At 38.6% G+C, this 56,761-nt stretch carries 70 protein-coding genes and 2 other annotated features (1 of these 72 cut by a window edge); of the genes, 2 read left to right on the plus strand and 68 right to left on the minus strand.

Annotation, left to right across the window (positions count from 1 at the left end; genetic code table 11):
- Positions 1-419 precede the first annotated feature (419 nt).
- Positions 420-641, minus strand: a complete 222-nt coding sequence (locus tag JOC48_RS17535; RefSeq protein ID WP_204501719.1) for a hypothetical protein — start codon at positions 639-641, stop codon at positions 420-422.
- 233 nt (positions 642-874) lie between these two features.
- On the opposite strand from JOC48_RS17535, the gene pdaB reads away from it, so the two are divergent.
- Positions 875-1,636 (plus strand): polysaccharide deacetylase family sporulation protein PdaB, encoded by a 762-nt coding sequence (pdaB, locus tag JOC48_RS17540; protein WP_204501720.1) that lies wholly within the window; start codon positions 875-877, stop codon positions 1,634-1,636.
- A gap of 26 nt (positions 1,637-1,662) precedes the next feature.
- Here pdaB and JOC48_RS17545 read toward each other — a convergent pair whose 3' ends face one another.
- On the minus strand, positions 1,663-2,253 hold the full coding sequence (locus JOC48_RS17545; RefSeq protein WP_204501721.1) for a KinB-signaling pathway activation protein: 591 nt from the start codon (positions 2,251-2,253) through the stop codon (positions 1,663-1,665).
- Positions 2,254-2,388: 135 nt separating this feature from the next.
- On the opposite strand from JOC48_RS17545, the gene gerD reads away from it, so the two are divergent.
- Positions 2,389-3,039 (plus strand): spore germination lipoprotein GerD, encoded by a 651-nt coding sequence (gene gerD, locus JOC48_RS21605; RefSeq protein WP_204501722.1) that lies wholly within the window; start codon positions 2,389-2,391, stop codon positions 3,037-3,039.
- Between the two features lie 66 nt (positions 3,040-3,105).
- Here the strand turns inward: gerD and JOC48_RS17555 are convergent, their stop codons facing one another.
- From JOC48_RS17555 to clpC, 66 genes are all read right to left on the minus strand, one after another.
- A complete protein-coding gene (locus JOC48_RS17555) occupies positions 3,106-4,155 on the minus strand; it encodes a P-loop NTPase (protein WP_204501723.1) in 1,050 nt (349 codons plus the stop codon).
- 95 nt (positions 4,156-4,250) lie between these two features.
- Entirely contained in the window at positions 4,251-4,958 is a 708-nt protein-coding gene (cwlD, locus tag JOC48_RS17560; RefSeq protein WP_204501724.1) for an N-acetylmuramoyl-L-alanine amidase CwlD, read from the minus strand.
- A 137-nt stretch (positions 4,959-5,095) separates the two neighbouring features.
- A complete protein-coding gene (locus JOC48_RS17565; protein WP_204501725.1) occupies positions 5,096-6,022 on the minus strand; it encodes a VanW family protein in 927 nt (308 codons plus the stop codon).
- Between the two features lie 211 nt (positions 6,023-6,233).
- Positions 6,234-6,626, minus strand: coding sequence for a 30S ribosomal protein S9 (gene rpsI / locus JOC48_RS17570; protein ID WP_204501726.1), 393 nt, complete (start codon positions 6,624-6,626; stop codon positions 6,234-6,236).
- A 20-nt stretch (positions 6,627-6,646) separates the two neighbouring features.
- The gene (gene rplM / locus JOC48_RS17575) at positions 6,647-7,084 is read right to left on the minus strand and encodes a 50S ribosomal protein L13 (RefSeq protein ID WP_204501727.1); all 438 of its coding nucleotides are present in this window, start codon (positions 7,082-7,084) and stop codon (positions 6,647-6,649) included.
- A gap of 371 nt (positions 7,085-7,455) precedes the next feature.
- Positions 7,456-8,211, minus strand: coding sequence for a tRNA pseudouridine(38-40) synthase TruA (gene truA, locus JOC48_RS17580; protein WP_204501728.1), 756 nt, complete (start codon positions 8,209-8,211; stop codon positions 7,456-7,458).
- A gap of 13 nt (positions 8,212-8,224) precedes the next feature.
- Complete coding sequence (locus JOC48_RS17585; protein WP_204501729.1) at positions 8,225-9,022, minus strand: energy-coupling factor transporter transmembrane component T family protein; 798 nt, start codon at positions 9,020-9,022, stop codon at positions 8,225-8,227.
- Positions 9,023-9,026: 4 nt separating this feature from the next.
- Complete coding sequence (locus JOC48_RS17590) at positions 9,027-9,887, minus strand: energy-coupling factor ABC transporter ATP-binding protein (protein ID WP_204501730.1); 861 nt, start codon at positions 9,885-9,887, stop codon at positions 9,027-9,029.
- Positions 9,863-10,702, minus strand: a complete 840-nt coding sequence (locus tag JOC48_RS17595) for an energy-coupling factor ABC transporter ATP-binding protein (protein ID WP_204501731.1) — start codon at positions 10,700-10,702, stop codon at positions 9,863-9,865. The genes JOC48_RS17590 and JOC48_RS17595 overlap by 25 nt, the downstream gene beginning before the upstream one ends.
- A 260-nt stretch (positions 10,703-10,962) precedes the next feature.
- Entirely contained in the window at positions 10,963-11,316 is a 354-nt protein-coding gene (rplQ, locus tag JOC48_RS17600; RefSeq protein WP_204501732.1) for a 50S ribosomal protein L17, read from the minus strand.
- A 50-nt stretch (positions 11,317-11,366) separates the two neighbouring features.
- A complete protein-coding gene (locus tag JOC48_RS17605) occupies positions 11,367-12,311 on the minus strand; it encodes a DNA-directed RNA polymerase subunit alpha (RefSeq protein WP_204501733.1) in 945 nt (314 codons plus the stop codon).
- Between the two features lie 226 nt (positions 12,312-12,537).
- Positions 12,538-12,927 carry a 30S ribosomal protein S11 gene (rpsK, locus tag JOC48_RS17610; RefSeq protein ID WP_204501734.1) on the minus strand — a complete coding sequence of 130 codons (390 nt, stop codon included), beginning with the start codon at positions 12,925-12,927 and terminating at the stop codon, positions 12,538-12,540.
- A 20-nt stretch (positions 12,928-12,947) separates the two neighbouring features.
- The gene (rpsM, locus tag JOC48_RS17615; RefSeq protein WP_204501735.1) at positions 12,948-13,313 is read right to left on the minus strand and encodes a 30S ribosomal protein S13; all 366 of its coding nucleotides are present in this window, start codon (positions 13,311-13,313) and stop codon (positions 12,948-12,950) included.
- 23 nt (positions 13,314-13,336) lie between these two features.
- Positions 13,337-13,450 carry a 50S ribosomal protein L36 gene (gene rpmJ / locus JOC48_RS17620; RefSeq protein WP_003156543.1) on the minus strand — a complete coding sequence of 38 codons (114 nt, stop codon included), beginning with the start codon at positions 13,448-13,450 and terminating at the stop codon, positions 13,337-13,339.
- A gap of 33 nt (positions 13,451-13,483) precedes the next feature.
- Positions 13,484-13,702, minus strand: coding sequence for a translation initiation factor IF-1 (gene infA, locus JOC48_RS17625; protein WP_204501736.1), 219 nt, complete (start codon positions 13,700-13,702; stop codon positions 13,484-13,486).
- A complete protein-coding gene (locus JOC48_RS17630) occupies positions 13,680-14,015 on the minus strand; it encodes a KOW domain-containing RNA-binding protein (protein ID WP_204501737.1) in 336 nt (111 codons plus the stop codon). Before JOC48_RS17630 ends, infA begins: the two co-directional genes overlap by 23 nt.
- A gap of 644 nt (positions 14,016-14,659) precedes the next feature.
- Positions 14,660-15,310 (minus strand): adenylate kinase, encoded by a 651-nt coding sequence (locus JOC48_RS17635; RefSeq protein WP_204501738.1) that lies wholly within the window; start codon positions 15,308-15,310, stop codon positions 14,660-14,662.
- A gap of 44 nt (positions 15,311-15,354) precedes the next feature.
- On the minus strand, positions 15,355-16,650 hold the full coding sequence (gene secY, locus JOC48_RS17640; protein ID WP_204501739.1) for a preprotein translocase subunit SecY: 1,296 nt from the start codon (positions 16,648-16,650) through the stop codon (positions 15,355-15,357).
- Entirely contained in the window at positions 16,650-17,087 is a 438-nt protein-coding gene (gene rplO, locus JOC48_RS17645; RefSeq protein WP_204501740.1) for a 50S ribosomal protein L15, read from the minus strand. The genes secY and rplO overlap by 1 nt, the downstream gene beginning before the upstream one ends.
- 31 nt (positions 17,088-17,118) lie before the next feature.
- Positions 17,119-17,301, minus strand: a complete 183-nt coding sequence (gene rpmD, locus JOC48_RS17650; protein ID WP_204501741.1) for a 50S ribosomal protein L30 — start codon at positions 17,299-17,301, stop codon at positions 17,119-17,121.
- A gap of 13 nt (positions 17,302-17,314) precedes the next feature.
- Positions 17,315-17,818 (minus strand): 30S ribosomal protein S5, encoded by a 504-nt coding sequence (gene rpsE / locus JOC48_RS17655; protein WP_204501742.1) that lies wholly within the window; start codon positions 17,816-17,818, stop codon positions 17,315-17,317.
- A 21-nt stretch (positions 17,819-17,839) separates the two neighbouring features.
- On the minus strand, positions 17,840-18,202 hold the full coding sequence (gene rplR, locus JOC48_RS17660) for a 50S ribosomal protein L18 (protein ID WP_204501743.1): 363 nt from the start codon (positions 18,200-18,202) through the stop codon (positions 17,840-17,842).
- Positions 18,203-18,240: 38 nt separating this feature from the next.
- Positions 18,241-18,777 (minus strand): 50S ribosomal protein L6, encoded by a 537-nt coding sequence (gene rplF / locus JOC48_RS17665; protein WP_204501744.1) that lies wholly within the window; start codon positions 18,775-18,777, stop codon positions 18,241-18,243.
- Between the two features lie 30 nt (positions 18,778-18,807).
- Positions 18,808-19,206, minus strand: coding sequence for a 30S ribosomal protein S8 (rpsH, locus tag JOC48_RS17670; RefSeq protein ID WP_204501745.1), 399 nt, complete (start codon positions 19,204-19,206; stop codon positions 18,808-18,810).
- A gap of 30 nt (positions 19,207-19,236) precedes the next feature.
- Positions 19,237-19,422 (minus strand): 30S ribosomal protein S14, encoded by a 186-nt coding sequence (gene rpsN, locus JOC48_RS17675; RefSeq protein WP_036787751.1) that lies wholly within the window; start codon positions 19,420-19,422, stop codon positions 19,237-19,239.
- Positions 19,423-19,450: 28 nt separating this feature from the next.
- On the minus strand, positions 19,451-19,990 hold the full coding sequence (gene rplE / locus JOC48_RS17680; RefSeq protein ID WP_204501746.1) for a 50S ribosomal protein L5: 540 nt from the start codon (positions 19,988-19,990) through the stop codon (positions 19,451-19,453).
- A gap of 26 nt (positions 19,991-20,016) precedes the next feature.
- Positions 20,017-20,328: a 50S ribosomal protein L24 gene (rplX, locus tag JOC48_RS17685; RefSeq protein ID WP_204501747.1), complete on the minus strand. Its 312-nt coding sequence runs from the start codon at positions 20,326-20,328 to the stop codon at positions 20,017-20,019.
- 142 nt (positions 20,329-20,470) lie between these two features.
- The gene (gene rplN / locus JOC48_RS17690) at positions 20,471-20,839 is read right to left on the minus strand and encodes a 50S ribosomal protein L14 (protein ID WP_204501748.1); all 369 of its coding nucleotides are present in this window, start codon (positions 20,837-20,839) and stop codon (positions 20,471-20,473) included.
- A gap of 44 nt (positions 20,840-20,883) precedes the next feature.
- Positions 20,884-21,147 (minus strand): 30S ribosomal protein S17, encoded by a 264-nt coding sequence (gene rpsQ / locus JOC48_RS17695; protein WP_204501749.1) that lies wholly within the window; start codon positions 21,145-21,147, stop codon positions 20,884-20,886.
- Between the two features lie 24 nt (positions 21,148-21,171).
- Entirely contained in the window at positions 21,172-21,372 is a 201-nt protein-coding gene (rpmC, locus tag JOC48_RS17700) for a 50S ribosomal protein L29 (RefSeq protein WP_204501785.1), read from the minus strand.
- Entirely contained in the window at positions 21,362-21,796 is a 435-nt protein-coding gene (gene rplP, locus JOC48_RS17705; protein WP_204501750.1) for a 50S ribosomal protein L16, read from the minus strand. Before rplP ends, rpmC begins: the two co-directional genes overlap by 11 nt.
- Before the next feature lie 18 nt (positions 21,797-21,814).
- Positions 21,815-22,456, minus strand: a complete 642-nt coding sequence (gene rpsC / locus JOC48_RS17710; RefSeq protein WP_204501751.1) for a 30S ribosomal protein S3 — start codon at positions 22,454-22,456, stop codon at positions 21,815-21,817.
- 3 nt (positions 22,457-22,459) lie between these two features.
- Complete coding sequence (gene rplV, locus JOC48_RS17715) at positions 22,460-22,801, minus strand: 50S ribosomal protein L22 (protein ID WP_204501752.1); 342 nt, start codon at positions 22,799-22,801, stop codon at positions 22,460-22,462.
- Between the two features lie 19 nt (positions 22,802-22,820).
- Complete coding sequence (rpsS, locus tag JOC48_RS17720) at positions 22,821-23,099, minus strand: 30S ribosomal protein S19 (RefSeq protein WP_204501753.1); 279 nt, start codon at positions 23,097-23,099, stop codon at positions 22,821-22,823.
- A gap of 57 nt (positions 23,100-23,156) precedes the next feature.
- On the minus strand, positions 23,157-23,987 hold the full coding sequence (gene rplB, locus JOC48_RS17725) for a 50S ribosomal protein L2 (RefSeq protein WP_204501754.1): 831 nt from the start codon (positions 23,985-23,987) through the stop codon (positions 23,157-23,159).
- Positions 23,988-24,015: 28 nt separating this feature from the next.
- Positions 24,016-24,306 carry a 50S ribosomal protein L23 gene (gene rplW, locus JOC48_RS17730; RefSeq protein WP_204501755.1) on the minus strand — a complete coding sequence of 97 codons (291 nt, stop codon included), beginning with the start codon at positions 24,304-24,306 and terminating at the stop codon, positions 24,016-24,018.
- Entirely contained in the window at positions 24,306-24,929 is a 624-nt protein-coding gene (gene rplD / locus JOC48_RS17735; protein WP_204501756.1) for a 50S ribosomal protein L4, read from the minus strand. The genes rplW and rplD overlap by 1 nt, the downstream gene beginning before the upstream one ends.
- 19 nt (positions 24,930-24,948) lie before the next feature.
- On the minus strand, positions 24,949-25,584 hold the full coding sequence (gene rplC / locus JOC48_RS17740) for a 50S ribosomal protein L3 (RefSeq protein WP_204501757.1): 636 nt from the start codon (positions 25,582-25,584) through the stop codon (positions 24,949-24,951).
- 31 nt (positions 25,585-25,615) lie between these two features.
- Positions 25,616-25,924, minus strand: coding sequence for a 30S ribosomal protein S10 (gene rpsJ / locus JOC48_RS17745; protein ID WP_204501758.1), 309 nt, complete (start codon positions 25,922-25,924; stop codon positions 25,616-25,618).
- Between the two features lie 448 nt (positions 25,925-26,372).
- Positions 26,373-27,563, minus strand: a complete 1,191-nt coding sequence (gene tuf, locus JOC48_RS17750) for an elongation factor Tu (protein ID WP_204501759.1) — start codon at positions 27,561-27,563, stop codon at positions 26,373-26,375.
- A 131-nt stretch (positions 27,564-27,694) separates the two neighbouring features.
- The gene (gene fusA, locus JOC48_RS17755; protein WP_204501760.1) at positions 27,695-29,773 is read right to left on the minus strand and encodes an elongation factor G; all 2,079 of its coding nucleotides are present in this window, start codon (positions 29,771-29,773) and stop codon (positions 27,695-27,697) included.
- Between the two features lie 39 nt (positions 29,774-29,812).
- Entirely contained in the window at positions 29,813-30,283 is a 471-nt protein-coding gene (gene rpsG / locus JOC48_RS17760) for a 30S ribosomal protein S7 (protein WP_204501761.1), read from the minus strand.
- A 44-nt stretch (positions 30,284-30,327) separates the two neighbouring features.
- On the minus strand, positions 30,328-30,741 hold the full coding sequence (gene rpsL / locus JOC48_RS17765) for a 30S ribosomal protein S12 (protein WP_204501762.1): 414 nt from the start codon (positions 30,739-30,741) through the stop codon (positions 30,328-30,330).
- 102 nt (positions 30,742-30,843) lie between these two features.
- A complete protein-coding gene (locus JOC48_RS17770) occupies positions 30,844-31,110 on the minus strand; it encodes a ribosomal L7Ae/L30e/S12e/Gadd45 family protein (RefSeq protein ID WP_420829229.1) in 267 nt (88 codons plus the stop codon).
- Between the two features lie 135 nt (positions 31,111-31,245).
- A complete protein-coding gene (gene rpoC / locus JOC48_RS17775) occupies positions 31,246-34,863 on the minus strand; it encodes a DNA-directed RNA polymerase subunit beta' (RefSeq protein WP_204501763.1) in 3,618 nt (1,205 codons plus the stop codon).
- 166 nt (positions 34,864-35,029) lie between these two features.
- Entirely contained in the window at positions 35,030-38,566 is a 3,537-nt protein-coding gene (gene rpoB / locus JOC48_RS17780; protein WP_204501764.1) for a DNA-directed RNA polymerase subunit beta, read from the minus strand.
- A gap of 535 nt (positions 38,567-39,101) precedes the next feature.
- Complete coding sequence (locus tag JOC48_RS17785) at positions 39,102-39,704, minus strand: class I SAM-dependent methyltransferase (RefSeq protein ID WP_204501765.1); 603 nt, start codon at positions 39,702-39,704, stop codon at positions 39,102-39,104.
- Between the two features lie 344 nt (positions 39,705-40,048).
- A complete protein-coding gene (gene rplL, locus JOC48_RS17790) occupies positions 40,049-40,411 on the minus strand; it encodes a 50S ribosomal protein L7/L12 (protein WP_204501766.1) in 363 nt (120 codons plus the stop codon).
- Between the two features lie 85 nt (positions 40,412-40,496).
- Positions 40,497-40,997 (minus strand): 50S ribosomal protein L10, encoded by a 501-nt coding sequence (gene rplJ, locus JOC48_RS17795; protein WP_204501767.1) that lies wholly within the window; start codon positions 40,995-40,997, stop codon positions 40,497-40,499.
- Positions 40,998-41,062: 65 nt separating this feature from the next.
- Positions 41,063-41,205, minus strand: a sequence feature (ribosomal protein L10 leader region).
- 75 nt (positions 41,206-41,280) lie between these two features.
- On the minus strand, positions 41,281-41,976 hold the full coding sequence (rplA, locus tag JOC48_RS17800) for a 50S ribosomal protein L1 (RefSeq protein ID WP_204501768.1): 696 nt from the start codon (positions 41,974-41,976) through the stop codon (positions 41,281-41,283).
- A gap of 203 nt (positions 41,977-42,179) precedes the next feature.
- Positions 42,180-42,605 carry a 50S ribosomal protein L11 gene (gene rplK / locus JOC48_RS17805; protein WP_204501769.1) on the minus strand — a complete coding sequence of 142 codons (426 nt, stop codon included), beginning with the start codon at positions 42,603-42,605 and terminating at the stop codon, positions 42,180-42,182.
- A gap of 179 nt (positions 42,606-42,784) precedes the next feature.
- Positions 42,785-43,318 (minus strand): transcription termination/antitermination protein NusG, encoded by a 534-nt coding sequence (gene nusG, locus JOC48_RS17810; protein WP_204501770.1) that lies wholly within the window; start codon positions 43,316-43,318, stop codon positions 42,785-42,787.
- Positions 43,319-43,492: 174 nt separating this feature from the next.
- Positions 43,493-43,672, minus strand: a complete 180-nt coding sequence (gene secE, locus JOC48_RS17815; RefSeq protein ID WP_204501771.1) for a preprotein translocase subunit SecE — start codon at positions 43,670-43,672, stop codon at positions 43,493-43,495.
- Positions 43,673-43,710: 38 nt separating this feature from the next.
- Complete coding sequence (rpmG, locus tag JOC48_RS17820) at positions 43,711-43,860, minus strand: 50S ribosomal protein L33 (protein ID WP_204501772.1); 150 nt, start codon at positions 43,858-43,860, stop codon at positions 43,711-43,713.
- 139 nt (positions 43,861-43,999) lie between these two features.
- The gene (gene sigH / locus JOC48_RS17825) at positions 44,000-44,647 is read right to left on the minus strand and encodes an RNA polymerase sporulation sigma factor SigH (protein WP_204501787.1); all 648 of its coding nucleotides are present in this window, start codon (positions 44,645-44,647) and stop codon (positions 44,000-44,002) included.
- Between the two features lie 93 nt (positions 44,648-44,740).
- Positions 44,741-45,250: an NYN domain-containing protein gene (locus JOC48_RS17830; protein WP_204501773.1), complete on the minus strand. Its 510-nt coding sequence runs from the start codon at positions 45,248-45,250 to the stop codon at positions 44,741-44,743.
- A gap of 3 nt (positions 45,251-45,253) precedes the next feature.
- Positions 45,254-45,997: a 23S rRNA (guanosine(2251)-2'-O)-methyltransferase RlmB gene (gene rlmB / locus JOC48_RS17835; RefSeq protein ID WP_204501774.1), complete on the minus strand. Its 744-nt coding sequence runs from the start codon at positions 45,995-45,997 to the stop codon at positions 45,254-45,256.
- 2 nt (positions 45,998-45,999) lie between these two features.
- The gene (locus JOC48_RS17840) at positions 46,000-46,401 is read right to left on the minus strand and encodes a Mini-ribonuclease 3 (RefSeq protein WP_204501775.1); all 402 of its coding nucleotides are present in this window, start codon (positions 46,399-46,401) and stop codon (positions 46,000-46,002) included.
- A gap of 3 nt (positions 46,402-46,404) precedes the next feature.
- Positions 46,405-47,805 (minus strand): cysteine--tRNA ligase, encoded by a 1,401-nt coding sequence (cysS, locus tag JOC48_RS17845; protein WP_204501776.1) that lies wholly within the window; start codon positions 47,803-47,805, stop codon positions 46,405-46,407.
- A complete protein-coding gene (gene cysE, locus JOC48_RS17850) occupies positions 47,786-48,448 on the minus strand; it encodes a serine O-acetyltransferase (protein ID WP_204501788.1) in 663 nt (220 codons plus the stop codon). The genes cysS and cysE overlap by 20 nt, the downstream gene beginning before the upstream one ends.
- Positions 48,449-48,516: 68 nt before the next feature.
- Positions 48,517-48,737: a binding site (T-box leader), on the minus strand.
- Positions 48,738-48,840: 103 nt separating this feature from the next.
- Positions 48,841-50,304 carry a glutamate--tRNA ligase gene (gene gltX, locus JOC48_RS17855; RefSeq protein WP_204501777.1) on the minus strand — a complete coding sequence of 488 codons (1,464 nt, stop codon included), beginning with the start codon at positions 50,302-50,304 and terminating at the stop codon, positions 48,841-48,843.
- 81 nt (positions 50,305-50,385) lie between these two features.
- Positions 50,386-50,862 carry a 2-C-methyl-D-erythritol 2,4-cyclodiphosphate synthase gene (gene ispF / locus JOC48_RS17860; RefSeq protein WP_204501778.1) on the minus strand — a complete coding sequence of 159 codons (477 nt, stop codon included), beginning with the start codon at positions 50,860-50,862 and terminating at the stop codon, positions 50,386-50,388.
- 2 nt (positions 50,863-50,864) lie between these two features.
- A complete protein-coding gene (gene ispD, locus JOC48_RS17865) occupies positions 50,865-51,551 on the minus strand; it encodes a 2-C-methyl-D-erythritol 4-phosphate cytidylyltransferase (RefSeq protein ID WP_204501789.1) in 687 nt (228 codons plus the stop codon).
- A gap of 261 nt (positions 51,552-51,812) precedes the next feature.
- Positions 51,813-52,898 carry a PIN domain-containing protein gene (locus JOC48_RS17870; RefSeq protein WP_204501779.1) on the minus strand — a complete coding sequence of 362 codons (1,086 nt, stop codon included), beginning with the start codon at positions 52,896-52,898 and terminating at the stop codon, positions 51,813-51,815.
- Positions 52,899-53,101: 203 nt separating this feature from the next.
- Positions 53,102-54,529: a DNA repair protein RadA gene (gene radA / locus JOC48_RS17875; protein ID WP_204501780.1), complete on the minus strand. Its 1,428-nt coding sequence runs from the start codon at positions 54,527-54,529 to the stop codon at positions 53,102-53,104.
- Positions 54,530-54,869: 340 nt separating this feature from the next.
- Positions 54,870-56,761, minus strand: the 3' portion of a protein-coding gene (clpC, locus tag JOC48_RS17880) for an ATP-dependent protease ATP-binding subunit ClpC (protein WP_204501781.1). It continues 541 nt past the right edge of the window; the window shows 1,892 of its 2,433 coding nt (coding positions 542-2,433); its start codon lies off the right edge, out of view; the stop codon is at positions 54,870-54,872.

Below are 56,761 nucleotides of genomic sequence, written 5' to 3' on the forward strand. Positions count from 1 at the left end.
AGGCACGCCGCCAGCGTTCGTCCTGAGCCAAGATCAAACTCTCCGATAAAGTTGAGTTTGCTTACTCAATAACTTGACTAGCTTTTCTTTCTTAACATACTGGTTGTTTTGTTCAGTTTTCAAAGATCAATTTTGTTTGTCGTTTTTTGCGACGAAATATAATATATCATGGTTTTGATTTGTTGTCAACAATTTAAGTGATATTTTTTTATGTCTTTTCGCTCATTAAAAATCATAAACTTGACAACAGAAAATAATATAGCATATCCAATTAGGAATATCAATAGTATTTTTCAGAAAAACTCGGAGAATTCGACATAATCCTTTCAACCAAAGAACCCTGTGAATTTGAAGTACAAAAAAACTCCCGTATATTTTTATGGATACGGGAATCAATTAGCTTTACATCAGTTAAACTGTTATTCATTTTCTAAACGTTTTGGTATGTATTTCATACACTCTTTTTCACTAGCTATTCTTCGGAATAATTGAAATAGAATTTTATATCTTTCTTTCATCGCTTGTCGAATCATTTGATCAATACGCTTATCTTCCATATCCATCAGTATTTCTTCTAATTCACGCTTGATAAGATATTCTATTTCTTTTTGTTCTGCATCGTTTATAAGCATACCTAACATTCAATCACTCCTATTTGTCAGTCTTTTATATCCTTTCCAATTTCGAGATTTTTATTAGTTTTTAGAAAAACTCGACATTCGTCTCATTCGATAACGAGTGTTGAAGTTTCTTACCCTACGCCGAATTACTTCTCCGCTAAAATTTTATACTTTTTTAACGTATAAAATAACCATTCATTATTGGACAATCTTAATCATAAAAATATAACAAGTCCTAATAAGGAGGAGGAGCGATGCAGCACTTTTTTGTCATAAAATTAAAACACGTTAAGAAATGGGGATTAGTATTAACTGCAGCATTATTTACCGCATTCTTTTTGTGGGTAGAAGGGGAAAGCTCTTTTTCAGTATTCTCTTCAAAGGATCACCCTGCTGCTTTAAGTAGAGGTAGTGAGGATGACCCTAATATTGCATTAACCTTTAATATAAGTTGGGGGAACGAAATGGTGGAACCCATACTTCAGAAATTAAAGGACCATAATGTTCAGGCTACTTTTTTTCTAAGTGGGGAATGGGTAGAGCGCCACCCAGGGATTGTCAAAAAAATTGAAGAAGACGAGCATGAAATCGGAATGATGGGCTATCGTTATAAAAGCTATATTAAACAAGAGAAAGAACAAATACGAAAAGATTTAATTAAAGCAAAAGATATCTTTGGAAAGCTAGGTTATCCAGATACGAACCTTTTACGTACACCGAGCGGACATTTAAACAAGGAAATTATTCAGCTAGCTGAACACCAGGGGTATAAAGTTATTCAATGGAATGTGAATCCGCGTGATTGGGAAAATCCAGGGACACAGAACATAATTGATCATGTGATGGAGAATACATCAAATGGTGATATTATTTTGTTACATGCTTCCGACTCAGTGAAACAAACCCCAAAAGCACTAGATACTATTTTACCTGGATTAAAGAATAAAGGTTTCGAGTTTGTAGATATAACGGAGTTAATTTCACGTGCTGAATCAAAAGAAAAAGAAGTTGAATAGCAAGAAGAGGAGACATCCTCTTCTTGCTATTTTCTCTCTGTTAAATGGTGTAAGACGAGTAGCTGATAAGAATTACAGCTTAAAAGCGGAATGATCATTAACCACGTATAGTCAGATCCACTTGTTCGTAATCCAGGAACCCATTCTATTGCAGTTACAACGAACATAAAGAAAAGAGCAGGAATAAATGCATTTCGATTTGTTTGCTTCGCTTTTAACCCTGCGATTAACCAGCTATATATAAATAAAGCTAATGCTACCAATACATATATCGTTAATGGTGTTGTACCATCAGACCCTTTATATCGAAAATAAATTAAATCGAACAAAGTAAATAATATTAGTAATAGTTGGATTGGAGTCCATAGCCCTCTGAACATCCCTAAGCCAAATTGATTAATGGTTAAGTAAGCGAAGAAACCCATTTGACTAATTAAACTAAACACCATTCCCAATGCGATAAAGAACACAAACAGCCCAAACAACTCAAATAAATCAAACGGTTGTAAAAATTCTTTGTATGATTCAGCTTTTACAAAGAAACTTGTTATTAGTGTGGAGATCGCACCAATTAACAAAGTAGAAAAAAATAGACGGACTATATTTTGACTTTTCACTATGTACCTCCTATGTAAGCTTATCTTTTGGTATTTTACCATGAACCTAAGCAATTTTCCCATCTCATACATAATTTCTTCTTAAACTTCCATATTAAAACTAAGTATCCTTAGGAAAGGAGAGTAGCTACCTTAATGAAACCTATACCCATAGTTTTTCTCATTTCTCTTTTACTATTGTTAACATCATGTGGTGGCGGTGGTACAACTACAGGAGAGAATGGTAATTATGATCAAACCAAAAAAATGGTTACAGATATATTAAAAACCGAAGATGGTCAAAAGGCCATTACAGAAGTATTAAAAGACGAAGAAATGCAAAAAAAGATTGTGATTGAGTCAGATACTGTTAAAAAATCGATCGAAGAGACACTTACAGGAGACAAAGGAAAAGAATTTTGGACGAAAATGTTTGAAGATCCAAAATTCGTTGAGTCTTTTGCTAAGTCGATGCAGGACAAGCAAGAAGATGTAATGAAACAGCTGATGAGTGACTCCGAATTTCAGAAAAAAATGATTGAATTAATGCAAAATCCCGAAATGGAGGATCAGTTATTATCTGTCCTTAAAGGACAACAGTTCCGTGAGCACCTAGAAAAAACCATTGAAGAAACGATGAACACCCCTATGTTTAAAGCAAAAGTCAGTGATATTGTCCTTAAAGCCGCTGAACAAATGAAGACAGGTGAAGGACAAGGTGGCGGTGGTGAACAAGGCGGAGGAGAATCCGGTGGCGGCCAAGAAGACGGTCAAGGTCAAGAAGAAGGTGGCGGTGGAGGTAGCTAGGAAACTACAAGCTAAACATTAAAGTAAAAGGAGTCCTTCGATTATTTGGAAGGACTCCTTCTTACGTTATGATTCAAATTTTTCAATTACTTGTGCAGCAATTCTTTTATATTCTTGTCCATTCGGATGATCTTCTTGATAAACGGATGGTGCAAATTCACCTTCTTCATATGGCTGCTGCAACGAAAGGCGACCTATGACTTTTGTTTGAAGTGAATCAGCCAGCTTGTCACCGCCACCTTTTCCAAATACATATTCTTTTTCTCCAGTTACTTTACTTTCAAAATAGGCCATGTTTTCAATAATCCCTAAAATTTCATGCTTCGTATGGACAGCCATTTGTCCAGCTCTTGCTGCTACGAATGCAGCTGTTGGGTGAGGAGTTGTAACAATGATTTCTTTTGAAGATGGAATCATGTTGTGTACATCTAAGGCTACATCACCGGTACCTGGAGGTAAATCCAGTAACAGATAATCCAGCTCTCCCCATTCAACTTCCTTAAAAAAGCTCGTTAGCATTTTTCCCAATCTAGGGCCTCGCCAAATTACGGGAGAATTATCTTCTACAAAAAAGCCCATTGACATTACTTTTACACCGAACCGCTCTACAGGTACAATACGATTACCTTTTAACGTTGGGCGTTGCTCGACCCCCATCATATCAGGAACGCTAAATCCATAAATATCTGCGTCGATAATTCCTACTTTTTTTCCAAGTCGGGCAAGAGCTATCGCTAAATTCACAGTTACTGTAGATTTTCCAACTCCACCTTTTCCACTCGCAATAGCAATAAACTTTGTATTCGTGTCATCGCTTAACAACGAAGGCTGATCTTCTGTCGTTGGTTGATACTTCGCAATAACTTCGTCAGGTAACTGCGTAAAACGTAAACCGACCGTAACAGCTCCACCCTTCTTTAAAATATTAACTAACTCTTGTTGCAGCTGCATTTGCTCTGCTGTATTCGTCTTACCAATAGCAACTTTCACACTGACGTGCTTTTTTTCCTCTTTTATTGTAATTTCTTCAATCCCGCCAGTTTCTTCAAAGGTTTTATGTAAAAACGGATCTTTTATTGGGTTAAGTAAAGCTATAACCTCTTCTCTCGTTAACACGATATGTCACCATCCTTCATTGTGTTCTATTATGCTAGTATAACATATCTACACAATTTCATAAGTGATACAGGTTATAGCTACTTATTTTTACTTTACTCAGCCTCCGTTACATACCGAAGTATCCCTTCATACATACTTGCGGCCATTTTTTTCTGATACTCCGATGTTTTCAGGAGATCTCTTTCATGTGGATTAGAAAGAAAACCGATCTCAACTAGCGCACCTGGTGCTTGTGCATGCTTGAGTAAGTACATACCATTGATTGCCAGAGCTTCTCTGTTTGTATTTTGAAGGTTTCTTTTTATTTCAGCCTGGATTAACTTCGCCAGGTTCTCACTTTGTTCAAGCGACGGATAATAAAACGTTTGTGCACCACGCCACTGTGTTGCCGAAAGTGCATTTAAATGAATACTGAGAAAAAGATCTGGGTCTTTTTCCTGAATAAAATCAACCCTTTTTCTGATATCCTCAGATTTTCTTCTAGATAAGCCCTTTGTACCTTCATTAGCTAAATCCCGATCTTCCTCCCTAGTAAGGTACACTAATGCACCTGATTGTTGTAGGTAATCTCGAAGGATTTTTGAGACTTCCAGCGCAATATCCTTTTCTAACGTATTATCTTTACCCACTGCACCTCCGTCCACCCCCCCGTGACCGGGATCTAACACGATCGTTTTACCTGACAGTGGCAACGACCACGAATCCCATGAATCCATTGACTTTTGTATCGGGTATTGAACTAGTATGACTAATAATACTGCTCCCATTAACCAACAGACTACCTTTATAGATTGACTCATCCCCTATCCTCCCCCATAACTATTCCTGTTTCACTATATGGGACAAGGATTATGTTTATGACAAACTGAGTCACTTTTGTAATCACTCTGATAATTTAATTAATAAGGCTCGTACTATCACTGGAGTTACTATCACTTTAAGTGGTTGTATTAAGACAGACACTGGCTTCCTTTGGTAATATACCAGAAGCGTCACTTGTATCCTTTCTTTTAGGGGTTTCAATTGTGTCCGATGAATAAATAACAATCACTAGTTGGCCACGAGCTACTTTTGAACGAATAAGTAGAGGCTGGTTATAAATGTTTTTAAACGTAAAATCAGGACCATACCAGCTTACGGTAGCATCACGACCTGGTGGAACATAAGGAACCTCTCGGCTATGTGAATATCGTTCTAATATCCTAACACCTGCACGATCAACAGCATTATATAACGTTGAAGAAACCTGGCAAATTCCACCACCAATTCCTTGTGATAACTCTCCCTCTTCAATTACTGGGGCTTTTAGATATCCCTTTTCAGCTGTTCGTTTCCCTACTACTTCATTAAATGAAAATATTTTACCCGGGAACACTACATGGTTGTTGATAGCATCAGATGCTAACTGTATATTTTGTGTACGTTCTTTATTGTTGCTATTAAAAAATGTAACATAGTGACTAATTCTTTTTGTTTGAATCTTTGCTAATAATTCACTATCTATTTTTGGATAAATTGGTGTAACCGGAATTTCCATTGATGCAGATCCACTTGAGAAAAAGTAGGTATAAAACTTTTCTGTAAATTTTTTGCGATGAAGCCGATGTCCTAGTTCTCCACTAACAATGTTCCCATTCTCATCAATGGATGCATTACTTGGTTCTTCATAAACTTGTTCTGCTACTTTTTCTAAAAGAAGATTGTATTTATTTTTATCTATCAAAGTTCTTTCAACAGGAAGTAGTAAAAAGTTTGAACGATTAACAGTATCCACTATATTACCTTCAAAACTTAAAGTAAGATCATCAGAGATATCACTTGGTTGATAGGCAACCAACAGTAGCAAAGTAATCATTATTTTCATAAAAGCTCACCTCAAAAATCTTATGGGGTCCAGATGTCTTCATCAAAACTCAATAATGAATATTTATTAGTATGTGGAGTAAGCTCTGTCCTAATTCTTTCATCTAACTTGTAGGTATCTTAAAACTCATTCCAGTTTAAACACAGGAAAAATCCTCCATAAAAAAAGACCCCCAACCAAATATGGTTGAGAGCCTCTCGTTGTTGATATATTAACGCTTTGAGAACTGTGGTGCACGACGAGCGCCTTTAAGACCGTATTTCTTACGTTCTTTCATACGAGCGTCACGAGTTAGGAAACCTTCACGCTTAAGTGCTCCACGATACTCAGGATCCGCTTCTAGCAATGCACGAGCAACGCCATGACGAATTGCACCAGCTTGACCAGTGAATCCTCCACCATCAACGTTTACTAATACATCGTAGCTACCTTCTGTTTCAGTAGCTGCTAATGGTTGTTTAATAATTGTACGTAGTGTTTCATACGGGAAATAGTCTTCCGCATCACGTTTATTTACAACGATACGTCCAGTTCCTGGTACTAAACGTACACGAGCAGTTGAGCTTTTACGGCGTCCGGTACCGTAGTATTGTACTTGTGCCACTATTCGTTACCTCCTTTTAATTATCCGCGAAGTTCGTAAACTTCTGGTTTTTGTGCTTGATGATTATGTTCTGATCCTCTAAATACATGCAATTTCTTACCCATTTTACGACCTAGACTTCCTTTTGGAAGCATACCTTTAACTGTAAGCTCTAGCATTTGTTCAGGGTATTTTGTGCGCATTTCATATGCATTACGTGCCTTTAATCCACCTGGGTGGTTTGAATGACGATAGTACATTTTGTCATTTAGCTTGTTACCTGATAGTTCAATTTTTTCAGCATTAATGATGATCACATGATCACCAGTATCTGCATGCGGTGTATATGTTGGCTTATGCTTACCACGAAGGATTGAAGCAACTTCACTTGCTAAACGACCTAACGTTTGACCTTCCGCATCCACAACGAGCCATTTACGTTCAATATTGTTTTCATTTGCCATGAAAGTTGTGCGCATGACGTGTTACCTCCTATATTCAAAAATCATATTAGCTTTCCTAAATGCCACAAACTATTTCAAGTTGCAGCTACACTGACTTAAGTTCAGCTACGACTCCCAAATCCTCGCTGTATAAGTAATCCCTCTACAAGGCTGATCGTTCACAGCCTTTCCACGGGCTTGCTTATCCAGTCGGATTTAAACGGTCATCTCCGCTTTTTAACTTATATTCCAACACGAATTAACTTTCCGGGGCTAATCGTGGTATAGAAATAAATTGCCATAGACCATCTTATAACATTTACCTATACATTGTCAATAGAACTTAACACCAGGAAGCGTTGTTTTTTAAGTTTTTTACTTTAAGGACGTTTCATTTTAGTACTAGTCTAGTTTTCTAACCTTTTTTCATAGTTAACGTTCCATAAATACAAACCTTGAGGTGGGGCTGTTTTCCCTGCTGCTCCTCTGTCTTGTAAATCTATGACTCGTTTCATATTTAACGGGGGCCGCTTTCCTTTACCTACTTCAATTAATGTACCAACTAGAATTCGAACCATATTGTATAAAAAACCGCTACCTTTAAAAACGAAGACGACCTTCCCATCTTCCTGAAAACAGCTCACATCATACAGAGTACGTGTTTTATCTTTTACACTTGTATTAGCTGCACAAAAGGATGTAAAGTCATGGGTTCCTTCCAAATAGTCGCAGGCTTCACTCATTGCTTTCATATCTAATGGTTGTCGTACATGATACGTGTAATTTCTTAAAAACACATCTTCATTTTCTGTATTTAAAATAAAATATCGGTATTCTTTTTCAACCACATCATAACGGGCATGAAATTCATTCGATGCTCGTTTCACTTCTTTTACTCTTATATCCTCAGGTAATAGTGCGTTAAATGCTTGTCTCCAATTTTGTATAGGAATGTTCAATGAAGTGTCAAAATGGATGACCTGTCCAACCGCATGTACTCTAGCATCTGTTCTTCCAGAAGCAATAACACGAATAGGAAGGCCCTTATGCATCCGTGTTAGTGCTTTCTCTACTTCTGCTTGAACAGTTCTACCATTTGGTTGTATTTGATAGCCAGAAAAATTGGTTCCGTCATAACTAATGATACACTGTATTCTATCCATGGTTAGCCACCTCTTAAGATCGTGTAAAGAATAAACCAATTAGTACGCAAACAAACAATACATATGCCAAGATGTCCCTTTTTTCTACTCGTAACTGTCGCAGCTTTGTCCGCCCTTCTCCACCTTGATATCCTCTCGCTTCCATTGCCATTGCTAAATCCTCTGCTCGCTTAAAAGCACTAACAAACAGCGGTACTAATAACGGTACAATTGCTTGCATTCTATCTTTTATTGAACCTGTTTTAAAATCTACCCCTCTAGATGCTTGAGCCTTAGAAATTTTTTCAGTCTCTTGAATTAGTGTTGGTATAAACCGCAGAGATATAGACATCATTAGTGCTAATTCATGGACAGGAAAATTTATACGCTTCAATGGATGCAATAAACTTTCAATGGCATCTGTTATTTCTATTGGTGTTGTCGTTAATGTTAATAAGGATGTCACCATGATCAACAAAAAAAACCGTAAAGAGATTGCCGTCCCTTGACTAACTGCATCGCTGTAAATCGGATAAGTAAATATATGAAGTAACACTTCCCCTTCCTTCGTTACAAACAAATGTAAAAAGAAGGTGAAAACGATTAAAAACCAAACAGGCTTTAGTCCTTTTAAGATGTAAGGAAGTTTGATTTTAGTTGTAAGAGCACTTGTAATTGCGAATAAAGTAAGAAGTCCATAACTTGCAGGTGAATTAGCGAAAAAGATAAAAAAGACAAAAAAGAAAATAATGACAATCTTTGTACGTGGGTCGAGGCGGTGAACGAGTGAATTACCTGGGACATACTGACCAATAATTAAGGTATTATTCATAACCTCAGCTCCGCTTTAACCTATCTGCAATTTCTGTTGCTAATTCAGATACACTTTGTTTTTGATAAGGTAAACTCACTCCAAATTTTCTTTCAAATTCAAACAAAAATTCAATCACTTCAGGTACATCAAGCTGAACCTTTTTTAATGCTTGTTTATCTAAGAACAATTCAGCAGGTACACCCTCCATATATTTTGTCCCATTATTTAAGATGATTACTTTATCTGCGTATTTTAAGGCATCCTCCATGCTATGAGTGACTAATATGGTGGTCAGCTGTTTTTCCTGATGTAGTTTATAAAACATTTCCATCATATCTTCCTGGCCTCTTGGGTCTAAACCAGCTGTTGGTTCATCCAATACGAGTATTTGTGGATTCATGGCAAGGACACCTGCAATCGACGCTCTTCTCATTTGCCCACCACTTAAATCAAAGGGGGATCGTTCCAATAACGCTTCTGGCAATTGAACAAATTTAATGGCTTGATCCACCCTTCTCCCTATCTCCTCTTGTTCAACGCCAAAGTTTTTAGGTCCAAATGCAATATCTTTTGCAACTGTTTCCTCAAATAATTGGTGTTCTGGGTATTGAAAGACCACTCCAACATTTCTTCTTAATTCTTTCATCTCTTTTAACTTCTGATTAGCAGATAACGTAAACCTCCCAACCGTTATCTCACCCTTTGTCGGGTGAAGTAATCCATTTAAGTGTTGAATTAGTGTAGATTTGCCTGATCCAGTATGGCCGATTATGGCAACAAATGAACGAGAATTAATGTCAATCGACAAGTCTTGAATAGCTGTAAACTCAAAAGGGGTATTTGGTTGATATGTATAGCTTACATTTTTGAATGATATGTCCATAGTTCCTCTAATAACTCCTCATGATTTAGCGGATGTTTTTCTAACTCTACACCTACTCTAGTTAACTCCTCTGCTAACCTTGCAACAAACGGAATATTTAAGCCTATTTGCACGAGCTCGTCCTTTTTAGTAAACAATTGTCGCGGAGTCGCTTCTAACCACAATTCACCATCATTCATCACAATTACCCGATCGGCATGGATGATTTCATTTAAATCATGTGTAATTGTGATGAATGACATATGACGGTTATTCTTTAAAGCAGATACTGTATCTACTATTTCAGAACGTCCTTTAGGATCTAACATCGATGTAGCCTCATCCAGTATGATAACTTTTGGTAAAATTGCCAGCACTCCAGCTATTGCCACACGTTGTTTTTGTCCACCGGATAACCGATGGGGTTCATGTTGTACATAATCACTCATGTTTACAACAGTTAAGCACTCCTCTATTCGACGTATCATTTCTTCACGAGGTATCCCTCTGTTTTCCAAACCAAACGCAATATCATCTCTAACAGTGGTTCCAACAAACTGATTATCTGGATTTTGAAAGACCATCCCCACGCTTTTACGAACAGCCCAGATATTTTTTTCATTGACACGCATACCATCAACAAAAATTTTGCCTGCTTGCGGAGAAAGAAGGCCATTGATTAATTTTGCAATTGTAGATTTACCAGAGCCATTATGACCTATAATAGCGATCGATTCACCTTCACCAATTGTAAAATTCACATTTTTAAGAACCCAAGGCTGGTCTTCCCCGTATCGAAATGAAACATTTTGAAACTCTATCAAAGGGCCGCTCATTATTCATCCACCTCTATTACTATAAAAAACGTCGTATCAATTCAACTCGCTCTTTCTCCCTGAAATCAATCAAATCGGGAATTTAATGTTTCAATCATCTTTTTCCTATCTTCATCCTCAACTTAAGAAAAGCGCAATAAGTTTATACTTTCTTAACGTACAAAAAAAGGGCTTGGATTCACCTCATGGAAGAGATTCTGTCCTGCCCTTCTAGCCCATTTGACTTGATGTTCAATGCATTGAACACGTCATTTCAATTATTAAACTAGTTCAATAATTGCCATCTCAGCTCCATCACCGCGACGAGCACCTAATTTTAAGACGCGTGTGTAGCCGCCTTGACGCTCCTCATAACGTGAAGCAATGTCTGAGAATAACTTTTGTACCGCATCTTCATTTTCGTTTGCTTCTGAATCGTAAAGAAAAGCAGAAGCTTGGCGACGAGCATGAAGATCACCACGCTTACCAAGTGTAATCATTTTATCTACAACAGAACGCAATTCTTTTGCTTTTGCTTCAGTTGTTTCCAGACGTTCATGAATAATCAAGTCTGTGGCAAGATTACGAAGTAGTGCCATACGTTGATCCGTTGTACGACCTAATTTTCTAGCCATGGATTATCCCTCCCTTTTTCGGAATCTCTAAAGATGTCTAAATCAATGTATTAATCGTCATTACGTAGACCTAGGCCTAAATCTTCAAGCTTGTGTTTAACTTCTTCCAAGGACTTACGACCAAGGTTACGGACTTTCATCATATCTTCTTCAGATTTGTGTGCCAACTCTTGTACAGTATTAATACCTGCACGCTTCAAACAATTATAAGAACGAACAGATAAATCAAGTTCTTCAATTGTCATTTCAAGCACTTTTTCTTTCTGATCTTCTTCTTTTTCAATCATAATTTCAGCATTTTGAGCCTCGTCAGTTAAACCTACGAATATATTTAGATGCTCCGTATAAATCTTTGCACCTAGAGATACAGCTTCTTCAGGTCTTATACTGCCATCTGTCCACACATCTAGTGTAAGTTTATCAAAATTCGTAATTTGACCAACACGAGTATTCTCTACTTGATACGTTACTTGTGAAACTGGTGTGAAAATTGAATCAACTGGTATCACACCAATCGGCTGATCATCATGGTTGTTGACTTCTGCTGGTCGGTAACCACGTCCACGTTCAGCTGTTATTTTCATGCGAAAGTGAGCATTACTACCTAAAGTGGCAATATGAAGATCAGGATTCAAAATTTCAACATCACTATCATACGTAATATCTGCAGCCGTTACTTTTCCTTCTCCCTGAACATCCACCTCTAACGTTTTTTCCTCGTCTGAATAGATTTTCAGAGCAAGCTTTTTAAGGTTTAGTATAATCGTTGTAACATCTTCTACAACGCCCTCTATTGTTGAGAACTCATGAAGAGCTCCGTCAATTTGGACAGATGTTACAGCTGCTCCAGGAAGCGAGGATAGTAGAATACGACGCAAGGAGTTTCCTAGTGTTGTTCCATATCCACGTTCAAGTGGTTCTACGACGAACTTTCCAAAAGTGGCGTCATCACTGACCTCTACCGTTTCAATCTTTGGCTTTTCGATTTCTATCATTAAATAAAACCCTCCTTCAAAACGTCGAAACCCCGGTTAGACAATGGTCTAACCGAAATTCCTCAGGTAAGCAGTTCCCGTTTCTGCATGATGCACTTCGTATCTTCTGTCATATGCGATGCTGTCTGAAGGCGTTCAAACTCCGGCAATAAATTTGTTTTGACTGTTTTCTTTTTTAGCTATCATAACCCATTATAGACAGGCTGACAAATTATATACGGATAAATTATACGCGACGACGTTTTGGTGGGCGACAACCATTGTGAGGAACAGGTGTTACATCAACAATGGCAGTAACTTCTAGACCTGCTGCCTGAAGTGAACGAATTGCTGCTTCACGTCCAGCACCTGGGCCCTTTACAGTTACTTCTAATGTTTTTAGACCGTGTTCTTGTGCTGATTTTGCTGCTGCTTCTGCTGCCATCTGAGCTGCAAAAGGCGTAGATTTACGAGAGCCTCTAAAACCCAATGCACCAGCACTGCTCCAACTTACCGCATTACCTTGAACATCAGTAATTGTAACGATTGTATTGTTAAATGTAGAACGAATATGTGCTACACCAGTGTCAATATTCTTTTTCACGCGACGTTTACGTGTGTTTGTTTTACGAGCCATTTAATTCATTACCTCCTTTACTATTTTTTCTTGTTAGCCATTGTTTTACGTGGACCTTTACGTGTACGAGAATTATTCTTCGTATTTTGACCACGAACTGGTAAACCTCTGCGGTGGCGTAAACCACGATAAGAACCAATTTCAATTAAACGTTTGATATTAAGAGATACTTCACGGCGAAGATCACCTTCTACAGTGAAATTCTCAACCTGCTGACGAATTTTTGTTAATTCATCTTCTGTCAAATCTCTTACACGAGTATTCTCTGAAACTCCAGCTTCTTTTAAGATTTCCTTAGCTGTTGATTTCCCAATACCATATACATACGTAAGGGAAATAGCAACACGCTTTTCACGAGGAATATCTACACCTGATATACGTGCCATTTAATACATGCACCTCCTTGAATTTAACCTTGTTTTTGTTTATGCTTAGGGTTTTCGCAAATTACCATTACTTTACCTTTACGACGAATAACTTTACATTTTTCACATATTGGTTTCACAGATGGTCTTACCTTCATCATTCATACCTCCTTTTGTATCGGAGCATTCAATTATTTGTAACGGTACGTAATACGTCCTCTAGATAAATCATATGGAGAAAGCTCAACCGTCACTTTATCTCCAGGTAGAATTCGAATGAAATGCATGCGAATCTTACCAGAAACATGAGCTAAAACGGTATGACCATTCTCTAATTCAACTTTAAACATTGCATTGGGTAACGTGTCAGTGACAGTACCCTCTACTTCAATTGCATCGTCTTTCGCCATCGAGTTGATCTCCCTTCCTTAAATCAGTCACCATTTCATTGACAAATTTTGATAGAGCAAAACGCAGCTTACCATTTGTTACGCGACCAGTTTCTAGAAGGCTGTTTTGGACTTCTGGAGAGATGTAATCCATAGGCTCTATATGATGTCGATTCTTTTTCTTTGGTCGATCATATTTCCTTTTTTCTCCATCGGCAAGCAAGACAAAACGATTGTTAACAACACCAATGACAACCGCATATTGGCCTGCTTCACGCCCTTGTAAGATTTGAACAACTTGACCTATTTGCGGACTCGAATCCGGATCATTCAACCATAATCACCTTCACTTAGGTTTTGATAAAATTTGACAACCACCAACTGTAACGATAACAGTATATTCAAAAGGAAAACACCTTTTATCGTCTTAAGTGAATACCGTCCAATTATCAGCAAGTATTAGCACAGGACGAGTTCCTACATTAACCATTAGTTCACTGGCTACTACCATGCCAGCCGAATGTGGATCTTGTGCAATCGAATAAAATATTTGGGTCTTTATGAAATGCTATCTTTATCCACGACCCGCGAAATCTCTGACAATCAGTCATTCAATTGCTATTATGGCATGATATATATTTGAAAGGCGAACACCTGGTTTTGCCTCTTCAAGATCTTTATTAAATAGAAGTCTGAGTAACTTCTAGCGATATAGTGTATTCTTTTCATTCGTATCAGCTGGATACGTCCAAGTTGAACCCCTTAACGAGATCCTTACCTACACAAATATCAATGGAAATGATAGCACCATTATATAGCTTACGCTTGCTAGGATATCATGAATACACCCTACATGAACAAGTGTGCAAATACTACCACGAAAACCATTATACCCTTTAAGCGAAGGAATTGCACCCTTACGACGAATGAAATTCTCGGCAATGTTATCCAATTCTCGTGGTGTTTTGCATACGTGACTTAAGCTAAGTCTTTGAGTTTGCCATTAATATCCTGAAATACTTTATTAATTTCTTGATCTCCGTTTATCGTAAATAGATAACCTTTATTACGGTAAAAGTCTAACATAGGTTCTGTTTGTTCGATGTTAACTTCTAAGCGCTTCGTAACTGTCTCCGGTTTGTCATCATCACGTTGGATTAATTCTGCACCATCTTTATCACAAATGCCCTCTTGTTTAGGTGGATTATAAATCACATGATACGTTGCTCCACAAGTAGGACAGATACGACGTCCAGTTAACCGCTGTACTAGCATATCCTTAGGAACATCAACATGAATGACGGAATCAACTTGTTGATTCATCTCGTTTAACAAATTCTCTAAAGCTTCTGCTTGTGCAACGGTTCTTGGAAAACCATCTAATAGAAAGCCGTTAGCACAATCATCTTTACTTATACGTTCGCGAACAATACCAATAGTAACTTCATCTGGAACAAGTTCACCTTTATCCATAAACGATTTTGCTTTTGCACCGAGCTCGGTTCCTTCTTTAATAGCTAAACGGAACATATCTCCTGTTGAGATATGAGGGATCTTATATTTTTCTACTATTTTTTCAGCCTGTGTACCTTTTCCGGCACCAGGGAGACCCATTAGAATTAAATTCACAGATTTTCCCCCCGCTCATTTTACAATATCATTATCATCTATCTCTACTTAATAAACCCTTTATAATGCCGCTTTACTAATTGGCTTTCTAATTGTTTCATTGTTTGTAAGGCAACCCCTACAACAATCAATAAGCTAGTTCCACCAATTTGTACAGCCTGTGGTAGGTTCGCAATACTTCCTAACACTAACGGCAATACCGAAACTGCAGCAAGGAAAATGGAGCCTACAAATGTTAAACGATACATTACACGAGTTAGATACGTTTGTGTGTTTGTACCTGGACGAATTCCAGGTATATATCCACCTTGCTTTTTAAGATTCTCTGCCATTTGTTCAGGATTAACTTGAACAAATGTATAAAAATAGGTAAAGGCAATAATTAAGGCTACGTAAATTACCATTCCTATCGGCTGAGTATAATCAAAAATGTTAGCTATCACTTCCGCTACTTGGTTTCCTTCAAAAAATCCAGCAACCGTTCTTGGTGCGATGATAAATGAGATAGCAAAAATTACTGGGATAACTCCTGCAGCATTCACCTTTAAAGGCAGATGTGTAGAGTGACCACCAACCGGAGATCGATTTTGTAATTTTTTTGCATATTGAATCGGTATCTTTCGCAATGCCTGTTGAATGAAAATAACACCAACTACAACTGCAATAATCACTAGAACAATCAAAGCAACGATGACAATATTAATAAACAATTCGTTAGCAACATCACCACCGAAGTACTGTTCATAAAGTTGATTAACTCCGTTTGGTATTGCAGCGACAATACCAGCAAAGATCAAGATTGAGATCCCATTTCCTACGCCGTTAGCAGTGATTTGTTCACCAAGCCACATCAAGAAAGCTGTTCCACTTGTTAAAACAATTGCAATAACAAGAAATTTTCCAACTCCCGGTTCTTGGATTAATTGGCCACCAGTCATAGCATTAAAGCCAACGGACATGGCAGCACCTTGAATGAACGCCAAAACGATTGTTCCGTAACGAGTGAATTGAGCTAATTTTTTTCGCCCAACCTCTCCTTGTTTTCTCCACTCAGAGAATTTTTGTACAACATCCATTTGCAGTAGTTGCATGATAATAGAGGCTGTGATATAAGGCATAATCCCCATCGCAAAGATAGAGAAATTTTGTAATGCCCCGCCTCCAAAAGTGTTTAAGAAACCAAAAACACTTTGCTCATTCATAAAATCAATTGCTTCTCTATTAGAAAACGGTACTGGAATAAACGTACCAATTCTAAAAACAACTAACATTAACAGGGTGAATATAATTTTTTGTCTTATATCACTCACGCGCACAAAATTGGAGATTGTACGAAACATTAAATCACCTCAGTTTGGCCGCCCGCTGCTTCAATCGCTTCTTTCGCTGAAGCAGAGAACTTATGAGCTTTTACGGTAAGCTTTTTTTCAACTGCACCGTTGCCAAGTATTTTGATACCTGATTTCAGCTTACTTACTACACCACTTTCTTTTAGTAGCTCTGGTGTTACTTCTGTACCATCTTCAAATTTATTTAGTGTTTCAAGGTTTACAATCGCGAAGTCTTTACGATTAATATTCGTGAATCCGCGTTTAGGTAGACGTTGGAATAAAGGCATTTGACCACCCTCGAAACCTGGACGAACACCGCCGCCAGAACGAGCTTTTTGGCCTTTATGACCACGTCCGGATGTTTTACCATTACCTGAAGACATTCCTCTACCTACACGATTACGTTTTTTACGAGCTTGTGATGGCTTCAATTCATGTGGTTTCATGCGAGCACCTCCTCTTTGCGCTATTGCAATATTATAATTCTTTAACCGCTACTAAGTGCGATACTTTGTTAATCATGCCGCGCACGACATCTGTATCTTCGCGGACTACTGATTGACTAATTTTGTTTAAACCTAATGATTTTACAGTAGCTTTTTGGACTTCAGATCTACCAATTACACTGCGCTTGAGGGTAATTTCTAACTTTTTAGCCATGTGATTTCCCTCCTTATCCTAACAGTTCTTCTACTGACTTACCACGTAATTTAGCTACTTCTTCCGCACGCTTTAATTCGCTCAATCCGTTAATTGTTGCACGAACCATGTTGATTGGTGTGTTAGAACCAAGTGACTTAGAAAGAATGTCACCTACACCTGCAAGTTCAAGCACCGCACGAACTGGTCCACCAGCGATTACCCCAGTACCTTCTGCAGCTGGTTTCAACAAAATACTTCCTGCGCCAAATTCGCCAGTAATTTCATGTGGAATAGTTGTACCAACGATTGGTACCTTAATTAAACTTTTCTTCGCATCATCGATTGCCTTTTTAATTGCATCTGGTACCTCTTGTGCCTTACCAGTACCAAATCCAACGTGGCCATTTTTATCTCCGACTACTACTAAAGCAGCAAAACGGAAACGACGTCCACCTTTAACAACTTTAGCAACACGATTAATTGTTACTACGCGTTCTTCAAGATCTAACTTATTCGGGTCAATGTTTGTACGCAAAATGTGTCCCTCCTTTAACGATTAAAATTCAAGACCTGCTTCACGAGCAGCGTCTGCTAATGCTTTAATACGTCCGTGATATAAATATCCTCCGCGGTCAAAAACGATTGTTTTGTGTCCATCTTCTTGAGCACGAACCGCAAGTAACTGTCCCACTTTTTGAGCAGCTTCAATATTACCCGTAGATTCTAAATCAAAACCTTTGTCAACAGTAGAAGCACTTGCCAATGTTTTATTGTTTACATCATCAATTAATTGTGCATAAATGTGCTTGTTAGAACGGTACACATTTAAACGAGGACGCTCAGCTGTTCCAAAAAGATTTTTACGCACGCGTTGATGTCTTTTTTTACGTACCACGTTCTTATCTGGCTTTGTGATCATCTAGGTCACTCCTTTCTGTTCCCTAACTAACCTTACTATTACTTAGCTGTTTTTCCTTCTTTACGGCGAACATGTTCACCTTCGTAACGAATACCTTTCCCTTTATAAGGTTCTGGTGGACGAATGGCTCTAATGTTTGCAGCGACTGCTCCAACTAGCTCCTTATCAATACCTTTAACTACAACTTTTGTATTGGATGGAACATCAAAATCTACACCTTCACGTTTTTCAACTTCAACTGGGTGTGAATAACCTGCGTTAATCACAAGCTTTTCGCCTTGTTTTTGTGCACGGTAACCAACACCTTGAATCTCAAGAGCCTTTTCATAGCCTTTATGGACACCTTCAACCATGTTTCCAATCAGACTACGAGTTGTACCATGTAATGCACGATGTTCTTTATTATCACTTGGACGTTCAACTGTAAGAACGTTATTGTCAATTTTTATATTCATATCTTCGTGAAAATCACGAGTTAGCTCGCCTTTTGGGCCTTTAACTGTAACAGTGTTTCCATCAATTTTAATGTCAACACCTTCGGGAATTTCAAGTAGTTTCAATCCTATACGAGACATTCAGAGCACCTCCTAACTTATGAATGTGAATTACCAAATATATGCAAGCACTTCGCCACCAATAGCTTGCTCGCGGGCTTCTTTATCAGATAGTACACCTTTTGATGTAGATACGACTGCAATACCAAGTCCGTTCAATACTTTAGGAATTTCATCAGCTTTGGCATACACACGTAACCCAGGTTTACTAATACGCTTCAAACCAGTGATTACACGCTCTTCATTTACTCCGTATTTCAAGAAAAGACGTAAAACACCTTGTTTATTATCTTCAATTAATTCGTAATCGCGGATAAAGCCCTCACGCTTTAAAATATCTGCAACTTCTTTCTTCAGATTAGACGCAGGAAGCTCTAGCTTTTCATGGCGAACCATGTTAGCATTACGAATTCTAGTAAGCATATCTGCAATTGGATCTGTCATAACCATTAATCATTACCTCCTTCCCTAGATCGGGGATTACCAGCTTGCTTTTTTAACACCAGGAATTTGACCTTTATAGGCAAGTTCACGGAAACAAATACGACAAAGTTTAAATTTACGCAAAACAGAGTGAGGACGTCCACAACGTTCACAACGTGTATATTCTTGTACTTTAAACTTTTGTTTGCGTTGTTGCTTCGCGATCATCGATTTTTTAGCCACACAATTCCCTCCTTTTTAGCTATCACGCTTATTTTTGGAAAGGCATGCCAAGTTGAGATAAAAGTTCACGTGCTTCTTCATCAGTATTAGATGTAGTTACGATAACAATATCCATACCGCGAACTTTACTTACTTGATCATAATTTATTTCTGGAAAAATCAATTGTTCTTTAACGCCTAGCGTATAGTTACCACGACCGTCAAAAGCTTTCTTTGATATTCCGCGAAAGTCACGTACACGTGGAAGAGAAACATCAACAAGCTTTTGAAGGAATTCATACATACGCTCTCCACGTAAGGTTACTTTAGCACCGATTGGCATTCCCTCACGAAGACGGAATCCTGCAATTGATTTTTTAGCCTTTGTTACCATTGGTTGTTGTCCTGAAATCAATGCCAATTCCTCTACAGCACTATCAAGCGCCTTTGAATTTTGCACTGCATCTCCAACACCCATATTAATAACGATTTTTTCAACTTTTGGTACTTCCATTACTGAATCATAGTTAAATTTTTCAACTAATGATGAAACAATCTCTTTTTGATATTTTTCTTTCAATTCGTTCATCGAGTAGCCCTCCTTTCGTCGCTAACTTATTTATCTAATGCTTCACCGGATTTTTTAGCGATACGAACTTTCTTTCCATCACGCACTTCATATCCAACACGAGTTGGTTCTCCAGATTTCGGATCAACCGGCAACACATTTGAAACATGAATTGCAGCTTCTTGATTAAGAATTCCACCTTGTGGATTATCCTGTGATGGCTTTGCGTGTTTTTTTACAACGTTGACTCCTTCAACTAAAACACGTTCCTTCTTTGGATATGCCGCAATAATTGTTCCTTGTTTGCCTTTATCTTTTCCGGAGATTACTTGAACTTTGTCACCTTTTTTCACATGCATACTTGATGCACCTCCTTACAAGGCATTTACTACTTTTTTCTTAGTTCATACAGTTTAATAAATCCAATCACTCTCATAAATCGAATCAAGAAAACTTAAACCTAAGCATGATTAGTATAGCTATCTTACTGTTGAACTATATTTATAATACTTCTGGAGCTAAAGATACAATTTTCATGAATTTAGCATCACGTAATTCACGTGCAACCGGTCCAAAAATACGAGTACCCCTTGGACTCTTATCGTCACGGATAATTACAGCTGCATTTTCGTCAAATCTAATATAGGAACCATCTTTTCTGCGTACGCCACTCTTCGAACGTACAACAACAGCTCTTACAACGTCACCTTTTTTGACAACGCCGCCAGGTGTTGCTTGTTTCACCGTACAAACAATTACATCACCAATATTAGCTGTCTTACGTCCTGAACCTCCAAGCACTTTAATAGTAAGTACTTCACGAGCTCCCGAGTTGTCCGCAACTTTCAAACGAGATTCTTGTTGTATCATAAGGCTGTTACCTCCCTTCGGAATTGATCCGACCATTCTTTAGTTTAGATAATTACTGCTTCTTCAACAACTTCTACAAGACGGAAACGTTTTGTAGCTGATAGTGGACGAGTTTCCATGATGCTAACAATATCACCAGTTTTTGCCTGGTTGTTTTCATCATGAGCTTTAAGCTTCTTGGAATACTTAACACGTTTACCGTATAACTTATGAAACTTATAAGTCTCAACTAACACTGTAATGGTTTTATCCATTTTATCTGATACAACACGGCCAGTATAGACCTTTCGATTGTTACGCTCACTCATTTGAGGCTAACCTCCTCTCAGGATCTAGTTATTAACACTAAGCTCTCTTTCACGAACGACAGTTTTCATACGCGCAATTGATTTACGAACTTCACGAAGACGTGCTGTATTCTCCAGTTGACCAGTAGCTAACTGGAAGCGCAAGTTGAAAAGTTCTTCTTTTAGAGCTTTTACTTTTTGTTCAATTTCGGCAGTGGTTAGTTCTCTGATTTCATTAGCCTTCATTGATTTCACCACCAATTTCTTCACGTTTTACAAATTTAGTTTTAATCGGCAGTTTGTGAGAAGCAAGACGTAATGCTTCACGAGCTACTTCTTCAGAAACTCCTGCGATTTCAAACATTATTTTTCCTGGTTTAACTACTGCTACCCATCCTTCTGGAGCACCTTTACCGGAACCCATTCGAACCTCTAAAGGCTTAGCAGTATATGGTTTGTCAGGAAAGATTTTAATCCAAACTTTCCCGCCACGTTTCATATAACGAGTCATTGCAATACGAGCAGCCTCAATTTGACGACTTGTGATCCATGAAGCTTCTACAGCTTGTAATCCATATTCTCCAAAAGCAACAGACGTTCCGCCTTTTGCTTTTCCATTCATTTTACCACGGTGTTGTCTACGATATTTTACACGTTTAGGCATTAACATAATGCTCAGCCCCCTTCCTTACTTATTGTTTTTTGTCGGAAGGACTTCTCCACGGTAGATCCATACTTTTACGCCAAGTTTACCGTAAGTAGTATCTGCTTCTGCAGTACCATAATCAATATCTGCACGTAAAGTATGAAGTGGAACAGTTCCTTCGCTATAGTGTTCTGCACGAGCGATATCAGCACCGCCAAGACGACCAGAAACCATTGTGCGAATACCCTTAGCTCCTGCACGCATCGCGCGTTGAATTGTTTGCTTCTGTGCACGACGGAATGAAATACGATTTTCTAGCTGGCGCGCAATATTTTCAGCCACTAATTTAGCATCTAAATCAGCTTTTTTCACTTCAATAATGTTAATATGAACTCTTTTACCAGTTAGAGCATTTAATGATTTTCTTAGTGCTTCAACTTCAGAACCGCCTTTACCGATTACCATTCCTGGTTTAGCAGTTGAAATCGAAATGTTCACTCGGTTCGCTGCACGTTCAATTTCAACACTTGATACAGCAGCTTCTTTTAGACGTTGTTCAATATATTCACGAATTTTAATGTCTTCATGCAATAAGTCTGCATAGTCCTTGCCAGCGTACCATTTGGATTCCCAATCACGGATAACGCCGACACGAAGTCCTACCGGATTAACTTTTTGACCCACAGATTATCCCTCCTTCTTTTCTGATACAACCACAGTAATGTGGCTAGTTCTTTTATTGATTTGACTCGCACGTCCCATAGCACGTGGACGGAAACGTTTCAATGTTACACCCTCATCCACAAATGCTTCAGAAACAATTAAGTCATCTGGATTCATTTCATAGTTATGCTCTGCGTTTGCGATAGCAGAACGAAGTACTTTTTCTACTTCTGGCGACGCGCCACGTTGTGTGTGTTTTAATATAGCAATTGCTTCTCCAACATTCTTTCCTCGAATTAAATCTACGACCAAACGAACTTTACGAGGAGCTATACGAACAGTTTTTGCAACAGCTTTTGCTTGCATCGAGATTGCCTCCTCTCATTTAGCGTTTTGTTTTCTTATCATCGCCTGCATGCCCTTTATAAGTGCGGGATGGCGCGAATTCTCCTAGTTTGTGACCAACCATATCTTCAGTAATGAACACCGGTACATGTTTACGACCGTCATATACTGCGATTGTATGACCAACAAAGTTAGGGAATATTGTAGAACGACGTGACCAAGTTTTAACCACTTGTTTTTTGTCTGATTCATTTAAGTTCTCGACTTTTTTCATCAAATGGTCATCTACGAAAGGTCCCTTTTTCAAGCTACGACCCATACATAAACCTCCCTTTGCGATTGATAGACGGGCGATTGTTCCCGCCGTACAACCAGTTTATTTTTTACGTTTACGTACAATAAATTTGTCTGTTGGCTTATTACGCTTACGCGTTTTATATCCAAGTGTTGGTTTGCCCCAAGGAGACATTGGTGATTTACGACCGATTGGAGCACGTCCTTCACCACCACCATGCGGGTGATCATTCGGGTTCATTACAGAACCACGTACAGTTGGGCGTTTACCCTGCCAACGAGAACGTCCTGCTTTACCAACGCTAATCAATTCATGCTCTAAGTTTCCTACTTGACCAATAGTCGCACGGCAAGTACCAAGAACTAGACGTACTTCTCCTGAGCTCAAACGAACCAATACATACTTACCTTCACGGCCTAAAATTTGTGCTTGTGAACCTGCAGAACGTGCAAGCTGTCCTCCAAATCCAGGCTTTAATTCAATGTTGTGAATGATTGTACCTACTGGAATGTTTTCAAGTGGAAGTGCATTACCAAGTTTAATATCTGCATTTTCACCAGAGATAATTTCGTTTCCTACTTGCAAGCCTTTTGGCGCTAAAATATAACGTTTCTCACCATCTTTATAGTTAATTAACGCAATATTAGCTGTGCGGTTAGGGTCATATTCGATTGTAGCAACGCGTCCAGGTATTCCATCTTTGTCGCGCTTAAAATCGATAATGCGGTATTTACGCTTATGCCCACCGCCTTGATGACGAACAGTCAACTTACCCTGATTGTTACGTCCACCACGTTTGCTTAATGGTGCAAGCAGGGATTTTTCTGGGTGATCAGTAGTGATTTCAGCAAAATCAGAAACTGACATACCGCGTCGACCATTAGAAGTTGGTTTATACTTTTTAATCGCCATCTTTTTCCCTCCTTCTCAGTTAATTGTTTTATACTCCTTCAAAGAACTCTAGTTCTTTACTGTCTTCTGATAGCTTGACAACTGCTTTCTTACGTTTTGGGCGAAATCCGCCATAACGTCCCATACGCTTGAATTTACCTTTTAGGTTCATCGTGTTTACTTGCTCTACCTTCACTCCAAAAATTAATTCAACCGCATCTTTGATTTCAGTTTTGTTTGCTCTTGTATCCACTTCAAAAGTGTACTTCTTCTCTGCCATAAGATCCGCAGAGTGTTCTGTAATGACAGGGCGCTTAATAACATCGCGTGGATCTCTCATTATGAAAGCACCTCCCCTGCTTTTTCAGCTGCATCCTTCGTTATAATCAGCTTGTCATGCGTAAGCAAGTCTAGTACATTTACTTCACTTACAGTTAGTACCTTTACATTCGGTAAGTTATTTGCTGAACGAGAAACTACTTCATCTTTATCAGCAGTAACAATCAATGCTTTTTCTTCTACACTTAATGCTGAAAGAAGGTTAACTATTTCTTTTGTTTTAGGAGCTTCAATCGCAAAGCCTTCTAGAACTACTAAGCTATCTTCTTTCACCTTAGAAGAATAAGCAGATTTAAGAGCTAGTCTTCGAACTTTCTTCGGTAGTTTATAACTATAACTACGTGGAGTTGGTCCAAATACAGTTCCACCGCCTACCCATTGAGGGGAACGAATAGAACCTTGACGTGCACGACCAGTTCCCTTTTGACGCCATGGCTTACGTCCACCACCGCTAACTTCTGAACGATTTTTAACAGCGTGTGTACCTTGACGTAGAGAAGCACGTTGCATCACTACAGCATCGTGTAATACGTGCTCATTTGGTTCAATACCAAATACAGCATCACTTAATTCAACATCGCCTACTTGCGATCCACTTTGATTATATAGTGCTACTTTAGGCATGACATATCCTCCCTTCGACTTATGATTGGTTAGCCTTTACTGCACTCGTAACTTTCACGAATGATTTCTTTGCACCAGGTACGTTACCTTTAATAAGTAACAGATTGCGTTCTGTATCTACTTTAACGATTTCTAGGTTTTGAATCGTGATTTGTTCTCCACCCATTTGACCCGGAAGATTTTTACCTTTAAATACGTGCATTGGATCAATCGGACCCATTGTACCAGGTCTTCTATGATAACGAGAACCGTGTGTCATTGGTCCGCGGGATTGGTTGTGGCGCTTGATTGCACCTTGGAATCCTTTACCTTTAGAAGTACCAGTTACATCAATTTTGTCTCCTGCTTGAAAAACCTCTACGCTAATCTCTTGACCTACTTCATATTCATCAAGATTTGCGTTACGGATTTCACGAACGAAGCGCTTAGGGTTCGTGTTTGCTTTTTCAGCATGGCCTTTTTCTGGCTTGTTTGCACGATTTCCCTTTTTATCAGCAAATCCAATCTGGACTGCTTCATACCCATCGTTTTCAGCCGTTCTCTTTTGTAGAACAACGTTAGGCTCTGCTTCAACAACTGTAACAGGTATTAATTCTCCATCTTCAGAGAACAACTGTGTCATGCCTACTTTGCGTCCTAAGATTCCTTTCGTCATCCGTCACACCTCCTATAGTGATAAATTTCTATTATAATTTGATTTCGATATCCACACCAGATGGTAAGTCAAGTCGCATTAACGAATCAACCGTTTGTGGTGTTGGACTAACAATATCGATAAGACGTTTGTGTGTGCGCATTTCAAATTGCTCACGTGCATCTTTATACTTGTGTACTGCACGCAAAATTGTATAAACAGCTTTTTCTGTCGGTAGTGGAATCGGTCCAGAAACACCAGCTCCAGAACGCTTTGCAGTATCTACAATTTTTTCAGCGGATTGATCTAAAATACGGTGATCATACGCCTTTAATCGAATTCTAATCTTTTCCTTTGCCATTATTTTCCCTCCTTTTCGCCCATTTTCATAATAGACATTCTCCGCGAAAATTCCTTGACCACCCCGCCATGGCAAAGGGGCCGGGTGTGTCAACAACCTTCCGCTTCATCGCCTTTAATGACCAACATTACTAATTATATAGAAAACATGCGGTCATTGCAACCATAAATTTAACTTTTTCTAGTTATTTATTTATTGCACCCTTCGTATTATACAAGACAGTTATAACCATTTCAACCTTCTATTAATGCTTATTCTTTCCAATTATTGAAGGCTTTTAACATTTTTACACATAATTTATTTCTTTGATTAGGATTTGTGATTGGCACTGGATCTGGACGTCGCTAATCTATCTAAACGGATATCAACTCTCAAGTATATTTAAAATTTCCTACACCATAAAAAAACAGACAACGAAAGACTCGTTGTCTGTTTAAACATTAGATTATTACTTTTGAATGCTAGCTACAACACCAGCGCCTACTGTACGTCCACCTTCACGAATAGAGAACTTAGTTCCTTCTTCGATCGCGATTGGAGAGATAAGTTCAACAGTCATTTCAACGTTATCTCCAGGCATTACCATTTCTACACCTTCAGGAAGGTTGATTACACCAGTTACATCCGTTGTACGGAAGTAGAACTGTGGACGGTAGTTTGTGAAGAATGGAGTGTGACGTCCACCCTCTTCTTTAGATAATACATAAACCTCTGCTTTGAAGTTAGTGTGTGGAGTGATAGAACCAGGCTTAGCAAGTACTTGTCCACGGTTAATATCATCACGTGCTACCCCACGCAATAGTGCACCAATGTTGTCTCCAGCTTCTGCATAGTCAAGAAGCTTACGGAACATTTCAACACCAGTTACAGTCGTTTTCTTAGCTTCTTCCGCTAGACCAATAATATCAACTTCGTCACCAACTTTTACTACTCCACGCTCAACACGTCCAGTAGCAACAGTACCACGACCAGTGATTGAGAATACGTCCTCAACTGGCATCATGAATGGCTTTTCAGTGTCACGGTCAGGTCTAGGGATGTACTCATCAACTGCTTCCATTAATTCATAGATTGCATTAACATACTCTTCGTCACCTTCTAGTGCTTTAAGAGCAGAACCTTTGATTACTGGTACGTCATCACCAGGGAAGTCGTATTCAGAAAGAAGATCGCGAACTTCCATTTCAACTAGCTCAAGTAATTCTTCATCGTCTACCATGTCACACTTGTTAAGGAATACTACAATCGCAGGTACACCAACCTGACGAGAAAGCAGAATGTGCTCACGAGTTTGTGGCATTGGACCATCTGCAGCAGATACTACAAGGATAGCTCCGTCCATTTGTGCAGCACCAGTGATCATGTTTTTAACATAGTCAGCGTGACCTGGGCAGTCAACGTGTGCATAGTGACGGTTGTCCGTTTCATATTCTACGTGTGCAGTAGAGATAGTGATACCACGCTCTTTTTCTTCAGGCGCACCATCAATTTGGTCATATGCGCGTGCTTCACCTTTACCATATTTGTTAAATAATACAGTAGTGATTGCAGCTGTTAAAGTAGTTTTTCCGTGGTCAACGTGACCAATTGTACCAATATTAACGTGGTCTTTGGAACGATCAAATTTTTCTTTACCCATTTATAGTTCCTCCTTAATTAAGTAAAAAGTGTTTTTTTTTATAATAAATGTATGTTCGGCTCAGAAACAACAACTTGTGTTGTTTCTAAGCTTACAATACAAGTTATACTTGATGAAACTGAAAAAATCAATTATTCACCAGCATTTTTCTTAATAATTTCTTCTGAAATGCTCTTTGGCACTTCTTCATAGTGGTCAAAGTGCATTGTGTACGTTCCACGCCCTTGTGTGTTGGAACGTAGTGCTGTTGCATAACCAAACATTTCTGCCAATGGAACAAATGCTTTTACCACTTGTGCAGGTCCACGAGCTTCCATGCCTTCTACGCGTCCACGACGTGAAGTTACATCACCCATAATGTCACCCATATATTCTTCAGGGATTACGACCTCTACCTTCATCATTGGTTCAAGGATTACAGGTTGACATTTATTTTTCGCAGCTTTCAGTGCCATTGACGCAGCAACCTTAAATGCCATCTCGTTGGAGTCAACATCGTGGTAGCTTCCATCATATAATGTAGCTTTTACGTCAACAAGTGGATAACCGGCTAACACACCGTTTTCCATTGATTCTTTGATACCTGCTTCAACGGAAGGGATGTACTCACGCGGAACAACACCACCAACAATTTTGTTGACGAACTCAAAGCCTGCTCCTTCTTCATTTGGTTCAAACTTAACCCAAACGTGACCGTACTGTCCACGACCACCTGATTGTCGAACGAATTTACCCTCAACTTCAGCCGATCCGCGGAACGTTTCACGGTAAGATACTTGTGGAGCACCAACATTTGCTTCTACTTTAAACTCACGCTTTAGACGATCGACAATAATATCAAGGTGTAGTTCACCCATACCTGAAATAATTGTTTGACCAGTTTCAGTGTTCGTTTCTGTCTTAAATGTTGGGTCTTCCTCGGCTAATTTACCTAGTGCTACAGACATTTTATCTTGGTCTGCTTTTGACTTAGGTTCAATTGCAACAGAGATAACTGGTTCTGGGAATTCCATAGATTCAAGAATTACTAAATTCTTTTCATCACATAACGTGTCCCCTGTTCCTGTATCTTTTAAACCTACAGCTCCAGCAATATCTCCTGCATATACAGTAGAAATCTCTTCTCTAGAGTTCGCGTGCATTTGTAGGATTCGTCCTACTCGTTCTCGCTTACCTTTTGTTGAGTTTCTAATATAAGAACCAGAATCCAAAGTACCAGAGTAAACTCGGAAGAAAGTTAGTTTACCAACGAACGGATCTGTCGCAACTTTAAACGCCAATGCAGAGAATGGTTCGTCATCGCTTGATTTACGAACTACGTCTTCATCTGTGTCAGGTACATGACCTTCAATTGGTGGTACATCTGTTGGAGCTGGTAAATAATCAATAACTCCATCGATTAGTAACTGAACACCTTTGTTTTTAAATGCAGAACCACAGAATACCGGGTAGAATTCAACGCTTAATGTAGCTGTACGAACAGCTTGTTTAAGTTCCTCGTTCGAAATTTCTTCCCCTTCTAGGTATTTCATCATTAATTCTTCATCAAGCTCTGCTACAGCTTCCACAAGTCCAGTTCTGTATTCTTCTGCTTGTTGCTTATACTCATCTGGAATAGGACGCGCTTCTGCACGTGTTCCTAAATCATCCAGGTAGTAGTATGCTTCCATGTTGATTAGATCGATAATTCCTTCGAATTCGTCTTCAGCACCGATAGGAAGTTGAACCGGATGAGCATTTGCACCCAACCGATCTCCTAATGTGCCAACAGAGTATAGGAAGTCTGCACCGACTTTATCCATTTTATTAACAAATACGATACGAGGAACACCGTATGTTGTAGCTTGGCGCCAAACGGTTTCTGTTTGTGGTTCTACACCTGATTGTGCGTCAAGAACAGCAATAGCGCCGTCTAGTACACGCAAGGAACGTTCAACCTCAACTGTGAAGTCCACGTGTCCTGGTGTGTCGATAATGTTAATACGATGACCTTTCCATTGAGCAGTTGTTGCAGCTGACGTAATTGTAATACCTCGCTCTTGCTCCTGCTCCATCCAGTCCATTTGAGAAGCACCTTCATGTGTTTCTCCAATTTTATGGATACGTCCTGTGTAGAAAAGAATACGCTCGGTAGCTGTTGTTTTACCAGCATCAATGTGTGCCATTATACCGATATTACGAGTCTTTTCCAAGGAGAACTCTCTAGGCATGAATCTTTCTCCTTCCTATTGTAAAAATTAGTTTGTATTTTACCAACGATAGTGAGCGAAGGCTTTATTCGCTTCTGCCATCTTGTGCATATCTTCTCTTTTCTTAACAGATGCACCTGTATTGTTTGAAGCATCAAGGATTTCATTCGCTAAACGCTCTTCCATTGTTTTTTCACCGCGAAGACGTGAATAGTTTACAATGTAGCGTAATCCTAGTGCTTGACGGCGTTCTGGGCGTACTTCAACTGGCACTTGATAGTTGGAACCACCCACACGACGTGCACGAACTTCAAGTACAGGCATAACATTTTTCATCGCTTGTTCAAATACTTCCATAGCATCTTTTCCGCTACGTTCTTGAACAAGTTCAAAAGCTTTATAAAGTATTTTTTGTGCCTTCCCTCTTTTTCCATCAATCATGATTTGATTGATCAAACGAGTTACTAGTTTAGAACTGTGTAACGGATCTGGCAAGACATCACGCTTTGGTACTGGTCCTTTACGTGGCATATGTCCCCCTCCTTTCTTCTACTTGTTGTAATTAAAAAGTTAGCTTATTTTTTAGGTCTCTTTGTTCCGTACTTAGAACGACCTTGCGCACGACCTTCTACACCAGCCGTATCAAGTGCTCCACGTACGATATGGTAACGTACACCAGGCAAGTCTTTTACACGACCTCCACGAATCAATACAACACTGTGCTCTTGAAGGTTGTGCCCGATTCCTGGGATATATGCAGTTACCTCGATACCATTAGTCAAACGAACACGCGCATACTTACGTAGTGCTGAGTTCGGTTTTTTCGGAGTTAATGTACCAACACGAGTACATACACCACGTTTTTGTGGAGAAGATTGATCTGTTAATGATTTCTTAAAGCTGTTGTACCCTTTGTTAAGTGCTGGTGAGTCGGATTTTCTTCCTTTGCTTACACGACCTTTACGTACTAATTGGTTAATTGTAGGCATATTTTTTCCTCCTTTCAGTCATAAGAATGTAATACCACACATCCAGGTGGTTCATATCAAGGCAAAAAACAAAGCTTTCGCAAAAAATGCTTTGCCAAAACTTTATTGCTTTATCGCCACTGCCGCTGTACTGACATCTATCCCACATACTTGACCAAGCTTTCTCTTTGATTCTACTCGGTAACAAGGAATGTTATATTCATTAGCCAGACGTGATACTTTATTGGTTATATGCTGATCAGCATCTTCAGCTATTACAACTTCGGCAGCTTCACCATTTTTCATGGCTTTAATTGTTTGTTTGGTTCCTATAATTAAACCCGCTTTAACCTGTGCTACTTTTTCATAAGACATCAATGCATCCTCCAAAGCAACAAGGATAACGGAAGCACCTTGAATATATTATCACTCTAACATTTGTATGTCAACTCAATTTTAGAGACTAATTTAGAGAAAAATATAATCAAGTAATGCTTCCAACTAAAACCTTGTTCTTTTAATAGACTACTCTATTGTTACTTCCTCTGTTAGTTGCTCTTCTGTCAACTCTTCTGGTGCTTCATCTGTTTTCACATTAACTTTCCGATACTTCTGCATCCCAGTTCCAGCAGGTACCAACTTACCAATAATTACATTTTCTTTTAATCCTAATAACTCATCGCGTTTTCCTTTAATTGCTGCATCCGTTAATACACGAGTTGTTTCCTGGAATGATGCTGCAGATAAGAATGAATCTGTTTCAAGTGATGCTTTCGTAATACCTAAGATAACAGGTCTTCCAACTGCTGGTTGGTTACCGTCTTGAAGCACTTTTCTGTTTGCCTCTTTAAACTGATGAACTTCAAGTAGAGATCCAGGTAATACATCCGTGTCTCCTGCATCAGCGACTCTTACTTTACGAAGCATTTGTCGTACCATAACTTCTACGTGTTTATCGCCGATTTCAACCCCCTGCATACGGTAAACCTTTTGCACTTCTTTTAACAGGTAAGTTTGAACACCTTCAAGACCTTGGATTTTTAATAATTCTTTTGGATCAATGGAACCTTCTGTTAGCGCCTGACCCGCAACTACAACATCTCCAACTGCTACCTTTAATCTAGCTCCATATGGTGCAGTATATGATTTGCTTTCCACATCGCCTTGAACAACAATTTCCTGCTTATCCTTTACTTCTTCTATGCTCTGAACGGTACCATGAATTTCAGTGATTAACGCCTGACCTTTCGGGTTACGGGCTTCAAACACCTCTTGAATACGAGGTAAACCTTGAGTAATATCGCTACCTGCTACCCCGCCAGTGTGGAAGGTACGCATGGTAAGCTGTGTACCTGGTTCACCAATAGATTGTGCTGCAATAATACCTACCGCTTCACCAACTTCAACTTCTTCGCCAGTTGCAAGGTTACGTCCGTAGCACTTCTTACAAGCGCCGTGTTTTGTATTGCATGTAAATACAGACCGAATCGTTACCGTTTCAATATCAGCATCCACAATATCCTTCGCTAAATCTTCTGTGATGACTTCATTTTTATCAACAATGACTTTCCCTGATTCTGGATGACGAACCATTTGGAACGATGTTCTGCCGATTAGTCGATCAATTAACGGTTCAATTAATTCTGTACCCTCTGTGATAGCCTCAACAGTTAATCCACGATCAGTACCGCAATCCTCTTCTCGAATAATTACATCCTGCGCAACATCGACTAAACGACGAGTTAGATAACCAGAATCGGCCGTTTTAAGTGCCGTATCCGCAAGACCTTTACGAGCACCGTGGGTAGAGATAAAGTACTCTAACACTGTTAAACCTTCACGGAAGCTAGACTTAATCGGTAACTCAATAATACGTCCAGCCGGGTTGGCCATTAATCCACGCATACCCGCAAGCTGTGTAAAGTTAGAAGCATTACCACGGGCACCAGAGTCACTCATCATGAAGATAGGATTTCGTGGATTTAATGTTTTCATCAACTTCTCTTGAATGACATCCTTCGCTTGTGACCATATAGAAATTACACGATCATATCGCTCTTCTTCTGTAATTAAACCTCGACGGAACTGCTTTAATACTTTATCGACTTTTGCCTGTGCTTCTTCAAGAATTTCTTCTTTCTCAGCTAATACGACAATGTCAGATACACCTACAGTAATACCTGCTTTCGTAGAAAACTCAAAGCCAAGGTCCTTCATACGGTCAAGCATTTTGGAAGTTTCACTAATCTTAAATCGTTTAAACACTTCAGCAATGATATCTCCCAAAATTCCTTTTTTGAACGGTGCAATTATCTCACGCTCAGCAATAAGTTCCCTCACATTCTCGCCTTTAGGAATGAAATATTTCTCAGGCGTACCAACCTCAAGATTTTCGTGTGTTGGTTCATTCATATACGGGAACGAATTTGGAAGCATATGGTTAAATATTAATTTTCCTACTGTAGTGATTAATAATTGACCAGTCTGTTCTTCTGTCAATGTTTCATTTCCTAAAGAGCCAGCCTGAACTGCAACTCTTGTATGCAAGTGGACATAGCCACTTTGATAAGCGATTAAAGCTTCACTTAAATCCTTGAATACCATTCCTTCTCCAACTGCGCCTTCACGTTCCATTGTTAAATAGTAGTTACCTAAAACCATATCCTGTGAAGGAGTAACTACCGGCTTTCCGTCTTTTGGATTTAAGATGTTTTGTGCAGCTAACATTAAAATCCGAGCCTCTGCTTGAGCTTCAGCTGACAATGGTACGTGAACAGCCATTTGATCCCCATCAAAGTCAGCGTTGTAAGCTGTACAAACGAGTGGGTGCAAGCGAATGGCGCGGCCTTCTACCAATGTTGGTTCAAATGCTTGAATACCTAAACGGTGTAACGTTGGTGCACGGTTCAGTAATACAGGATGTTCCTTGATTACTTCCTCCAACACATCCCAAACCTCCGGATGTAAGCGTTCAATTTTACGTTTAGCAGATTTAATATTGTGAGCTAAACCTTTTTCAACTAGCTCTTTCATTATAAATGGCTTGAATAATTCAACTGCCATTTCTTTTGGAAGACCACATTGATACATTTTTAAATGTGGACCCACAACGATAACAGAACGTCCTGAATAGTCAACACGTTTACCTAGTAAATTTTGACGGAAACGCCCTTGCTTTCCTTTAAGCATATGTGACAGGGATTTTAGCGGTCGGTTCCCTGGTCCAGTAACCGGTCGACCACGACGACCATTATCAATTAATGCATCAACAGCTTCCTGTAACATACGTTTTTCATTTTGAACGATAATGCTTGGAGCACCTAAATCCAATAAACGCTTTAAACGATTATTACGATTAATAACACGACGATATAAATCGTTTAAGTCAGAAGTTGCGAATCGCCCACCGTCTAATTGGACCATCGGCCTTAATTCTGGTGGAATAATCGGTAATACATCTAAAATCATCCAAGACGGGTTGTTACCAGAATTACGGAACGCCTCAATAACCTCTAAACGCTTAATAGCACGGGTTCTCCGCTGACCTTGAGCTGATTTTAACTCTTCTCTAAGCAAGTCAACTTCCTTTTCGAGATCTATATCGTATAACAGTTTTTTAATTGCCTCTGCACCCATTTGAGCTTGGAAAGATTGCCCATACTTTTCACGATAAGCACGGTACTCTTTCTCGGACAACAACTGCTTCTTCTCAAGTGCTGTATCCCCGGAATCGGTAACGATGTACGCCGCAAAATAGATAACTTCCTCTAAAGCCCTTGGTGACATATCTAATACTAATCCCATTCGACTTGGAATACCCTTGAAATACCATATGTGGGATACTGGAGCAGCTAATTCAATATGCCCCATACGCTCACGACGGACTTTTGATTTCGTCACTTCTACTCCACATCGGTCACAAACAACGCCTTTATAACGAACGCGCTTGTATTTACCACAATGACATTCCCAGTCTTTTTGTGGTCCAAAAATTCTTTCACAGAACAAACCATCTTTTTCTGGTTTTAATGTACGATAATTAATTGTTTCTGGTTTTTTTACCTCACCAAACGACCATGAACGAATCTTATCAGGTGAAGCCAAGCCAATTTTCATAAATTCAAAGTTATTAACATCTATCAAGGGGCCTACCTCCCTTTTAGTCTAAGGTTTTACCCGAAGCAAAGAGCCATATTTCATCTTTTAGAGGTGTACGAACAATGCCCCATTGGATTGTGACTAACATGAATCGGCATCGTTACGTACTCCCTCCAAAAGTCATACATTCAAATTCTTACCATAATCTTACCTATCTTTCTTCTACTTCTAAATTAAATTTATCAGCTGACTGTGCATCATCTTCTTCAACATCTCGAAGATCAATTTCTTGTTCATCGCTTGTTAGCATTTTAACATCCATTCCCAGACTCTGAAGTTCCTTAATCAATACTTTAAATGATTCAGGGATGCCTGGTTCAGGTACATTATCGCCTTTTACAATCGCTTCGTAAGTTTTCACACGTCCGACAACATCATCTGATTTGACAGTAAGAATTTCCTGAAGGGTATAAGCAGCACCATAAGCCTCTAGTGCCCATACCTCCATCTCACCAAAACGCTGACCACCAAATTGTGCTTTACCTCCAAGTGGTTGTTGCGTAACCAATGAGTAAGGGCCGGTTGAACGTGCGTGTAACTTGTCATCAACCATGTGTGCAAGCTTAATCATATACATAACACCAACAGAAATACGATTATCGAACGGTTCACCTGTTCGACCATCATACAATACTGTTTTTGCATCTCTCGGAAGACCAGCTTCCTCTAAAGTCTCCCACACATCTTCTTCACGGGCACCATCAAATACCGGAGAAGCAACATGGATCCCTAGCTGTCTTGCAGCCATACCCAAATGAAGCTCTAGCACCTGTCCAATATTCATTCGTGAAGGCACACCCAATGGATTCAACATAATATCTACAGGTGTTCCATCTGGTAAAAACGGCATATCTTCTTCCGGTAATATTTTTGAAATAACACCTTTATTACCGTGACGACCAGCCATTTTATCTCCTTCATGGATTTTACGTTTTTGAACGATATAAACACGAACTAACTGATTTACACCAGGAGGAAGCTCATCTCCATCTTCTCGATTAAAGATTTTAACATCTAAAATAATACCTCCTGCACCATGTGGAACTCGTAAGGATGTATCCCGAACCTCACGTGCCTTTTCACCGAAGATTGCATGTAATAGACGTTCTTCCGCAGATAACTCTGTCACACCTTTTGGCGTTACTTTACCTACAAGTAAATCACCATCGCCTACTTCTGCACCAACTCGAATAATGCCACGCTCATCAAGGTTTCGTAATGCGTCTTCACCGACATTAGGAATATCCCTTGTGATTTCCTCAGGTCCAAGCTTTGTATCGCGAGCTTCCGATTCATATTCTTCAATATGAATCGACGTGTAAACATCATCTTTCACAAGCCGCTCACTCATAATAACGGCATCCTCGTAGTTATAACCTTCCCAAGTCATAAATGCCACAAGAACATTTTGACCAAGTGCAAGCTCTCCATCTTCCATGGAAGGTCCATCAGCTAGAATTTCTCCTTTAACGACATGGTCCCCTACACTTACAATCGGTCTCTGGTTATAACAGGTTCCTTGATTGGAACGAATGAATTTTTGTAAACGATAGCGATCCAGGTCACCTTTTACTTGTTTACCATCCACCTCTGAAACTCGGCGGACGTACACCTCTTTTGCTTCTACTCGTTCTACAATTCCTTCATGCCTGTTAATAACAGCAGCACCCGAATCTTTACCTGATACATATTCCATCCCCGTACCAACGATAGGTGATTTTGGTTGCAGTAATGGAACCGCTTGACGTTGCATGTTCGCACCCATCAGTGCACGGTTCGAGTCATCGTTTTCTAAGAAAGGAATACAAGCAGTCGCAGCAGATACAACCTGTTTAGGTGAAACATCCATATAATCAATTCGATCTCTGCTTACAATTGTGTTTTCGCCTCGAAAACGCGCGATTACTTCATCATCCATAAATGAACCATCTTCAGCTAAGCGAGCATTCGCCTGTGCCACTACGTAATTATCTTCTTCATCAGCGGTTAAATAGTCATCGTGGTCGGTTACTTTCCCAGTCTCGGGATCTACCTTTCGATAAGGTGTTTCAATAAAACCGAATTTATTTACTTTAGCGTAAGATGACAAGGAGTTAATCAATCCGATATTCGGACCCTCAGGCGTTTCAATTGGACACATGCGTCCGTAGTGAGAATAGTGGACGTCACGAACTTCAAAACCTGCACGTTCACGAGTCAAACCACCTGGACCTAGCGCAGATAGACGTCGTTTATGCGTTAACTCAGCTAATGGATTGGTTTGATCCATAAACTGCGATAACTGAGAACTTCCGAAAAACTCTTTAATTGAAGCAATGACAGGCCGTATATTAATTAATTGTTGCGGTGTAATAGATGAAGTGTCTTGAATGGACATACGTTCACGAACAACTCGTTCCATTCTGGATAAACCAATTCTAAATTGATTTTGTAACAATTCACCTACAGAGCGCAATCTACGATTACCTAAGTGGTCGATATCATCTGTATCACCAACTTGGTGTAATATATTAAAGAAGTAGCTAATTGCAGCTAGAATATCTGCCGGAGCAATATTCTTAATGCCATTTTCCACATTTGCATTACCGATTACATTCAGGGTTCGTTCCCCTTCAGGGTCAGTTGGATCAACAATTTTTATCGATTGAATTTTTATCGGTTCTTCCAATACCCCTTCATGTGGTTGTAAGTCTACTTCACCAAAGCTATTTTCTTCTGTATCCAGGTAAGGTAGAACCTTATCAAGTAAACGGCGATCTAATTTATCACCTTTTTCTGCAATCATTTCCCCTGTCTCCGGATTTACTAGTGGCTCCGCAAGAATTTGGTTAAACAGTCTGTTTTTTATGTGCAGCTTTTTGTTTATTTTATAGCGCCCTACATGTGCAAGGTCATAACGCTTAGGATCAAAAAAGCGTGAAACAAGTAAACTTTTAGCATTTTCGACAGTCGGTGGTTCACCTGGTCGTAAACGCTCATAAATTTCTAACAACGCTTTTTCACTAGTTTCTGTATTGTCCTTTTCAAGCGTGTTTTTTAAGTATTCATTTTCTCCAATAAGATCAATAATCTCTTGGTCATTCCCAAAACCTAACGCTCTCAGAAGCACCGTTATTGGTAATTTCCTTGTACGATCAATTCGGACATGAACTACATCTTTAGCATCCGTTTCAAACTCTAACCATGCTCCTCGATTCGGAATAACGGTCGCTGTATAACCTCTTTTCCCGTTTTTGTCTATTTTTTGACTAAAATAAACACTAGGCGAACGAACAAGCTGGGAAACAATAACACGTTCAGCTCCATTGATGATAAAAGTACCCGTGTCAGTCATTAATGGGAAGTCGCCCATAAATACTTCTTGCTCCTTAACTTCACCAGTTTCATTATTGAGAAGACGTACTTTCACACGAAGAGGAGCGTTATAAGTTACATCTCTTTCTTTGGACTCATCTACAGAATATTTTGGTTCACCTAAACTATAATCTACAAATTCTAAAGATAGGTTTCCTGCAAAGTCCTCAATCGGTGAAATGTCTTGAAACATTTCCCTCAAACCTTCTTCTAAAAACCAATCATAGGATGCAGTTTGAATTTCGATAAGATTCGGCAATTCTAGTACTTCACTGATGCGTGCATAACTTCTACGTTGGCGGTGTCGTCCATACTGAACTAGTTGACCTGTCAACTGATTCACCCCTCAAATCTAGAATAAAAAACAAAAAGCCATACCGTTTTAAACAGGTAAGCTTGATGCACTTAAAAAGTTTACTTTTCCATTCAACAATAATTGACAAGATGAATGGACAAGGTATAATCTAATAAGTGCAGAACAATTATTCAGTTTACAAAACCGAATAACCTTGTAAAATATAAATTATCTTACAAGCTTTATATTGCATCCGCTATGAGCGAATGTTACTCATACATTCAACATGCTTAAAAAGGAAAGTTCAATTACAAACTTTATAAAGTTTGTAATTGAATGAAAGAATTGTGTTGAAGTTTTCCTTTACCCATACAAGTACTGAAAAACCCAATTAAGTAAAGAAAATGATTGTGATTTTTCTCCTATTTTACCAGTATTTCCAACTTTTTATAGTTCCATACATGAATGGGAAAAATTTTTCTCTTGACAAGCGAACTCGCCTATTGGCATTTTTCAATATTACCACAATGAAAAAAGAGAGTCAATTATTTTTTCATTAACATTCAGACTATGATTATTCTTTTTTAGCACACAAAATAAAATAACCTTTGTTTTTTACTACAATGTCTGCATTACCAAATAACTCCTCTAGTTTCCTCTGCGCGGATGGGGCACCTTGTTTTTTCTGAATAACTACCCATAACTCTCCATTTGGTACTAATGCTTCATAACTATCTTGAAACATTTGGTGAACAACGCTCTTTCCTGCGCGTATCGGAGGATTTGTTGCCACTGCAGCAAACTTTCGATTTGGAAAGGCCTCTAAGCGATCACTAATTTTAAATTCCACGTTTTCTATGTCATTCTGCTTAGCATTCTTTTCTGCTAAAGCAAGAGCTCTTTCATTAATATCGCATAATACAATTTTTCGACTTGGATAAACTTTTGCCAAAGATAATCCGATAGGACCATACCCACAACCTAGGTCTAATATATCTCCATCTACCCGAGGTTCTATAAATGAATCTATTAGTGTCCTCGATCCAAAGTCAACTTCTCCTTTAGAAAAAACACCATAATCACTAGTGAACGTGAATAAATGATCCCTTAATTCAAATGTCCAAGTATTAGGATTAGATTTAGATTGAGGCTGTTTAGAGAAGTATTGTTCTGACATATCGGCACCTACTTTTTCAAATTATTCACAGTGGATATTGATATAATCATAATTGGTTAGAAAACTTGGCTAGCGCCAAGCCTTTAAGCGCAGGTGGTTGCCAAGTTGCGCTTATACTTAATGCCTAAAAATTTTTCTACTTCGATAATCTTCGGTGTTAAAATCAAAGTAAAAAATACAAATGTTGCTTCACTCTATCTAAACGAGAGGAAAAATCCTATTATTTAGAGATAAAATGATAGGGCCCAACCTCTAGCATTCAATATATCAAACATCCTACATACAATGGATATATTAGTGAACTAGTTAGGTCAGACCCTAATCAGTTAAACCTTATTAAAACCTTACTTCAATTCAACAGAAGCTCCAGCTTCTTCAAGCTTAGACTTCACTTCTTCAGCCTCTTCTTTAGCAATACCTTCTTTAATTGCTCCAGGAGCGTTATCTACAAGATCCTTAGCATCTTTAAGTCCAAGTCCTGTGATTTCACGTACTGCTTTTACAACTTTAATTTTAGAAGCTCCAGCATCTGTAAGAACTACGTCAAACTCCGTTTGCTCTTCAGCAGCTTCTCCGCCACCAGCACCAGCTACAGCTACAGGAGCAGCAGCAGTTACTCCAAATTCTTCTTCAATTGCTTTAACAAGATCGTTAAGTTCAAGAACTGACATTTCTTTAATCGCTTCGATAATTTGTTCTTTTGACATGTTATTTTCCTCCTAAGATTTTTTTGATTTTAATATAAAACTATATTCTTTAAGACAAACCGTCTATCATTGTAAAGCTAAGCTATTAAGCGCCTTGTTCTTCTTTTTGTTCTGCAACAGCCTTTGTAGCATATGCAAAGTTGCGTACAGGAGCCTGTAATACGCTGAGCAGCATAGATAGTAGACCCTCGTAATTTGGAAGATCCGCAAGTTCTTTAATTTGTTCAAGGCTAGCAACCTGTCCTTCAATTACCCCGCCCTTGATTTCAAGTGCATTGTGCTCCTTAGCAAAGTTGTTAAGGATCTTGGCAGGAGCTACTACATCATCATTACTGAACGCAATGGCTGTTGGTCCAACAAGTGCAGCGTCTAAATCAGTAAGTTCAGTAGCTTCTGTAGCACGTCTTGTCATCGTGTTTTTGTAAACTTTGAAGTCAACTCCAGCTTCACGTAACTGTGTACGAAGCTCTGTCACTTCAGCTACATCAAGTCCACGGTAATCTACAACAATTGTAGATTTACTTTCGCGGAACTTGTCAGCAATTTCAGTCACGATTTGTTTCTTATGCTCGATTACTTTTGACATTGTTCCACCTCCTATTGACTTTACATCATACCGTTTAATAGTTGTAGTTTAAATCCTATTTACAAAGGGCCGCATAAAAACAAGCCTCTATGCAGACATAGAGGCTTGTTGATATTACAGACAAATTTCCATTTATCTTATCCCAAACACCTCGGTAGGAAATTAAGCAACGTGCACCTACTGTCTACGGTATAACGTTATTCATTTATGGTAACAAGCACTTTTTCGAGTGCTTTTTAGCAACATCGTTTATTATAGCTAACTATTATTGCGAAGTCAATAGTTATTTAGCAAATGCAGAAACATCAACTTTTACACCAGGTCCCATTGTTGAAGTCACTGACGCATTACGCATATAGATACCCTTTGAAGCTTGTGGCTTCACTTTAACTAACGTGTCAGCTAATGCCTCAAAGTTTTCTACAAGTTTTTCTAAGTCAAATGATACTTTTCCAATTGGAACATGGATGTTTGATTGTCTGTCTACACGGTATTCTACTTTACCAGCTTTAATTTCTTTTACAGCTTTTTCTACTTCAAACGTAACAGTTCCCGTTTTTGGATTTGGCATTAGACCTTTTGGCCCTAATACACGTCCAAGTTTACCAACTTCAGCCATCATGTCCGGAGTTGCCACAACAACATCAAACTCAAACCAACCTTGGTTAATTTTGTTAATAAGTTCTTGGTCTCCAACATAGTCAGCACCTGCTGCTTCTGCTTCTTTTGCCTTATCACCTTTAGCAAATACCAATACTGTTTGAGTTTTTCCTGTTCCATGAGGCAATACCATTGCTCCACGAATTTGTTGGTCTGCTTTCTTTGGGTCTACGCCTAAACGAAATGCAGCTTCTACTGTTTCATCAAAATTTGCTGAAGCAGCTTTTTTCACTATTTCTAACGCTTCTTTTACTTCGTAAGCTTGTGTGCGATCAACAATCTTTAAAGCCTCTTGTTGCTTTTTTGTTTTTTTAGCCATTTCTATATTCCTCCTAATTGTGGTTTTAACGGTTATACCTCCCACGATATAAGCAAAGTGGACTTTTTATCGCAGTAGCATATCATGGTTCATGATATTACCATTGCATAGTGTCCAAAAAGCTAATCTGACGATAATAAAGGTTGCGAAATGGCATCAACCCATGCTCGCAACCTCCCCTATCTATGCACAATGCTGTGGGATTAGTCTTCGATAACAATACCCATACTACGCGCAGTACCTTCTACCATACGCATAGCAGCTTCTACATCAGCAGCATTTAAATCAGGCATTTTCGTTTCCGCAATTTCTCTTACTTTGTCACGCTTTAGAGTCGCAACTTTATTACGGTTTGGTTCACCTGAAGCAGTTTCAATTCCAGCTGCTTTCTTAAGTAGAACAGCAGCAGGTGGGGTTTTTGTGATAAATGTAAATGAACGGTCCTCAAAAACCGTGATTTCTACCGGAATAATCATACCAGCTTGCTCTTGCGTACGGGCATTAAATTCCTTACAAAATCCCATGATGTTAACACCTGCTTGACCTAATGCTGGTCCAACTGGCGGTGCTGGATTCGCTTTTCCAGCTGGGATTTGAAGTTTTACTACTTTAATAACTTTTTTAGCCACGAGACACACCTCCTTAAGTCCGTGATGTGGTAATAGGGTTTGCCCCTCCCACTCCATTTCATATGCAAAAACTAACCTTATACTCGAGGCATAAAGAACATAAGAATTTTAGCATTTATAGTCATAAAATGCAAGTCATTGTTTAAGTGAATTTAAAATCCACAAGTTAGAAAATTTTTCTATAACTTTTCTAATTGCGAAAAATCTAACTCTACAGGTGTTTCTCTACCAAACATATTTACGTGCACTTTAACCTTTTGCTTGTCCAAATCAATGTGTTCAATTGTACCTGTAAAATTAGTGAACGGGCCATCAGTTACTCGAACACTTTCTTTTATTTCAAAATCAATCTCCGTAACAGTTTCTTCCATTCCCATACGTTTAAGGATAACTTCTACTTCTTCTGGTAAGAGAGGGGTAGGTTTCGACCCTGAGCCCGACGATCCTACAAACCCAGTTACACCCGGAGTATTTCGAACGACGTACCAAGAATCGTCTGTCATAATCATTTCTGCCAACACGTACCCAGGAAAAACTTTCTTTTTTGCAATCTTCTTTTTACCATTCTTAAATTCGGTTTCTTCATCTTCAGGTACTAGCACACGAAATATTTTATCTTCCATTCCCATTGACTCTAATCTTTTTTCTAGATTCGTTTTAACTTTGTTTTCATAACCAGAATACGTATGAACGACATACCATTGTTTTTCCATTCTTCAGGACAATACTTGCCCTTCCCTCCCTTATTTTGAAGTTAACTTTTAACAGTTTATCCGAACTTATAACAATTTCTATAAGTATTTTTTTCAAATTAAAAAACCCGTATAACGGGTTTTACGATGTGTGTTTCATCTATTATTAAACATTATAGCATAAATTTCCTATTATTATTCAAATAATAAATTAAGAATTTGTGTGATTCCCAAATCTACGATTGCAAAGAACACTGACACAAAAGCAACTGTTGATACTACCGTTATCGTATAACGAGTCAATTCATTGCCTCTTGGCCATGATACTTTTTTCATTTCTCTGGATACATTTTTGAAGAATGTAAAGAGATTCACAGGCTGTACCTCCAAACTTACGCCAACTTCTTAGCTTCTTACTTTGTTTCTCGATGTAATGTATAAACCCCACATCTTTTACAAAACTTTCTAACTTCTAGCCGTTCAGATTTCGTCGTCTTATTTTTACTCGTGCTATAGTTTCTGCTTAAACATTCAACGCACGCTAATATAACTTTATTACTCATAATCACACCCCATTACGAAGGGTTTTCACTTGTACTAATGTAGCACGGTTACTAGTGCCTGTCAATGCTCTATAAATAGACCTATTATACAATCCATTTGTAAAATATACCATCATTTATTAGCTATGTTGAATACTATTTACAAAGTAATTTCACTAATTTCAAGGTATCGTTCCAACTTACGCTTTACTCGCTGTAATGCGTTATCGATCGATTTTACATGACGCTTTAATTCTACAGAAATTTCTTGATAGGAGCGACCATCTAAATATAAAGTAAGGACCTGTCTTTCTAATTCGCTTAATAATTCTGACATTTTACATTCCATGTCACCAAACTTTTCTTGATTTACAAGTAACTCTTGGGGATCAATGGTTTTTGAACCTGCAATAACATCTAATAATGTACGGTCTGACTCTTCGTCATAAATAGGCTTGTCCAATGATACGTAAGAATTTAATGGGATATGCTTTTGCCTTGTCGCGGTTTTAATCGCTGTAATAATTTGTCGCGTGACACATAGCTCTGCAAACGCCTTAAAGGAAGAAAGCTTGTCTCCCTTATAATCTCGAATTGCCTTGTATAATCCTATCATACCTTCTTGCACAATATCTTCACGATCTGCTCCAATTAAAAAATAAGTCCTCGCCTTGGCACGAACAAAATTACGGTATTTATTTATTAGATAGTCCAACGCTTGACTATGCCCAGAGTGAACGAGTGAGATGATCTCATCATCTTCAAGAAGGTCTAATTCTTTTTCTTGCTTGTCTGCATCTATGTGCATAGCACTCAACATGGACGCCCCCCGATCTTATGCCGTGAATATATAGAAGTATTATACAGGAAGCGCTTCAACATCGTCAACAAAACCTTTTGTTTACTTGTCACCACGCCTCCACTTTTCAAACACTTCTAGTATATCTTTTTTAATAGGAATTTTGGTTATTGGCTGTTTGTTTTTATGCTGATTAATATCTTCCGCAATTTCTTGTTGAATATTGTTTGTTTCAATATAGAGTTCCCGTGCAGATTTCCGCAAAGCACCTTGGGCAAAAATAGTCCGTTGTTCCGTATAATCAGATGTAGCCACATAGACCTGTGTTCTAACATTTTTTATTCCTTTTACTAACCGCTCTATACATTCATCTGCCGTTTCATTTTCTTTCGTATAAATAACCTCTACATTATAGCTTTTTGTTTTCGCTTCAAGACCCCGAACGTAGTAGGCATCAAACACGATAATTACCCGATGCCCTTGATAAGCCTGATACTCAGCCATTTTCTCGATTAACATCTTCCTTGCCTGATCAAGATCTTTATCCTTTAGTTTCTTTAATTCTGGCCAATCCCCAATAATATTGTATCCATCAACTATTAATACGACCATTAGTTAATCACCGACGGGATACCGTTTTCGGTACACTTCATACATCAACAGGCCAGCCGCTACAGAGGCATTTAAAGACGTTACCTTTCCTTTCATTGCAAGACGAACCGTCCAATCACACTTTTCTCTAACAAGGCGACTCATTCCTTTACCTTCATTACCGATTACCAGCGCTATTGCCATATTCCCATCTAACTCACGATAGTCTTCCGTACCTTCAGCTTCAGTGCCTACCACCCATACATTTCTTTCCTTTAATTCTTCAATTGTCTTTGCAATATTTGTTACTCTAGCAACTGGTACATATTCAATTGCTCCTACAGAAGTCTTTGCAACAGTTGCAGTTAACCCAACAGAGCGCCGTTTGGGGATAATCACACCATGGACTCCGGTGGCATCAGCAGTTCTTAAAATGGAACCTAAGTTATGTGGATCTTCTATTTCATCTAAAATCATGAAAAACGGTTCTTCGTTACGGGCTTGCGCAACCGCAAATAAATCATCTAACGTTTGATATTCATACGCTGCTACAGAGGCAATGACTCCTTGGTGGTTACCATCAACCAATTGATCGATGCGTTGTTTAGGAACTTGCTGAGCTGTAATGCCGTTTTGTTTCGCTAATGCTTGTATCTTTTGAAACGAATGACGATGCAATTGATCGGATACGAGAAGCTTATTCATGGATCTTCCTGATTTCAAAGCTTCTATTACTGGATTTTTGCCTATAATCCACTCCTCAGCCATATTCACTCATCTCCTTTCTCTACATAGGAAATTGCTAAAAAAATTAATTCCTCTAGCCTGTCCACCCTTTGGTCCAAATATAAATATCCAATCAAGGCTTCAAATGCTGTACTATAACGATAAGTTGTTACATCTGTATTCTTAGGGACAGAACCAGACTTTGCATTTCTGCCCCTCCGAACAACACTTTCCTCTTCACTGTCTAACAGCTTCTGATCTAACCATTTTAAAATCACCTTTGCTTGTGATTTTGCTGAAACAAATTTCACCGCTAATTCGTGAAGATTTTGTGGCTTTATTTTACCTTTCTTAATTAAAAACTGCCTTACATATAATTCATATACAGCATCACCCATGTAGGCTAGTGTTAAACTTTTCATTTGCTTTACATCAATAGCAGTCATCACTTACCCTCTTTTCCAGCGCGTTCCTTGAGGTGTATCTTCCAAGATAATGTTTTGTTCTTTCAAATCATCTCTTATTTTATCTGCTAATGCAAAATCTCTATTCTTCCTAGCCTCTATCCGCTTATTAATTAATGCTTCAATTTCTTCATCTAACAACGCATCGTCATTAGCTAATTCAATTCCCAAAATACCAAGTATTGTTTGAATTAACGTTTGAAACCTTTCAATAACCTTCTCAGATGTTTGCTGTGATTGTAAATAAACATTCGCATCTTTCGTAACATCAAATAGAACAGCAATTGCATTTGCCGTGTTAAAATCATCATCCATTTCTTCTTCAAAACGATTAATATAATGATTAACCTTTTCTAACCATTCATTTTCATCTTCATCTAAGTTAGTACTAGAAGCTTTACGATGCTCCAAATTTTGATAAGCGTTCGTTATCCGTTCAAAGCTATTCTTGGCGCCTTCTAATAAAGACTCACTAAAATTAATAGGATTTCGATAATGAACACTTAACATAAAGAACCGCAAAACCTGAGGGTCATGTTGCTTGATTAAATCATGCGCCAACACGAAGTTCCCCAATGATTTAGACATCTTTTCATTATCGATATTAATATAACCGTTATGCATCCAATATTTCGCAAAGGTTTTTCCTGTACCTGCTTCTGATTGAGCAATTTCATTCTCATGGTGTGGGAATGCAAGATCTTGGCCACCTGCATGAATATCAATGGTTTCCCCTAAATATTTTTTCGCCATAGCTGAGCATTCAATGTGCCAGCCAGGTCTGCCTTTTCCCCACGGTGAGTCCCAAGCAATCTCCTCAGGCTTCGCTTCCTTCCATAGGGCAAAATCTAATGGATCTTCCTTTTTTTCTCCAATTTGAATTCTTGCACCTGACCGCAATTCATCGATGGATTGGTGGGATAACTTACCATAGCCTTCAAATGCTCGTGTTTTAAAATAAACGTCACCTTCTGCCTCATATGCATAGCCCTTATCTACTAGCGTTGCAATAAATTCAATAATGTCATCCATTGTTTCCATTACCCTCGGATGATGAACCGCTTGTTTTACACCCAACGCCTTAACATCTTCAAGATAAGCATCAATAAAGCGCTGTGCAATGGTAGGAACATCCTCACCTCGTTCATTGGCTGCTTTAATAATTTTGTCATCCACATCTGTGAAGTTCAATACATACTTCACTTCATAGCCTTTATATTCTAGATAGCGGCGAACCGTATCAAAAACAATCGCTGGTCTTGCATTTCCAATATGAATATAATTATAAACAGTAGGACCACAGACATACATTCGTACTTTTCCGTCTTCAATTGTTTGAAAGGTTTCCTTCTTTCTTGTTAATGTATTATAAATTTTTATCCCCATCTGATTTCACTCCTTTTTGTTCATGTAGTTGTTCTTTTAAAGACGCAATCTCTGCTTCCATTTCCTTTAACAATTCAGAAATTGGATCTGGTAGTTTATGATGGTCTAAATCTTTTCTAACTCGCTCCCCATTTTGTACTACCACTCTACCCGGAATACCGACAACCGTGGAATTAGCTGGGACATCATGTAAAACAACAGACCCTGCACCTACTTTTGAGTTCTCTCCAATTGTAATAGACCCTAACACTTTTGCCCCTGTCGCTACTAAAGCATTATCTTTGATTGTTGGATGACGTTTTCCTTTTTCTTTTCCAGTACCTCCTAATGTAACACCTTGAAAGATGGTGACATTATTTCCTATTTCACATGTCTCACCTATGACCACTCCCATACCATGGTCAATAAAAAAACGTCTTCCAATCTGAGCACCTGGATGAATTTCAATCCCTGTGAGAAAGCGACTAATCTGCGAAATTACCCGGGCAATAAAGAAGAATTTCTTTTTATACAATACATGAGCGACCCGATGCGCCCATATTGCATGAAGGCCTGAATAAGTAAGAAACACCTCGATATAGGTGCGAGCGGCAGGGTCCTGGTCAAACACTACATCTATATCATCCTTAAATAATTTAAAAATACCCACACCATAGCCTCCTTCTAATAAAATAGTAATCAAAACAAAAGCGCCCCTATGTTTTTTTCAAACACAGAGACGCTCACGCACGCGGTTCCACTCTGTTTGGGAAATGTTTTGTTTCCCCAACTCAGACTCTTCATAACGGCAGAGTACCGCCCTCGCTTACTAACGTTCAGCAAGAGACTCAGAGGTGCATTTCAAAAACGAGTGCTTAAAATCACTTTCAGCCGGTGGTGATTCTCTCTGGTTAAGACCTTCGCTTTTTACTTCTCCTCTTCAACGTTCCAATGTGTAGTAATAATATATTACATTTTTGTTCAAATGTGAAATATTTCGTTTAGGATAGGCGTTTATCCTATCTGTTTTGAATGCCAACGAGTGATAACAACCCTTTATAATTGCTTTAGTACCGCTTGCAGCCGAGACTGGATAACACCCTTACCTAATAAATGAATAGAGTTTGGAAGCTCTGGACCATGAACGGATCCGGTTGTAGCTACTCGTATTGGCATAAATAGTTTTTTTCCTTTTTGCTTTGTTTCCTTTTGTGTAGCTTTTATTTCAGCTTTAATGGCATCTGGACTAAATGTTTCCATTGCTTCAACCTTTTCGGCAAACACACGCAATACTTCAGGTACTTGCTCTTCCTTTAAGACCTTCATCGCTTCCTCTGAGTAATCAATTTCTTCTTTGAAAAATAACTCCGTAAGCTCAACTATTTCTGCTCCATAGCTAAGCTGTTCCTTATAAAGGCTGATTAGCTCGATTGCCCATGCTTTTTTCTCTTCATCCATATCTTCTGGTAATTTACCGGCTTTCACTAAATGCGGCAGAGAAAGCTCAACAACATCATCTAAATCTGCCGCTTTAATGTACTGGTTATTCATCCACTTTAATTTAGCTGGATCGAAAATTGCCGGAGAGGTAGATAGTCTTTCAGGATCAAATATTTCAATAAATTGATCCTTTGTAAAAATTTCTTCTTCCCCAACCGGAGACCAACCAAGTAAAGTGATGAAGTTAAATAATGCTTCCGGTAAATACCCTAAATTTTTATATTGTTCGATAAATTGAAGAATATGTTCATCCCGCTTGCTTAACTTTTTACGGTTTTCATTTAATATTAACGTCATATGACCATATTTTGGAGGCTCCCACCCAAACGATTCGAAGACCATCATTTGCTTTGGTGTGTTAGAAATATGTTCTTCTCCTCTAAGTACATGAGAAATTTTCATTAAATGATCATCAATTGCAACCGCAAAGTTATACGTTGGTATCCCATTTTTCTTAATGATGACCCAGTCACCAAAATCACTGGATTCAAATGTAATATTCCCTCTTACCATATCAAGAAAAGTATAGGATTTATTTTCCGGAACACGAAAACGAATACTAGGTTTACGGCCTTCAGCTTCAAATTGTTCCACTTGCTCTGGCGATAAATCACGATGAGCTCCTGAATACTTAGGAACTTGTCCCTTCGCCTTTTGTTCTTCTCGTTCTTCATCCAATTCCTCTTCGGTCATATAACATTTATAAGCTAATCCTCGCTCTAATAACTCATCTACATAGCGCTGATAAATGTCCAACCGTTCCATTTGACGATATGGGCCAAAATCTCCACCAATATCTGCACCTTCATCCCATTCAATTCCTAACCATTTCAAATAATTCAGCTGACTTTCTTCCCCGCCAGCCACATTTCTTTTTTCATCTGTATCTTCTGTCCGAATAATGAATTTCCCACCTAAATGCTTTGCATACAAAAAGTTAAACAGTGCAGTTCGAGCATTTCCTATATGTAAATGTCCAGTTGGACTTGGTGCATAACGCACACGGACTTCATTCGTCATGATTGATTTACTCCTTTCAGTTCGTTCTAACGTTACTTTATTTATCATACCTCTTCGGCCAATCAGTTCCACTTTATTTTATCACTTTTTATTTAATAAAACGACAGCTTGAGCAGCAACACCCTCTTTTCGACCTGTAAATCCTAACTTTTCTGTAGTTGTGGCTTTTACATTAACTTGTTCCATCTCAACATTCAATATTCTAGCTATATTATCCCTTATTTGTTGAATGTATGGTGACATTTTCGGTTGTTGAGCAATTACTGTACAATCTAAATTACCAAGCTGGTATCCTTTCTGTTCCACAATGTTCCAGACATGTCGAAGAAGCTTTTCAGAATTAGCATCTTTAAAAGCTGGGTCTGTATCAGGAAAATGTCTTCCAATATCCCCTTCTGAAACCGCTCCTAAACACGCATCTGCAATCGTGTGTAATAATACATCTGCATCTGAATGCCCTAATAAACCTTTCTCATAAGGGATTTCAACCCCTCCTATAATACAAGGGCGATTATCTGCAAACTGATGTACATCAAAGCCTTGGCCTATACGAAACATAATTATTCTCCTTCTTTATTCTGTAAATAAGTAGTTGCTCGTTGCAAATCCTCTGGCGTTGTTAACTTTATATTATCATAGCTGCCTCTTACAACCTCTACCTTTTCTCCCAACCGCTCTACCAAAGACGCATCATCTGTGCCAATAAATTGATCATCTGCAGCTCGTTCATGGGCTTTAAAAATCACATGATATTGAAAAGCTTGTGGTGTCTGCGCAGCCCACAAAATGCTGCGGTCAAGCGTCGTTAATGTAGCAGCTGTTTTCTGTTTAATGGTATCAGTTACTGGTACCGCTAGTAATGCCGCACCTTTTTCACTTGCAACCTCGGCCAAACGATGGAGGTGCATTTGTTGCACAAATGGCCTAGCTCCATCATGAATAAATACAATACTGTTTTTATTGCTAATATTATGTACACCATTGCGAACACTATCTTGGCGTTCTTTGCCACCATTAACGAGAATAACTTGCTTTTCCAGCTGATATTCTGTTAACAATTCTTTTATCCTATCTATTTCTTTTGGGTTAGCCACCAAAACAATCGATTCGCACCAATCATCTTTATCAAAGATTGCTAATGTATGAATAATCAATGGTTTATCTAACAGCTTTATAAATTGCTTGTTTTCACCAGCATTCATTCGTTTCCCCTGTCCAGCAGCTAAAACGATCGCGGTATATTTAATCATAACTCCTCCGCCTTAAACGTAAAAATAATATTAGTCCGTTATTAGAAAAACTTGTGTTGTTCAGCAAACAAGACTCTTTTTACATAATAAAAGCGATAACATGCCGTTATCACTTTTCGTTTAGTAACCATCCACAAACAACAGCAACCCCACTATAGTAAATAAAAAGTGGGGGTTGCTAGACATTCATGTACTGATCAACTGCAATGCTTAGTAGATGTTACTAACCATTGCATCACTTATATTGTTATACCCTTTTTACAGTGCTTTTTCAAGTAATTTTGGTTTTGCAAAAATCATTCTGCCAGCTGAAGTTTGAAGAACACTAGTAATTAACACTTCAATTGTTTTACCAATGTAATCTTTTCCTTCTTCAACAACAATCATGGTACCATCATCTAAATAAGCAACACCTTGATTTTGTTCTTTCCCATCCTTAATGACTTGAACAGTTAGTTCTTCACCAGGCAGGACAACAGGCTTGACCGCATTAGCAAGATCATTGATGTTCAGGACTTGCACATTTTGAAACTCGCAGACTTTATTAAGGTTAAAATCGTTCGTTACAACAATACCATTAATTACCTTGGCCAATTTAACTAGCTTACTATCCACTTCTTGTATGTCTTCAAAATCTCCTTCATAGATTTCAACATTGACCGGTAAATCCTTCTGCATTCGATTTAAAACATCAAGACCACGACGACCTCTATTCCGCTTTAATACATCAGAAGAGTCTGCAATGTGTTGAAGCTCTTCTAATACGAACTGCGGAATAATAATTGTTCCTTCTAAAAAGCTTGTTTGACAAATGTCTGCGATTCTTCCATCAATAATCACACTCGTATCCAATATCTTCACTCTCGATTGTTCCTCTTGATCATCGACGTCGTCAGCTGTCTTTTTCTTTTCCTTTTTTGTTAGAGCATTCAGAAATTCATCTCTACGAGTAAATCCAACTTGAAAACCAAAGTAACCTAATAAGACAGTTGAAAAAATTGGCACAACTTGGGATACGACTTGAATTTGAATATCCTGAATTGGGATATTAATTAAAAATGCAATAACTAAGCCTACAATAATACCTAAACTACCAAAAAATAAATCTGCAACAGGAGCCTTAATCAAAACATCTTCTACCCAGCGCAAAAAATTAACAAAATAATCTACTATCCAAAACGTTAAAAGAAATAAAATAATTGCACCTAATACAAGACCAATGTATGGTGATTTTACCCACTGTGCACTAGTGAAATCCATTAATCCAATAATATTTGGCATATATAAATAGCCAATGGTACCACCCGCAATAATAATAAATAATTGCACGATTCGTTTTAGCACCAATGTCACCTCCTAAAAATAGTATTTCCAATTTTTTAATAATTAATCCTGGATTTCAAAAGGCAAAGCAATTTATTAAAATTAAAATTATATCCTATTCATAAGACTCTTCATAATAAAATCAACTCATACTAACTTCTGATAACTTTTAATTTTAACACAAATGTTGGTTTAAATCAACTTTTCCAGTGTCCGTTGATTATTCATTCACTTCCACCTCTTAATGCTTCCTTCAACGCTTCTTGTACAGTATTAACACCTAAAACTTCAATACCAGTTGGAGGAGTCCAGCCATCTAGATTTTTTCTTGGAATAATCGCCCGTTTAAACCCGAGCTTCGAAGCCTCTTGGACCCGTTGATCAATCCGTGCAACCCTTCTTATTTCTCCAGTCAACCCTACTTCACCAATAAAGACATCTTCTGGTTTGGAAGGCTGATTTTTAAAACTGGAGGCAATGCTTATAGCAACAGCTAAATCAATCGCCGGTTCATCTAACTTTACCCCTCCTGCAACTTTTACATAAGCATCTTGGTTCTGAAGCATTAAGCCCACTCTCTTCTCCAAGACCGCCATTAATAATGGAACACGATTATGATCGATTCCTGTTGCCATCCTTCTCGGGTTACCATAACTGGTCGGTGAAATTAATGCCTGAATTTCAACCAAGACAGGCCTACTCCCCTCCATGGATGCAACAACAGTTGATCCTGCCGCTCCTTGAGATCTTTCTTCTAAAAAAACTTCTGAAGGGTTAAGAACTTCACGAAGTCCTTCTTCCTTCATTTCAAATATCCCCATTTCGTGCGTACTTCCGAATCTATTTTTTACCCCACGTAAAATTCGAAACGTATGATGACGCTCGCCTTCAAAATAAAGCACTGCATCAACCATATGCTCTAGTAATCTTGGACCTGCAATAGAACCTTCTTTTGTAACGTGACCTACAATAAAAATTGGAATGTTATTTTGTTTAGCAATTCGCATTAATTCACTCGTACATTCGCGAACCTGTGAAACGCTACCAGGTGCACTGGTAACTTCTTCTCGATAAATCGTTTGAATAGAATCAATGACAACAAATGATGGGTTTAGTTGTTCAATATGATTTACAATCGAAAATAAATTTGTTTCCGATAAAACAAACAGCTGATCCGAAGTAACACCTAAACGATCTGCACGTAGTTTTGTCTGTCTGGTCGATTCTTCCCCAGAAATATATAAAACACTTAAACGATTATCTGCAAGTTGGGCTGATACTTGGAGTAGTAAAGTTGATTTCCCTATTCCCGGATCACCGCCAATTAGAACTAATGAACCCGGTACGACCCCTCCGCCAAGTACTCGGTTAAACTCTGGCATATTTGTTTCAATTCGAGCTTCTTCTTTCGTCTGTATAGCTGTAATTTTTTCTGGTTTGGTGTTCGAAGCTTCTCCAGTTACCATTATATGCCTAGAGGATTGTTTAGATGCCACTACTTCTTCTATTAGTGTATTCCAGCTATGACAAGCTGGGCATTTTCCCATCCATTTTGGTGACTCATATCCACATTCATGGCAAACATACTTTGTTTTTGTCTTTGTCTTCGCCAAGTCAATCGCTCCTATTAGTACATGTTCAGAATAATCCATGTTAAAATTCGACTATCAGTTGGTAACTTTTTTTGAACAAGTTCTATTACAATTTTATACGAATTAGGTGACATAAAAGTTACAAAATCCTATCATTTGTTTTAAACTTTTGCCTAAAGTTCACTTAACTATCTAACCTTATCTTTTAAAGAAAATTTGACTAGCGCCAAGCCTTTAGGCGCAGGCGATCACCTAGTAGCGCTTATACTTAGTCCCTAAAAATTTTTACGACGTCGAATTACTTCTCTGCTAAAATTTTATGCTTTCTTAACGTGTGAAAAAAATCGGAAGGCATCCACCTTCCGATTTTTAAATCGCCTTAACTAGATTTAAACTATACTCATTGTGCCGAGACAGTAAATTCTCCATTGTCATTAACATCTATTTCAATTTTTTGCCCTTTTTGGATAGTTTCCTTCAATAATTCTTCGGAAAGCAAATCTTCTACATTTTTTTGAAGAGATCGACGTAGAGGTCTTGCCCCATACTCTGGATCAAAGCCTTCATTTGCAATTTTTTCTAACGCCTTATCTGTCAATGTAAAGTCAATCTCTTGTTCCGTTAATCGTTTTTGCAGCTGGTTGACCATCAGTGAAACAATGTCTTTCATGTGCTTTCTTTCTAGTGAGTGGAAGACAATCATCTCATCAATTCGATTTAGGAATTCTGGGCGAAAAGCTTTTTTCATTTCGTCCATTACTTTTGATTTCATTCCCTTGTAGTTTTCTTCCTCATCACCAAGACTAAAACCAACATATTTGTTTCGCTTCAACTCACTTGCACCAACGTTGGATGTCATAATTAATACCGTATTACGGAAGTCAACGACACGTCCTTTTGAATCTGTTAATCGTCCATCCTCTAACACTTGAAGTAATATATTAAATACTTCAGGGTGGGCTTTTTCAACCTCATCTAGAAGTACGACAGAATAAGGCTTTCTTCTTACCTTTTCCGTTAACTGTCCGCCTTCTTCATAACCTACATATCCCGGAGGTGAGCCTACTAAACGCGAAGTGGAATGCTTCTCCATGTACTCGGACATATCAATCCGTATCATCGAATCCTCGTCACCAAACATGGATTCAGCTAATGCACGTGCAAGCTCTGTTTTACCAACACCTGTTGGTCCAAGGAAGATAAATGAACCAATTGGACGTTTCGGATCTTTGAGTCCTGCTCTTGCACGACGGATTGCCTTTGATACCGCCCTTACTGCTTCTTCTTGCCCAATCAGACGCCCATGCAACGTATCTTCCAAATGTAATAATCGTTCACTTTCATCTTTTGTTAAGGAAGATACTGGTACTCCAGTCCAAGTGGATACAACACTAGCAATATCCTCTACTGTTACCTCTGAATTCTCTTGACCCTGCTTTTCCTTCCATTTCTCTTTCGTTTCTTCTAGCTCTTCTCGTAAGCGCTGTTCACTATCTCTTAATGAAGCAGCTTTTTCGAATTCTTGACTTTGAACAGCTGCGTCTTTTTCTTTCTTTACCTCTTCAAGCTTTTGTTCAAGCTCTTTCAAGTTCGGTGGAGCTGTATAAGAACGAAGACGCACTTTTGAAGCTGCTTCATCGATTAAGTCAATGGCTTTGTCTGGTAGGAAACGATCCGTAATATAACGATTAGAAAATTTTGCTGCTGATTCAATCGCTTCATCTGTAATCGTTACACGATGGTGTGCCTCATAACGATCCCTTAACCCTTTTAAAATTTGGATGGACTGATCAACGGTTGGTTCGTCTACTTGAATTGGTTGAAATCTACGCTCTAATGCTGCATCCTTTTCAATATATTTTCGATATTCATCTAATGTTGTCGCCCCAATACATTGTAACTCACCTCGAGCAAGCGAAGGTTTTAAAATGTTAGAGGCATCAATCGCACCTTCCGCTCCACCTGCTCCAATCAATGTATGAAGTTCATCAATAAATAAAATGATATTAGCTGCTTGACGAATTTCCTCCATTACTTTTTTCAAACGATCTTCAAATTCACCGCGATATTTCGTCCCGGCTACTACGGTACCCATATCTAATGTCATCACTCGTTTGTCTCGTAATATTTCCGGAATTTCATTATTCACAATTTGTTGCGCTAATCCTTCAGCAACAGCAGTTTTACCAACACCCGGTTCCCCAATTAATACAGGATTGTTTTTTGTACGACGACTTAACACTTGAATAACTCGTTCAATTTCTTTTTCACGACCAATGACCGGATCAATAT

The sequence above is a fragment of the Aquibacillus albus genome (genome assembly GCF_016908325.1).
Taxonomy (GTDB): domain Bacteria; phylum Bacillota; class Bacilli; order Bacillales; family Amphibacillaceae; genus Aquibacillus_A; species Aquibacillus_A albus.

What these genes read in the sequence shown, in the direction of transcription:
- JOC48_RS17535 (WP_204501719.1), bottom strand. Translation starts at nt 641, where the DNA reads ATGTTAGGTATGCTTATAAACGATGCAGAACAAAAAGAAATAGAATAT.
- pdaB (WP_204501720.1), top strand. Translation starts at nt 875, where the DNA reads ATGCAGCACTTTTTTGTCATAAAATTAAAACACGTTAAGAAATGGGGA.
- gerD (WP_204501722.1), top strand. Translation starts at nt 2,389, where the DNA reads ATGAAACCTATACCCATAGTTTTTCTCATTTCTCTTTTACTATTGTTA.
- cwlD (WP_204501724.1), bottom strand. Translation starts at nt 4,958, where the DNA reads ATGAGTCAATCTATAAAGGTAGTCTGTTGGTTAATGGGAGCAGTATTA.
- JOC48_RS17565 (WP_204501725.1), bottom strand. Translation starts at nt 6,022, where the DNA reads ATGAAAATAATGATTACTTTGCTACTGTTGGTTGCCTATCAACCAAGT.
- rplM (WP_204501727.1), bottom strand. Translation starts at nt 7,084, where the DNA reads ATGCGCACAACTTTCATGGCAAATGAAAACAATATTGAACGTAAATGG.
- truA (WP_204501728.1), bottom strand. Translation starts at nt 8,211, where the DNA reads ATGGATAGAATACAGTGTATCATTAGTTATGACGGAACCAATTTTTCT.
- JOC48_RS17585 (WP_204501729.1), bottom strand. Translation starts at nt 9,022, where the DNA reads ATGAATAATACCTTAATTATTGGTCAGTATGTCCCAGGTAATTCACTC.
- JOC48_RS17590 (WP_204501730.1), bottom strand. Translation starts at nt 9,887, where the DNA reads ATGGACATATCATTCAAAAATGTAAGCTATACATATCAACCAAATACC.
- JOC48_RS17595 (WP_204501731.1), bottom strand. Translation starts at nt 10,702, where the DNA reads ATGAGCGGCCCTTTGATAGAGTTTCAAAATGTTTCATTTCGATACGGG.
- rplQ (WP_204501732.1), bottom strand. Translation starts at nt 11,316, where the DNA reads ATGGCTAGAAAATTAGGTCGTACAACGGATCAACGTATGGCACTACTT.
- JOC48_RS17605 (WP_204501733.1), bottom strand. Translation starts at nt 12,311, where the DNA reads ATGATAGAAATCGAAAAGCCAAAGATTGAAACGGTAGAGGTCAGTGAT.
- rpsK (WP_204501734.1), bottom strand. Translation starts at nt 12,927, where the DNA reads ATGGCTCGTAAAACAAACACACGTAAACGTCGCGTGAAAAAGAATATT.
- rpsM (WP_204501735.1), bottom strand. Translation starts at nt 13,313, where the DNA reads ATGGCACGTATATCAGGTGTAGATATTCCTCGTGAAAAGCGTGTTGCT.
- rpmJ (WP_003156543.1), bottom strand. Translation starts at nt 13,450, where the DNA reads ATGAAGGTAAGACCATCTGTGAAACCAATATGTGAAAAATGTAAAGTT.
- infA (WP_204501736.1), bottom strand. Translation starts at nt 13,702, where the DNA reads ATGGCGAAAGACGATGCAATTGAAGTAGAGGGTACTGTCACTGACACG.
- secY (WP_204501739.1), bottom strand. Translation starts at nt 16,650, where the DNA reads ATGTTTCGTACAATCTCCAATTTTGTGCGCGTGAGTGATATAAGACAA.
- rplO (WP_204501740.1), bottom strand. Translation starts at nt 17,087, where the DNA reads ATGAAACCACATGAATTGAAGCCATCACAAGCTCGTAAAAAACGTAAT.
- rpmD (WP_204501741.1), bottom strand. Translation starts at nt 17,301, where the DNA reads ATGGCTAAAAAGTTAGAAATTACCCTCAAGCGCAGTGTAATTGGTAGA.
- rplR (WP_204501743.1), bottom strand. Translation starts at nt 18,202, where the DNA reads ATGATCACAAAGCCAGATAAGAACGTGGTACGTAAAAAAAGACATCAA.
- rplF (WP_204501744.1), bottom strand. Translation starts at nt 18,777, where the DNA reads ATGTCTCGTATAGGATTGAAACTACTTGAAATTCCCGAAGGTGTTGAC.
- rpsH (WP_204501745.1), bottom strand. Translation starts at nt 19,206, where the DNA reads ATGGTTATGACAGATCCAATTGCAGATATGCTTACTAGAATTCGTAAT.
- rplE (WP_204501746.1), bottom strand. Translation starts at nt 19,990, where the DNA reads ATGAACGAATTGAAAGAAAAATATCAAAAAGAGATTGTTTCATCATTA.
- rplX (WP_204501747.1), bottom strand. Translation starts at nt 20,328, where the DNA reads ATGCATGTGAAAAAAGGTGACAAAGTTCAAGTAATCTCCGGAAAAGAT.
- rplN (WP_204501748.1), bottom strand. Translation starts at nt 20,839, where the DNA reads ATGATACAACAAGAATCTCGTTTGAAAGTTGCGGACAACTCGGGAGCT.
- rpsQ (WP_204501749.1), bottom strand. Translation starts at nt 21,147, where the DNA reads ATGAGTGAGCGTAACAATCGAAAGGTCTATACTGGCCGTGTTGTATCA.
- rpmC (WP_204501785.1), bottom strand. Translation starts at nt 21,372, where the DNA reads ATGAAGGCTAATGAAATCAGAGAACTAACCACTGCCGAAATTGAACAA.
- rplP (WP_204501750.1), bottom strand. Translation starts at nt 21,796, where the DNA reads ATGTTAATGCCTAAACGTGTAAAATATCGTAGACAACACCGTGGTAAA.
- rplV (WP_204501752.1), bottom strand. Translation starts at nt 22,801, where the DNA reads ATGCAAGCAAAAGCTGTTGCAAAAACTGTTCGTATAGCTCCTCGTAAA.
- rpsS (WP_204501753.1), bottom strand. Translation starts at nt 23,099, where the DNA reads ATGGGTCGTAGCTTGAAAAAGGGACCTTTCGTAGATGACCATTTGATG.
- rplB (WP_204501754.1), bottom strand. Translation starts at nt 23,987, where the DNA reads ATGGCGATTAAAAAGTATAAACCAACTTCTAATGGTCGACGCGGTATG.
- rplW (WP_204501755.1), bottom strand. Translation starts at nt 24,306, where the DNA reads ATGAGAGATCCACGCGATGTTATTAAGCGCCCTGTCATTACAGAACAC.
- rplD (WP_204501756.1), bottom strand. Translation starts at nt 24,929, where the DNA reads ATGCCTAAAGTAGCACTATATAATCAAAGTGGATCGCAAGTAGGCGAT.
- rplC (WP_204501757.1), bottom strand. Translation starts at nt 25,584, where the DNA reads ATGACGAAAGGAATCTTAGGACGCAAAGTAGGCATGACACAGTTGTTC.
- rpsJ (WP_204501758.1), bottom strand. Translation starts at nt 25,924, where the DNA reads ATGGCAAAGGAAAAGATTAGAATTCGATTAAAGGCGTATGATCACCGT.
- tuf (WP_204501759.1), bottom strand. Translation starts at nt 27,563, where the DNA reads ATGGGTAAAGAAAAATTTGATCGTTCCAAAGACCACGTTAATATTGGT.
- fusA (WP_204501760.1), bottom strand. Translation starts at nt 29,773, where the DNA reads ATGCCTAGAGAGTTCTCCTTGGAAAAGACTCGTAATATCGGTATAATG.
- rpsG (WP_204501761.1), bottom strand. Translation starts at nt 30,283, where the DNA reads ATGCCACGTAAAGGACCAGTACCAAAGCGTGATGTCTTGCCAGATCCG.
- rpsL (WP_204501762.1), bottom strand. Translation starts at nt 30,741, where the DNA reads ATGCCTACAATTAACCAATTAGTACGTAAAGGTCGTGTAAGCAAAGGA.
- JOC48_RS17785 (WP_204501765.1), bottom strand. Translation starts at nt 39,704, where the DNA reads ATGTCAGAACAATACTTCTCTAAACAGCCTCAATCTAAATCTAATCCT.
- rplL (WP_204501766.1), bottom strand. Translation starts at nt 40,411, where the DNA reads ATGTCAAAAGAACAAATTATCGAAGCGATTAAAGAAATGTCAGTTCTT.
- rplJ (WP_204501767.1), bottom strand. Translation starts at nt 40,997, where the DNA reads ATGTCAAAAGTAATCGAGCATAAGAAACAAATCGTGACTGAAATTGCT.
- rplA (WP_204501768.1), bottom strand. Translation starts at nt 41,976, where the DNA reads ATGGCTAAAAAAACAAAAAAGCAACAAGAGGCTTTAAAGATTGTTGAT.
- nusG (WP_204501770.1), bottom strand. Translation starts at nt 43,318, where the DNA reads ATGGAAAAACAATGGTATGTCGTTCATACGTATTCTGGTTATGAAAAC.
- rpmG (WP_204501772.1), bottom strand. Translation starts at nt 43,860, where the DNA reads ATGAGTAATAAAGTTATATTAGCGTGCGTTGAATGTTTAAGCAGAAAC.
- sigH (WP_204501787.1), bottom strand. Translation starts at nt 44,647, where the DNA reads ATGCACATAGATGCAGACAAGCAAGAAAAAGAATTAGACCTTCTTGAA.
- JOC48_RS17830 (WP_204501773.1), bottom strand. Translation starts at nt 45,250, where the DNA reads ATGGTCGTATTAATAGTTGATGGATACAATATTATTGGGGATTGGCCA.
- rlmB (WP_204501774.1), bottom strand. Translation starts at nt 45,997, where the DNA reads ATGGCTGAGGAGTGGATTATAGGCAAAAATCCAGTAATAGAAGCTTTG.
- JOC48_RS17840 (WP_204501775.1), bottom strand. Translation starts at nt 46,401, where the DNA reads ATGACTGCTATTGATGTAAAGCAAATGAAAAGTTTAACACTAGCCTAC.
- cysS (WP_204501776.1), bottom strand. Translation starts at nt 47,805, where the DNA reads ATGGGGATAAAAATTTATAATACATTAACAAGAAAGAAGGAAACCTTT.
- gltX (WP_204501777.1), bottom strand. Translation starts at nt 50,304, where the DNA reads ATGACGAATGAAGTCCGTGTGCGTTATGCACCAAGTCCAACTGGACAT.
- ispF (WP_204501778.1), bottom strand. Translation starts at nt 50,862, where the DNA reads ATGTTTCGTATAGGCCAAGGCTTTGATGTACATCAGTTTGCAGATAAT.
- radA (WP_204501780.1), bottom strand. Translation starts at nt 54,529, where the DNA reads ATGGATTATTCTGAACATGTACTAATAGGAGCGATTGACTTGGCGAAG.